The organism is Abyssibacter profundi, from assembly GCF_003151135.1.
GTDB lineage: Bacteria > Pseudomonadota > Gammaproteobacteria > Nevskiales > OUC007 > Abyssibacter > Abyssibacter profundi.
Window position 1 is genome coordinate 1 of record NZ_QEQK01000019.1, and the last position, 57671, is coordinate 57671.

The 57671-nt window shown below is 63.2% G+C and carries 47 protein-coding genes and 1 tRNA gene (1 of these 48 running past the window's edge); 28 read left to right on the forward strand and 20 right to left on the reverse strand.

Translation table 11 applies throughout. The annotated features are described in order from the left end of the window. Window positions 1-100, reverse strand: a 100-nt coding sequence (locus tag DEH80_RS17840) for a helix-turn-helix domain-containing protein (protein ID WP_133249082.1), incomplete at its 3' end; no start/stop codon positions are given. 42 nt (window positions 101-142) lie between these two features. Beyond that, window positions 143-679: a M48 family metallopeptidase gene (locus tag DEH80_RS15860; RefSeq protein ID WP_109721502.1), complete on the reverse strand. Its 537-nt coding sequence runs from the start codon at window positions 677-679 to the stop codon at window positions 143-145. Window positions 680-1603: 924 nt separating this feature from the next. Between DEH80_RS15860 and DEH80_RS15870 the strand changes: the two genes are divergently transcribed. Genes DEH80_RS15870 through DEH80_RS15900 form a run of 7 tightly spaced genes read left to right on the forward strand, consistent with a single transcriptional unit; the run spans window position 1604 to window position 9308 of the window. After that, complete coding sequence (locus DEH80_RS15870) at window positions 1604-2872, forward strand: TolC family protein (RefSeq protein WP_109721504.1); 1269 nt, start codon at window positions 1604-1606, stop codon at window positions 2870-2872. 8 nt (window positions 2873-2880) lie between these two features. Beyond that, window positions 2881-4161: an efflux RND transporter periplasmic adaptor subunit gene (locus DEH80_RS15875; protein ID WP_109721505.1), complete on the forward strand. Its 1281-nt coding sequence runs from the start codon at window positions 2881-2883 to the stop codon at window positions 4159-4161. 8 nt (window positions 4162-4169) lie between these two features. Next, a complete protein-coding gene (locus DEH80_RS15880; protein ID WP_109721506.1) occupies window positions 4170-7322 on the forward strand; it encodes an efflux RND transporter permease subunit in 3153 nt (1050 codons plus the stop codon). 26 nt (window positions 7323-7348) lie between these two features. Continuing rightward, a complete protein-coding gene (locus tag DEH80_RS15885) occupies window positions 7349-7672 on the forward strand; it encodes a hypothetical protein (protein WP_109721507.1) in 324 nt (107 codons plus the stop codon). An 18-nt stretch (window positions 7673-7690) separates the two neighbouring features. Further along, entirely contained in the window at window positions 7691-8380 is a 690-nt protein-coding gene (locus tag DEH80_RS15890) for a HupE/UreJ family protein (protein ID WP_243412832.1), read from the forward strand. Between the two features lie 53 nt (window positions 8381-8433). Next, window positions 8434-8967 carry a hypothetical protein gene (locus DEH80_RS15895; protein ID WP_109721509.1) on the forward strand — a complete coding sequence of 178 codons (534 nt, stop codon included), beginning with the start codon at window positions 8434-8436 and terminating at the stop codon, window positions 8965-8967. An 11-nt stretch (window positions 8968-8978) separates the two neighbouring features. Then, complete coding sequence (locus DEH80_RS15900; RefSeq protein WP_109721510.1) at window positions 8979-9308, forward strand: DUF3147 family protein; 330 nt, start codon at window positions 8979-8981, stop codon at window positions 9306-9308. A gap of 156 nt (window positions 9309-9464) precedes the next feature. Here DEH80_RS15900 and DEH80_RS15905 read toward each other — a convergent pair whose 3' ends face one another. Next, a complete protein-coding gene (locus tag DEH80_RS15905) occupies window positions 9465-9812 on the reverse strand; it encodes a BlaI/MecI/CopY family transcriptional regulator (RefSeq protein ID WP_109721511.1) in 348 nt (115 codons plus the stop codon). 76 nt (window positions 9813-9888) lie between these two features. On the opposite strand from DEH80_RS15905, the gene DEH80_RS15910 reads away from it, so the two are divergent. Both DEH80_RS15910 and DEH80_RS15915 read left to right on the forward strand, forming a co-directional pair. After that, a complete protein-coding gene (locus DEH80_RS15910) occupies window positions 9889-10206 on the forward strand; it encodes a DUF1153 domain-containing protein (RefSeq protein WP_109721512.1) in 318 nt (105 codons plus the stop codon). A gap of 2 nt (window positions 10207-10208) precedes the next feature. Continuing rightward, window positions 10209-11024, forward strand: a complete 816-nt coding sequence (locus DEH80_RS15915) for an IS3 family transposase (protein WP_109721513.1) — start codon at window positions 10209-10211, stop codon at window positions 11022-11024. 165 nt (window positions 11025-11189) lie between these two features. Here DEH80_RS15915 and DEH80_RS15920 read toward each other — a convergent pair whose 3' ends face one another. Continuing rightward, window positions 11190-11558, reverse strand: a complete 369-nt coding sequence (locus tag DEH80_RS15920) for a type II toxin-antitoxin system VapC family toxin (protein ID WP_243412833.1) — start codon at window positions 11556-11558, stop codon at window positions 11190-11192. 11 nt (window positions 11559-11569) lie between these two features. Then, the gene (locus DEH80_RS15925; RefSeq protein ID WP_109721515.1) at window positions 11570-11803 is read right to left on the reverse strand and encodes a type II toxin-antitoxin system Phd/YefM family antitoxin; all 234 of its coding nucleotides are present in this window, start codon (window positions 11801-11803) and stop codon (window positions 11570-11572) included. Window positions 11804-12494: 691 nt separating this feature from the next. On the opposite strand from DEH80_RS15925, the gene DEH80_RS15930 reads away from it, so the two are divergent. Then, window positions 12495-12836 (forward strand): Hpt domain-containing protein, encoded by a 342-nt coding sequence (locus DEH80_RS15930; protein ID WP_165831518.1) that lies wholly within the window; start codon window positions 12495-12497, stop codon window positions 12834-12836. Next, complete coding sequence (locus DEH80_RS15935) at window positions 12836-14254, forward strand: sigma-54-dependent transcriptional regulator (protein WP_109721517.1); 1419 nt, start codon at window positions 12836-12838, stop codon at window positions 14252-14254. Before DEH80_RS15930 ends, DEH80_RS15935 begins: the two co-directional genes overlap by 1 nt. 52 nt (window positions 14255-14306) lie before the next feature. Here DEH80_RS15935 and DEH80_RS15940 read toward each other — a convergent pair whose 3' ends face one another. The 3 genes from DEH80_RS15940 to DEH80_RS15950 are packed head-to-tail and all read right to left on the reverse strand — an operon-like array spanning window position 14307 to window position 15509. Continuing rightward, window positions 14307-14765, reverse strand: coding sequence for a PaaI family thioesterase (locus tag DEH80_RS15940; RefSeq protein ID WP_165831519.1), 459 nt, complete (start codon window positions 14763-14765; stop codon window positions 14307-14309). Window positions 14766-14820: 55 nt separating this feature from the next. Continuing rightward, a complete protein-coding gene (locus DEH80_RS15945; protein ID WP_109721519.1) occupies window positions 14821-15132 on the reverse strand; it encodes a hypothetical protein in 312 nt (103 codons plus the stop codon). Further along, window positions 15132-15509: a PH domain-containing protein gene (locus DEH80_RS15950; RefSeq protein WP_207774655.1), complete on the reverse strand. Its 378-nt coding sequence runs from the start codon at window positions 15507-15509 to the stop codon at window positions 15132-15134. The genes DEH80_RS15945 and DEH80_RS15950 overlap by 1 nt, the downstream gene beginning before the upstream one ends. 132 nt (window positions 15510-15641) lie before the next feature. Between DEH80_RS15950 and DEH80_RS15955 the strand changes: the two genes are divergently transcribed. Next, window positions 15642-16004 (forward strand): antibiotic biosynthesis monooxygenase family protein, encoded by a 363-nt coding sequence (locus tag DEH80_RS15955; RefSeq protein WP_109721520.1) that lies wholly within the window; start codon window positions 15642-15644, stop codon window positions 16002-16004. A 253-nt stretch (window positions 16005-16257) separates the two neighbouring features. Next, on the forward strand, window positions 16258-17571 hold the full coding sequence (locus tag DEH80_RS15960; RefSeq protein ID WP_165831521.1) for a sulfotransferase: 1314 nt from the start codon (window positions 16258-16260) through the stop codon (window positions 17569-17571). A 29-nt stretch (window positions 17572-17600) separates the two neighbouring features. Here DEH80_RS15960 and DEH80_RS15965 read toward each other — a convergent pair whose 3' ends face one another. From DEH80_RS15965 to DEH80_RS15995, 7 genes are all read right to left on the reverse strand, one after another. Continuing rightward, window positions 17601-18353 carry an SDR family NAD(P)-dependent oxidoreductase gene (locus tag DEH80_RS15965; protein ID WP_165831522.1) on the reverse strand — a complete coding sequence of 251 codons (753 nt, stop codon included), beginning with the start codon at window positions 18351-18353 and terminating at the stop codon, window positions 17601-17603. 2 nt (window positions 18354-18355) lie between these two features. Next, the gene (locus tag DEH80_RS15970; RefSeq protein ID WP_109721523.1) at window positions 18356-19276 is read right to left on the reverse strand and encodes a CE1 family esterase; all 921 of its coding nucleotides are present in this window, start codon (window positions 19274-19276) and stop codon (window positions 18356-18358) included. Continuing rightward, complete coding sequence (locus DEH80_RS15975; RefSeq protein ID WP_109721524.1) at window positions 19267-20178, reverse strand: alpha/beta fold hydrolase; 912 nt, start codon at window positions 20176-20178, stop codon at window positions 19267-19269. Before DEH80_RS15975 ends, DEH80_RS15970 begins: the two co-directional genes overlap by 10 nt. Before the next feature lie 16 nt (window positions 20179-20194). Next, window positions 20195-20503 carry an acyl carrier protein gene (locus DEH80_RS15980; protein WP_109721525.1) on the reverse strand — a complete coding sequence of 103 codons (309 nt, stop codon included), beginning with the start codon at window positions 20501-20503 and terminating at the stop codon, window positions 20195-20197. 62 nt (window positions 20504-20565) lie between these two features. After that, a complete protein-coding gene (locus DEH80_RS15985; RefSeq protein ID WP_109721526.1) occupies window positions 20566-25605 on the reverse strand; it encodes a type I polyketide synthase in 5040 nt (1679 codons plus the stop codon). Between the two features lie 8 nt (window positions 25606-25613). Then, the gene (locus DEH80_RS15990; RefSeq protein WP_109721527.1) at window positions 25614-34877 is read right to left on the reverse strand and encodes a type I polyketide synthase; all 9264 of its coding nucleotides are present in this window, start codon (window positions 34875-34877) and stop codon (window positions 25614-25616) included. Window positions 34878-35022: 145 nt separating this feature from the next. Then, window positions 35023-36198: a tetratricopeptide repeat protein gene (locus DEH80_RS15995; RefSeq protein ID WP_165831523.1), complete on the reverse strand. Its 1176-nt coding sequence runs from the start codon at window positions 36196-36198 to the stop codon at window positions 35023-35025. 415 nt (window positions 36199-36613) lie between these two features. Here DEH80_RS15995 and DEH80_RS16000 point away from each other — a divergent pair. The 4 genes from DEH80_RS16000 to DEH80_RS16015 all read left to right on the forward strand — a co-directional run bounded on the left by DEH80_RS16000 (window position 36614) and on the right by DEH80_RS16015 (window position 40673). Next, window positions 36614-36703, forward strand: a tRNA-Ser gene (locus DEH80_RS16000). A gap of 135 nt (window positions 36704-36838) precedes the next feature. Beyond that, window positions 36839-37858, forward strand: a complete 1020-nt coding sequence (locus tag DEH80_RS16005) for a class I fructose-bisphosphate aldolase (RefSeq protein ID WP_109721529.1) — start codon at window positions 36839-36841, stop codon at window positions 37856-37858. 8 nt (window positions 37859-37866) lie between these two features. Further along, window positions 37867-38661 (forward strand): SDR family oxidoreductase, encoded by a 795-nt coding sequence (locus DEH80_RS16010; RefSeq protein WP_109721530.1) that lies wholly within the window; start codon window positions 37867-37869, stop codon window positions 38659-38661. Between the two features lie 170 nt (window positions 38662-38831). After that, entirely contained in the window at window positions 38832-40673 is a 1842-nt protein-coding gene (locus DEH80_RS16015; RefSeq protein WP_109721531.1) for a cyclic nucleotide-binding and patatin-like phospholipase domain-containing protein, read from the forward strand. Here the strand turns inward: DEH80_RS16015 and DEH80_RS16020 are convergent, their stop codons facing one another. Genes DEH80_RS16020 through map form a run of 5 tightly spaced genes read right to left on the reverse strand, consistent with a single transcriptional unit; the run spans window position 40674 to window position 47209 of the window. After that, the gene (locus tag DEH80_RS16020; protein WP_109721532.1) at window positions 40674-41711 is read right to left on the reverse strand and encodes a YheT family hydrolase; all 1038 of its coding nucleotides are present in this window, start codon (window positions 41709-41711) and stop codon (window positions 40674-40676) included. It abuts the gene before it with no gap. Continuing rightward, a complete protein-coding gene (gene dapE, locus DEH80_RS16025) occupies window positions 41708-42880 on the reverse strand; it encodes a succinyl-diaminopimelate desuccinylase (RefSeq protein ID WP_109721533.1) in 1173 nt (390 codons plus the stop codon). The genes DEH80_RS16020 and dapE overlap by 4 nt, the downstream gene beginning before the upstream one ends. Further along, entirely contained in the window at window positions 42877-43716 is an 840-nt protein-coding gene (dapD, locus tag DEH80_RS16030) for a 2,3,4,5-tetrahydropyridine-2,6-dicarboxylate N-succinyltransferase (RefSeq protein ID WP_243412834.1), read from the reverse strand. The genes dapE and dapD overlap by 4 nt, the downstream gene beginning before the upstream one ends. A 2-nt stretch (window positions 43717-43718) precedes the next feature. After that, a complete protein-coding gene (gene glnD, locus DEH80_RS16035; RefSeq protein ID WP_109721534.1) occupies window positions 43719-46427 on the reverse strand; it encodes a [protein-PII] uridylyltransferase in 2709 nt (902 codons plus the stop codon). Beyond that, window positions 46427-47209, reverse strand: a complete 783-nt coding sequence (gene map, locus DEH80_RS16040) for a type I methionyl aminopeptidase (protein WP_109721535.1) — start codon at window positions 47207-47209, stop codon at window positions 46427-46429. The genes glnD and map overlap by 1 nt, the downstream gene beginning before the upstream one ends. 227 nt (window positions 47210-47436) lie before the next feature. Between map and rpsB the strand changes: the two genes are divergently transcribed. The 11 genes from rpsB to lpxD form a co-directional block, all read left to right on the forward strand. Beyond that, window positions 47437-48189 carry a 30S ribosomal protein S2 gene (rpsB, locus tag DEH80_RS16045; RefSeq protein ID WP_109721536.1) on the forward strand — a complete coding sequence of 251 codons (753 nt, stop codon included), beginning with the start codon at window positions 47437-47439 and terminating at the stop codon, window positions 48187-48189. A 20-nt stretch (window positions 48190-48209) separates the two neighbouring features. Beyond that, entirely contained in the window at window positions 48210-49082 is an 873-nt protein-coding gene (gene tsf / locus DEH80_RS16050; protein ID WP_109721537.1) for a translation elongation factor Ts, read from the forward strand. Between the two features lie 130 nt (window positions 49083-49212). Next, window positions 49213-49941 (forward strand): UMP kinase, encoded by a 729-nt coding sequence (gene pyrH / locus DEH80_RS16055; RefSeq protein WP_207774656.1) that lies wholly within the window; start codon window positions 49213-49215, stop codon window positions 49939-49941. Continuing rightward, window positions 49938-50495 carry a ribosome recycling factor gene (gene frr, locus DEH80_RS16060; protein WP_109721538.1) on the forward strand — a complete coding sequence of 186 codons (558 nt, stop codon included), beginning with the start codon at window positions 49938-49940 and terminating at the stop codon, window positions 50493-50495. Before pyrH ends, frr begins: the two co-directional genes overlap by 4 nt. A 35-nt stretch (window positions 50496-50530) precedes the next feature. After that, complete coding sequence (uppS, locus tag DEH80_RS16065) at window positions 50531-51244, forward strand: polyprenyl diphosphate synthase (RefSeq protein ID WP_109721556.1); 714 nt, start codon at window positions 50531-50533, stop codon at window positions 51242-51244. Beyond that, window positions 51244-52071, forward strand: coding sequence for a phosphatidate cytidylyltransferase (locus DEH80_RS16070; protein WP_109721539.1), 828 nt, complete (start codon window positions 51244-51246; stop codon window positions 52069-52071). Before uppS ends, DEH80_RS16070 begins: the two co-directional genes overlap by 1 nt. Beyond that, entirely contained in the window at window positions 52068-53270 is a 1203-nt protein-coding gene (ispC, locus tag DEH80_RS16075; protein WP_109721540.1) for a 1-deoxy-D-xylulose-5-phosphate reductoisomerase, read from the forward strand. The genes DEH80_RS16070 and ispC overlap by 4 nt, the downstream gene beginning before the upstream one ends. After that, complete coding sequence (rseP, locus tag DEH80_RS16080; protein WP_109721541.1) at window positions 53263-54636, forward strand: RIP metalloprotease RseP; 1374 nt, start codon at window positions 53263-53265, stop codon at window positions 54634-54636. Before ispC ends, rseP begins: the two co-directional genes overlap by 8 nt. Before the next feature lie 18 nt (window positions 54637-54654). Next, window positions 54655-56967 carry an outer membrane protein assembly factor BamA gene (bamA, locus tag DEH80_RS16085; RefSeq protein WP_109721542.1) on the forward strand — a complete coding sequence of 771 codons (2313 nt, stop codon included), beginning with the start codon at window positions 54655-54657 and terminating at the stop codon, window positions 56965-56967. A 53-nt stretch (window positions 56968-57020) separates the two neighbouring features. Further along, window positions 57021-57524, forward strand: coding sequence for an OmpH/Skp family outer membrane protein (locus DEH80_RS16090; RefSeq protein WP_109721543.1), 504 nt, complete (start codon window positions 57021-57023; stop codon window positions 57522-57524). A gap of 12 nt (window positions 57525-57536) precedes the next feature. Further along, window positions 57537-57671, forward strand: the beginning of a protein-coding gene (lpxD, locus tag DEH80_RS16095) for a UDP-3-O-(3-hydroxymyristoyl)glucosamine N-acyltransferase (RefSeq protein ID WP_109721544.1). 876 nt of this gene lie beyond the right edge of the window; only the first 135 of its 1011 coding nucleotides appear in the window; its start codon is at window positions 57537-57539; the stop codon falls past the right edge of the window.

Here is a 57671-nt window from a genome sequence, read left to right on the forward strand (position 1 = left end):
CTAACAGGCGTGCGATCGAACTAAGCGTGGCGCCCTGGCCGTGCTGAATCATGATGGTCGCACGCTCTTCTGGACTCAGGTGATGGTAGCTGGATGACATGGCAACACTCTTTTTGGATAGTGTTGCACTTGTTTCCTGAGCCTACGCATGCAGGTGGCAGAGCTCATGGACAACGATGTAGTCGATGACATTGGCCGGGGCCATCATGCATTTCCAGTGGAAATTCAGTGCCCCTGATTTGCTGGCGCTGGCCCAGCGGAAACCCATTTCCTTGACGCGGATAGGGCCGGGCTCGACGCCGACTTTCGGAGCGAATGCTCGAACCCTATCTTGAAACCGCTGCTCACCCTTCGCGGTGTAGAAGCGCTCGAAGGCCGCTTTGGCTGTTGCGCTGCCGCTTTGGTCGATCACGTCGCGGCGCAGGCAGAAGCGCCCGTTGCTCAGCAGCAGGTCGGCGTGTTGGTCTTTGACCAGTTCCAGCTTGTGCGAGCGGCCTAGATACAAGAACGTCTCACCGCTGACCCACTCGCGCGCAATCGCGCTGGCATTCAGGTCGCGCCACTCTGCCAGGCTCCGATAGATCCACATCCGTTTGCTGTGGACGACGGCATCGACTTGTTCCGGAGAGAAGTGCGCCGGCGGCCGCACTGCCACACGGCCATCCCGCTCGATGACGATATCCGTGGTCTTGCGCTCGGTACCCTACATATAGCCACTAAATGCAACGCTATCGCCGCAAGTTATTTACAGTGTCACCAGCGTCATTGACCAATGCCGCCACAACTCTGAGCAAACACCCCTCCATATCGCAGGGTAGAGAACCCCGGCTGTCATTACCGTCAAAGCGAAATTCACGACTACAGTTGTCGGCTGGTCTGCTGTGAATGCGGGGCTGCTGAAATCTGAGTGACGTGACTGGCGATAGGGGATGCTCGGTTCACCAGCTAGCAAAGTGTTCTCGAACGGAGACATTTCGGCTGCGGAATGACCTGTCACTTCAAGACCTATCCGGTCGATCCGAAACGGACACCTAGCCGTGGCACATTGGATTCTTCGCGCCAGCCTGATGCATGGCCTTTACTAGTAGTTTGCCCGAAGGCTATCCTCTGGCTGTGAGATCGCTTTCTTCGACATCCAATACTGTACGAGTGTTGCTGTGCTTGGCACTGGCAGCGATGCAGCTATCGAGCGTGCATGCGCACGTCGATCTGGATGATCACGAAGAGACTCACTCTCACGCACACCACTTTGAGTTGGATGCAGATCCTCATGGCTTCTGGGACGGTGTTAGTGCCGAAGACAGTAGCCAGCATCTCGACATCTCGAATGCGGCGATCCCGTCACGTGATCGGTCTGTCGCCCCCGATGTTGATGACATTGAGATCTGCGCAGCCATCGCTCGAGAGCCGCCGGCAGGCTTAGCACCGGAGCAGCGATCGCATGTGTTGCGGCCGCCTGACTTCGCCCAGCTAGCATCGAGCGACCACTTCTTCTGGCCCCCACTGCGCGGGCCGCCTGTGTTTTCCGTGACCTGAATCGCTGGTCGGCGCTTGTGCGCTGACCAACTTGCTCCTGTCAGGAGCTATCTTCACGGAGACAACCATGTCTATTCATGCTGCGCGCCAGATTTTACTGGCTGCGCTTCTGCTGCCGCTATCTGCAAATGCGGTGGCAAATCAACTGAGTTTGGAAACTGCCGTTGACAGGGCACTGGCTTCCAACCCCTCTCTATCCAGCCTGCAATTCGATGAACGGGCACTTGCCGCAGAATCGCGGCAAGCCGGGCTGATACCGAATCCGGAACTGACCATCAGTGCCGAAGACGCCTTTGGCACCGGACAACGGCAGGCTCTGGACGACTTGCAAACAACGCTCAGCCTCAGTCAGGTACTCGAGCGTGGCCTACGGGTGCGCCGCGTTGCTGTTGCTGACGCGCGTTACGATGCCTTTGGCACCGAGCAGCGGGCTGAGCGCTTGGATGTTGCGGCAGAAACCGCGCGACGGTTTGTCGAAGTGTTGGGTCTGCAAGCAAAGCTCGCGCTTGCGAATGAGGCGGTCAGCCTTGCAGATGCGGCAGAGTCCGCTGCGAATGATCGTGTTCGCACCGCAAAAGCTCCAGACGCGGAGGTTTTGCGGGCACGTGCTGACTTGGCCCGAGCACGCCTGGTCGCCGAGGACGCAGAACACGAATTGCTGACCAGCCGCAGACGCCTTGCAGCGCAATGGGGCGAAACCGGAATGGTGGATGCCCTGGAGGCTGCCGGTGACCTGTTGGCCTTGCCTGATACCGCGCCGCTAGACCAGCTCGAGCAACGCGTTAGCGAGAACCCGGACCTACTTCGGTTCAATTCTCTGCAGGACATTCGGCTCGCAGAACTCCGGCTGCAGCAGGAACGCGCAAAGCCAAGTTGGACGGTTTCGGCCGGCGTGCGGCACTTTGCCCGCGGCGATGACGTGGCTGGCGTTGCCAGTCTGACCATTCCCTTGTCCTTCCGCGACCGGAACAGCGGGAACATTGCGGCGAGCGAAGCCCGGGTGTCTCAGGTCGAGACTGACCGCAATGCAGCCAATGTGCAGATCCGCACGCAACTGTTTGCCTGGTTGCAGGAACTTCGCCACGCCCATCACGTCGTCGAGACCTTGCAAGCCAGCGTGATACCGGATTCGCAGCGCGCCCTCGAGGCAACGCGGCGTGCCTACCAGCGAGGCCGCTACGGCTATCGCGAACTGCAATTGGCGCGAAGCGATGTGCTCGCTGCTCGCGAGCAACTGATCGAAGCCGCCACCAATGCACACCGCTTCGCGATCGAAATTGACCGTTTGGTCGGGGGCAGCCAAGGGCTGCTGAACCCCGCTCAAACCGCACAGTGAGACCACACATGAATTTTCTAAACATTCTCGGTCGCATGCGTGCGACCCACCTGGCGTTTTTTGCGCTATCAATCTCCGCGCTCGGCCTCGTCGCCTGTGGCCCGACGGATTCTGCGCACAATCCTGCTGCCCAGACCGCGCACGACGCCTCCGCGGCAGACGAACCTGAGAAAGGCCCGAATGGCGGCCGCATGCTGCGCAGCAACGGTTTTGCCATTGAACTGGACATTTTTGAAACGGGCGTACCGCCCGAGTACCACGCTTGGCCGACGCAGGAGGGCGAAGCAGTGCCGCTGGATGAAGTGGAACTGGTGGTGAAGTTGGAGCGCCTTGGCGATGTGGTCGACCGCTTTGATTTCTCGCCAAAGGGTGACTATTTGCTCGGAGACGGCGTCGTCACCGAGCCACACTCGTTCCGGGTCGTCGTGGAGGCAAAGTACGGCGGGAAACGGTACGACTGGGCATTCGATAGCTACGAAGGTCGCACCACCATCCCAGCCGAGATTGCGGCGACCGCAGGCGTGCGTACGGAAACTGCCGGCCCACAGACACTCATTGAAACCGTTCCGCTGTACGGCCAGATCGTGGCTCGGCCAGATGGTCATGCGCAAGTGGCCGCCCGATTCCCCGGCGTCATTCGCTCGGTGTCGGCCGCACTTGGACAAACCGTCCGCCGCGGGCAAGCGCTTGCGGTGATTGAAAGCGACGACAGCCTGCGTCGATACACGATCACCGCACCCATCGACGGGACGATCTCTCAGCAGTCTGCAACGGTCGGGGAACACAGCGGGCAACGAACCTTGTTTGCAATCGTCGATGCCCGTCAAGTTGTTGCCAACCTCGCCGTGTTTCCGGCGCAGCGTGGCCAAATCAAGGTGGGTGCTGCGGTCACAGTGACCAGCGCCAGCAGTCCGGCCACAGCTCGAGGCCAAGTCACGGACATTGGCGTAATGAGCGGTCCGAACCAAGCCGTGACCGCGCGCGTATTGATCGACAACGCGGATGGCCAATTCGCACCCGGCACGCAAGTCACCGCACGCGTGATGGTTGCCGAACACGCCGTGCCATTGGCGGTCAAGCGCAGCGGATTGCAGGCCTTTCGTGATTTCACAGTGGTGTACGCACTGGTCGATGAAACCTACGAAGTCCGCATGCTCGATCTGGGACAAGCGCACGGTGACTGGATCGAGGTCCTGGGTGGTCTCGCACCCGGAACGCGGTACGTGACCGAGAACAGTTTTCTGATCAAGGCCGACATCGAAAAGTCCGGCGCATCACACGACCACTAGAGGCCGCCATGCTTGACTCAATCATCAGATTCTCGGTGCACCAACGCATCGTGATCCTCGCGATTGTCCTGGCTGTTGCCGGCCTGGGCATTTACAACTTCAACCGCTTGACGATCGACGCCGTGCCGGACATCACCAATGTTCAGGTGATCGTGCTCACCGAAGCAACGGGGTATACGCCACTGGAGGTCGAACAGCGCATCAGTTTCCCACTCGAAACCGCCATGTCAGGCTTGCCCAGCCTGGACTACACGCGCTCGATTTCTCGCTACGGGCTGTCGCAGATCACCGTTGTCTTCAATGAAGGCACTGACATCTACTTTGCCAGGCAGCAGGTCACTGAGCGTCTAACAGCGGCGCAAGCGCAATTGCCGCCCGGCATCGAACCCGCGCTGGGACCAACCGCAACCGGTTTGGGCGAGATCTTCATGTTCACCGTTGATGCCGCCCCGGAGGCGACCATGCCCGACGGCTCACCGGTGACGCCGACGGACTTGCGTTCGGTGCACGACTGGATCATCCGCCCGCAATTGCTGCGGGTGCCTGGGGTGGTGGAGGTCAACCCGATTGGCGGTCAGAACAAGCAAATCGTGGTGGCCCCAGATCCCGCGATGCTGCTGGCCCATGGGCTGACCTTCGACATGCTGCTGGAGAAGATTGCCGCCAACAACAGCAACCGAGGTGCGGGATTCATTGAACGCAATGGTGCCCAACAGCTCGTGCGCGTGCCGGGCCAGGCAACAGACATGGAGGCCCTTGAACGCATCGTCGTCAGCCAGTCCGACGGCGTGCCGGTTCATCTGGGCGATGTTGCGTCGGTATCAGTCGGTGCCGAACTGCGCAGCGGTGCGGCTACGCAAAACGGGCGTGAAGTGGTGCTGAGCACGGTCTTCATGCTGATTGGCGAGAACAGTCGAGAGGTTGCTCAAGCGGTTGCTGAACGCCTGGAAGTCGTCAAGGAGAGCTTGCCCGAAGGCATTGAAGTCGCGACGGCCTACAACCGCACGAACCTGGTCAACCAGACCCTGAAGACCGTGCAGAAGAACCTGCTGGAAGGGGCCTTGCTGGTTGTGGTTGTGCTGTTCTTGTTGCTCGGCAACATCCGCGCGGCCCTGCTGACGGCGGCCGTTATTCCGGCCGCGATGCTGATGACGATCACCGGCATGGTCGAGAATCAGGTCAGCGCCAATCTGATGAGCCTGGGTGCGCTGGACTTTGGTCTGATCGTCGATGGCGCAGTGATTATTGTCGAGAACTGCATGCGGCGTCTGTCGGTGGCATCGGAAGAACGATCTGAACGACTGCCGCTGTCAGAGCGATTGGACCTGGTCATCGAGGCGACCCGCGAAGTCATTCGGCCAGCCTTGTTTGGCGTGTTCATCATTACCGCTGTGTACCTGCCGATCTTCAGCCTGACGGGCGTTGAGGGCAAGATGTTCCACCCGATGGCCTTCACGGTGGTGATCGCACTCGTCAGCGCCATGATCCTCTCGCTGACGTTCGTCCCGGCTTGCGTAGCCTTGCTGTTCCGCAAGCCGGTCAAGGAAGGGCGCAATCCCATCATGCACGGTGCCAAGGTGGCCTATGCGCCGCTGCTGCGGTTCGCGTTGAAAGGCCGGTACATCCTGGTGCCGGCGGCTGCCATTCTGGTGGTCGCGTGCATCGGTCTGGCCACTCGGATGGGCAGCGAGTTCCTGCCCAACCTGGACGAAGGCGACATCGCCATGCATGCGCTGCGCATCCCAGGCACCTCGCTGTCGCAGGCGGTTTCGCTACAGGAGCAGCTCGAGAATCGCATCAAGGAACTGCCGGAGGTCGAGCGTGTCTTCGCCAAGATCGGCACCGCAGACGTCGCGACCGATGCGGTGCCGCCGAGCGTGGCGGATAACTTCATCATGCTCAAACCGCGCAGTGAGTGGCCCGACCCAGGCAAGCCCAAGGCGCAGGTTGTGGCTGATCTGGAGGCAGCGGTCACGCCAATACCAGGCAACCGCTACGAGTTCTTGCAGCCAATCCAGATGCGCTTCAACGAGCTGATCGCCGGGGTGCGCGCCGAACTCGCAATCAAGATCTTCGGCGACGATTTCGACACCCTGGTCGAGCTTGGCGATGCCATGGAAGAGACCCTGGGCACAGTGCCCGGTGCAGTCGACATCCAGGTCGAGCAAGCCACTGGTCTACCGGTGCTGACAGTGCATCCGCGCCTGGAACGCCTTTCACGCCTTGGTCTGAGCATCGACGACGTTCAAGATGTGGTGGCAACGGCTGTCGGCGGATCTGAGGCAGGCGTGTTCTACGACGGCGATCGCCGCCACGCCATCGTCGTGCGCATGGCAGAGACCACACGAGCGGACACGGATGCCCTCGCCAACCTGCCCGTGGCGCTACCTGGGGGTGGGTTTACCCCACTGTCCGAGATCGTCGACTTCGAACTCGCACTTGGCCTGAACCAGATCAAACGTGAGAACGGCAAGCGTCATGTGATCGTGACTGCCAATGTCCGGGGCCGTGATTTGGGTTCATTCGTCGCTGACGTACAGGCCGCGGTGGCGGACTCCGTCGAGATTCCGGCGGGGTACTGGGTCGATTACGGTGGCACGTTTGAGCAGTTGGAGTCCGCCGCCAAGCGGCTGGCCATTGTTGTGCCGGTCACGCTACTCCTGATCATGGGCCTGCTGCTGATGGCGCTGGGTTCCGTGCGTGATGCCCTCGTCATCTTCAGCGGCGTTCCCCTGGCGCTGACCGGCGGGATTCTGGCGCTTTGGATGCGCGGCATCCCGCTGTCAATCTCGGCTGCCGTTGGCTTTATTGCCCTGTCTGGCATCGCCGTGCTCAACGGCCTGGTCATGGTCAGCTTTATCCGGGATCTGCGGGCACACGGCCGCAGCCTGGATGACGCGATCATCGAAGGCGCGATGACGCGCCTGCGGCCAGTGCTGATGACCGCCCTGGTTGCCGGGCTGGGCTTCGTGCCCATGGCCTTCAACACCGGGATAGGCAGTGAGGTGCAGCGGCCACTGGCGACTGTTGTCATCGGCGGCATCTTTTCCTCGACGCTGCTCACGCTACTCGTCCTTCCCGGGCTTTACAGAATGCTGGCTGCCAAAGCCGCAGCCAAACCTGAAACGGCCACTCAAGATCTCGCGACCTCAGCGTCGTGAACAATCTCAACATACGGAGAATCCCAATGAAGAACATCACTTTCGCAACGCTTTTGCTGGTCAGCACCGGCGCCCTGGCGCATGGCAACCATGGATTTGACGACTACGTCCCCATTGTTCCTGCCCCCGCCGTCGAGGAGGACACGACTGATTGCGAGCCCACAACGCGGGATGAGGCGGGTCAGCGCCCGGGTGCCGACAGGGCCAGCAGCGACGCGGGCAAGAATGCAACTGACCCCGGCGGTGAGGCTGGGAATTCGCCGAGCGCGGCGAGCAAGCCCGCAAAGCCGTGCCGTCAGAATCCGCAGACTATGCCGGGCGAACCCAACGAACCTGAATCATCGAGCTAGCAGATGCGGAAACAACCATTGTCAATTCAAAGTACCGCCACGGCGCTCGTCGCGCTCCTGGCGTGCTTTTCCGTTACCGCTTTTGCACACGGTGTCTCGGGCGGCGATCAGGGCTTTCTCGAGTCCAGCACCGGCACGCATCTGATCCCGTTTCTGTACCTGGGTGCCAAGCACATGGTCACCGGCTACGACCATCTGTTGTTCTTGCTCGGCGTGATTTTCTTTCTGTATCGGGCACGCGATGTGGCCTTGTACGTCACGCTGTTTTCAATTGGACACAGCGTGACGCTGCTGTTTGGGGTGCTGAGCGGCGCTCACATCAACCCGTACATTGTCGACGCCATCATCGGCCTATCAGTGGTCTACAAGGGCTTCGACAACATCGGCGGTTTTCGGAAGTGTTTCGGCTTTCAGCCCAACACCCGCTGGGCTGTGCTGTTGTTCGGGCTGGTCCACGGGTTCGGTTTGGCGACCAAACTGCAGGATCTGTCGCTATCCGAGGATGGGCTGATTCCGAACATGATTGCGTTCAACATTGGCGTTGAAGTCGGCCAGTTGCTGGCCCTGGGCCTCATCCTCATCGTGATGACTGCTTGGCGGCAACGCCAGAGTTTCAATCGCCATGCATTCGCAGCAAACGTTGCGCTGATGTGCGCGGGCTTCCTCTTGACCGGCTACCAGATGGTCGGATTCATGATTGGCCACTAGGAGTATTTATGTCGACAAGTACAACATCGCCTGAGATTTCAGGACGAAAATTGATGATCAGCACGGTCGGGGCGGCACTGGTCGCCCTGGTGATCCTGGTCATCGCCGTACTGCCTGCGGAGTTCGGGCGGGACCCCACGGGCCTTGGTCAGGCCTTGGGGCTGACCGCACTGAGTCAGGCTTCAGACGGCCCAGCAGACCTAGTGCCGGATGGACGCTCGGGCACGTCGGGCGCGGACATGCCCTCAGTGGTTGCCGAGGCTGCGGCCTACGCAACAGAGCAGCGCACCTTGACGCTCGCCCCAGGCGAAGGTGTCGAGATCAAGGCTCTGATGGCTCAAGGACAGAGCTTTGTATTCAGTTGGAACGCTTCCGAGCCTGTCCATTTCGACATGCACGGCGAGCCACCCGGCGATGCGGACGACTTTGAAAGCTACTGGCGCGAGCGATCCCGATCAGCATCTTCAGGGCTTCTGATCGCGCCGTTCGACGGCACTCATGGTTGGTACTGGAAAAACCCGAATAGCGGCCCGGTCACGATCAACGTGCAACTGAGCGGCTTCTTCGAAAAAGTCTATCGGCCATAGGCGGCCTATCCTTGCTCTATCTCGCAATCAAGGTACTGCTGTCTGCCGGGGTGATTGTGCTCGCTTCCGAACTGGCGAAGCGCAGCACATTGCTTGGTGCATTGATCGTCTCGCTGCCACTGGTGTCGGTGTTGGCGATGTCATGGTTATACGTGGAAACTGGTGATGCGAGACGCGTGGCGAGCATGTCGAAGGACGTGTTTTTCTTGGTACTGCCGTCCCTAGCGCTCTTCATTGTGCTGCCTGTACTGATTGACCGCGGGGTTGGCTATTGGTCCGCGCTGGCGCTGGCGAGCGCGCTGACCGCGTCGCTTTACGGCTTGCTGGTTTGGGTTCGCTGAGGTGGGGCGCAGTCTATGCAATGCGCGCCAAAAGGCGACGTGGCACGTGTGGCCCAAAAGGCGGTCTGTGCAATTGTAGGGCGTGCACGATTCATGAGTAGCTGGATGCTTCACCGCGCCGTCCCATTGTCATCGGTTAGTCGCTCGAAGTTGCGATCATTCTTCTTCGCAGAACAACAGCAGCGCTTTGCGTAGTGCAATAAATTTCGTATCGCCGAGGCTGATCGCTATCGAGCGGAGAACGGCAAGAAAAAACTCCTCCCGACCCAAAATAGGTGAATACCGGAAAGCACGACCGTGTTTCCATCGCCGTAAAGCTCGCTTGTTGTGGAGTCGGCTCAACGTCGACAGGATGGTGTTCAGAGAGCGTTTTCGATCTTGGTTCATTCGTTCATGCACCGCACGAGCATCGGATTCTCCAGCCGCCCACAACACATTCAAAACTGCAATTTCAAGCTCGCCGAGCGGTAGACGAATGTCGACAAGTTTTTTCGAGTTCATCATTCATTCACCGATTAGGTCGTTCATGTAATGACCCAGTGATTTTCTGCTCAGGTGATACTACCCAGAGGAAGCACACATGAGCACGACGATCGTGGATGAAGAGATCAAGCGTTGGACGGCCAAGCGTAAGGCCGTTCTGGTTACCGAGATTCTGCAGGGCAAGACCACTGTATCTGAAGCCAGCCGGAACTATGACCTCACACCAGCTGAAGTTGAGGAGTGGGTTGATCAGGCCCGCAAAGGGATGGAGAACGCCCTGAAAGCCAAGCCGCAGGATATTCGCGAGCAGTACGAGCGGCAGTTGCGAGATCTCCAGGAAGCCTACGGCGAAGCGATGCTGGAGCTGCGCGCAAGAAAGAAATTCCAGTCCCTGCTGGGCGAGGACGAGACCTGATCATGGGTCTCCAGCAGGGACTCATGGACGACGGCTACGAAGTCTCGGTCAGCAAGTTGTGCCGTCGGTTTGGCGTGCCTCGGCGGTCGTTCTACTACAAACCCACCCAATCGCCACCCAAGGTGCAGGCTCACTTTGAAGTCCCCATCAAGGCGCTAATCGAAGCAGAGCCGTCCTTCGGATACCGCACGGTGGCCCACTTGCTTGGCTGCAATAAAAACACCGTCCAAAGGATCTTTCAGATCCGCGGCTGGCAAGTCAGGAAGCGAGCTGTGGGCCAGCGGCCACGTATCCAGGCCTTGCCATCGGTGGCCGACCACCCCAATGAGCGCTGGGCGACTGATCTGTGTCGCGTCTGGTGCGGCCAACACGGTTGGTGCTCCTTGGCGGTTCTGATGGACTGCTGCACGCGAGAGTTGTTGGGCTGGCACTTGTCCAAAAGCGGCAAGGCCAGAACCGCTGAAGCCGCCTTGGAACAGGCATTGATCAGCCGATATGGCTCATTGGGCATCGCAAAAGACGACATCCTGCTCCGTAGCGACAACGGTCTGGTCTTCACCTCACGCAGCTACCGCGCACTGGTGCGCAGCTACGGCATCCGCCAGGAATTCATCACCCCGCACACCCCGCAGCAAAACGGCATGGTCGAACGTCTGATCCGCACGCTCAAGGAGCAATGTGTGCATCGACATCGATTCGAAACCATCCAGCACGCCAAACGCGTAATTGCAGATTGGATCACCTTCTACAACGCGAAACGCCCCCACCAGGCGCTTGGCATGAAGACACCCGCTGAAGCCTTTGCTTTAGCAGCCTGACCTGTGCAGGAAATGCTGGGTCATTACACCTCGAACGAACTACCTCTGAATGGCAGCTCTTGGCACCCACCTGCCGGCGGGCGGTGATCCAAGGCCGCAGCCAGCCCAAAGCGGTCCTTGAGGTTGGTAGATGACACTCTGGACTGTGGCTACAGCGGACCGTGCCTAAGCCCAAAAGGTCGCTACCTCGTAGCGAGGAATGTTTTCGTCTCGCGTGAGCAAAGTTAGGCCATGCGCTTGGCACTGTGCCACGAGCATCCTGTCAAAAGGGTCGCGGTGAATGGATGGAAGGTGGCCAGCCATTTGGCCGTGAACAAAGCTGATCGGCATTTCCTGGAAGCCTTCCTCGTCTAACAGTGACGCAATTTCGTCTGGCGCCTCCAGCTTCCCTAGTGCCTTCTTGATCGAAATTTCCCAGCCTGTAGCCGCGCTGACGAAAACCTGGTTTTCTGGTGCTTTGATCCGGTCTCGTACACCTGTGGGGAGCCGTGAGTCATCGGCCAGCCACCACAAGAACGTGTGTGTATCGAGCATGAAAGCCATCGTTACCCTGCCTCAAAGCTGTCGATGACATCCCGAGGCGTTGCGTCAAAATCTGGAGCCATTTCGATTTGGCCTTTGAGTCGACCTGGCTTGCGTTCGGTGCGTTCGTGCTTGTGGGGAACGAGGTCAAGATATGGCTTGCCGGCTTTGGCGATAACGATCTTCTCGCCATTCCAGGCCATTTCTCCGAGCTTTGAAAGCTGCGACTTGGCCTCATGCATGTTGACTTGTTTCATTGCTAAATGCCCCTAGCTAAGGTTAGCTAACCTAGGCGATTTGGTCGGGTCAGTCAAGCGGGCGCCGAGGGCCGCTGCCTGTCGATAGCAGCCCCGAAGTAATACCATCGCGAGTGACCGCGTTTGGCACGAAGCGGTCCAAGTCAGGACTTCACTTTAAGGTAGTGAGTACGAGTACTCTCTGCCGAGCGGGTCCTCAACGAGCAATGACGCCGTTCGTCGAGTTTTGTTTCCACAGCTTTGAAGCTGGACAAACTTTATTAAAAAAAGACAGCCTTAATTAATAAGGAACATTTCCCGGATGGGATGTCGCAAATATTTGCAATATGCAAAATAGAATTCGCAATATGCGTCGCGGTACGAAAAGAATCGGCTCGTGATGAGGGTGCAAACCCTGTTCGGTGTTGGACGCTTGGAGGCTGCATGATCTGCTTGGGAAGCACTGAGTTATCCGCGCCACCAAGACGGAGCCGGTTTTCCCGCGAGCCCAGGCGGAGTGAGTGCCGCTTGGTCATTCCAAGTCAGCGAACGACAACGCAGGATCGCGGGAAAACCGGCCCGTTCCGTCTGGATTGCGCCTGCAAACAGGCCAGACGGCGTTGCTCGTCGTTCATTTGGAATGACCAAACTTCGCTCCTCGCGCTTTGCCTGGCCTGTTTGCAGGCAGCAACTTGGCGGCGCGGATAACTCAGTGCTTCCCTTGGAATCGAACGTCCTGCGTCGCTTGGCGACAGACATCGGCGAGGAGGGGCTGCAACAGGCGCTTGCGCTGTTTCATGAGGAGTTGAGTCAGGTGGCCGACGAGCTGACGCCGGTGGCGCTTGACTCGGCGCGGCTGGCCAAACAGGCCCATGTCATCAAGAGCTCATCGGCGACCTTTGGCGCGACCTTGTTGCGAGAGCTGGCGGCGGATATCGAATCGCGAGCGCAGTCCGGCGAGCCGGTGCCGGTGGCCGATCTGCAGCGGTTGCAGGCGGTGCTGGTCGACACCATGGCGGCTGTGACCGCTGAGCTCGACGCTGGAGGGCGCTAATGGAGCCGGCCCGCAAAACGCAGCGAGCGCTGCTGATCGAGGACACCCCGTCGTTGGCCCTGGTTTATCAAGGCTATCTACGTCGCCTGGGCTTCGAGGTGCAGTGGTGCAAGCTGGGACATGAGGGACTGGCGGCGGCTCGCGATCAGCCGCCCGATTTGATGCTGCTGGATTTGCAGCTGCCGGATGTGCACGGCACTGAAGTGTTGGCGCAATTGCAGTCCGACACCGCGGCGTTCCCACGCATCGTCATTACGGCGCATGGCTCCGTCGAGCATGCGGTCAAGGCGATGCGTCTGGGCGCTGCGGATTTTCTGGAAAAGCCGTTTACCGCCGAACGCCTGGAGATCACCTTACGCAATGTCATGGATCAGGCGGCGCTGCGAGAGCAGGTCCGTGTTATCCGTGAAGAAATCGAGCGTGACGGGTACGCTGGCTTTGTTGGACGCTCGCTACCGATGCAGGTGGTCTACCGGATTATCGATAGCGCCGCAGCCAGCCGCGCTCCCGTGTTCATCACCGGAGAGTCGGGGACGGGCAAGGAGTTATGCGCCCAGGCCATCCATGAGCGCAGCGACCGCGCGGGTGGCCCCATGATCGCTGTGAACTGCGGTGCCATTCCCAGAGAACTGTTCGAAAGCGAGATTTTCGGCCATCAGAAAGGTGCATTCAGTGGCGCAACACGGGACCGTGTGGGCGCTGCCGAGCAGGCAGATGGCGGCACGCTGTTTCTCGACGAGATCGGCGAGATGGACACCGATCTTCAGGTCAAACTGCTGCGGTTTTTGCAGACAGGCCGTATTCAGCCCGTGGGTGCGACGCGGGATCGCGCCGTGGATGTCCGTGTGGTCTGCGCGACCAATCGCGACCCGATTCAACAAATTGCCGAGGGGCGTTTCAGAGAGGACCTCTACTACCGACTCAATGTCATTCCCATCGAAATGCCACCGCTGCGTGATCGTGGCGAGGATGTGCGGAGCATTGCCGACCATTTCCTCCGGCGGCTGTCCGAACGCGAGGGGCGGCCGGTTAAGCGCTTGGCGCCCGAGGTCCAATCGTTGCTGACGGGCTACGACTGGCCCGGCAATGTGAGGCAGCTGTACAACGTGATCTACAACATCGTGTTGCTGCAGTCGGGCCCCGAAGTCTCTGCAGACATGTTGCCGGCAGCCTTGCTGCGCTCGACTGCGAGCCCAGCCCCCGAGCCGACCGCGCCGCAGGCGATGGCCTCCGGTGTGTCGTTGGCGCCGCCGGGCCCACCCGCGATCGAGCCGCTCTGGCAGGTGGAGAAACGCGTGATCGAACAGGCATTAGCGCAATGCGACGGCAACGTGACCGTGGCGGCATCGTATCTGGGGGTCAGTCCATCGACGGTTTATCGAAAGATCAAGCAGTGGGGGCAGCCGCCAGTGGCCTGAAGCACCCGGTCCCGATTAATCCGCCTGCCTGATGCGGGACCTGTGCCGCGCATCAATCCGGCTGGCGGGGCGCCTCTGGGGTCTGCTGGGCGGCGGGCCGCGCCGGCTTGTAGACATTGAAGGTGCCCACGGCAAATGCGACGGGCGCGTCGCTGTCGCGGTCAAACGCGGTCCCCGTTACGACGAGTAACGACTTGCCTTCGGACTGCACCTGCGTGCGCGTGTACAGCGACGTGCCGACGGCTGCAGGACGAAGAAAGTTGACCTTCATCTCGACGGTGCTGGCCGCACTACCGCGCTGGAGCGCAACCTCCATGGCCTGCATGCCGAGGGCGGTGTCCAACAGGGCCATGAGGGCTCCGCCGTGCGCCACGCCGGGGCCGCCCTGGAGCTCAGGGGTCACCGTCATCTGGGTCGACGGGCCGTGTTCGGTGGTGTGCAGGGTCAGGCCCAAGGTGGCAAACAGGCCACCTAGCGACTTGAGCTTGGCAAAGACGGTCTTCAGATCCACGGCGGGCAGTCCGGTTTCTTCTCAGCGTAGGCAGCGATGTTAGATCAGCGCTTCCTTAAAAAATCCAGGCGATCAGCAGCCAGAGCACAACGAAGAACGCGAAGAATCCGAGCAGCATGAATTGCAATTCTCCGATGAGCCCGTCTCCTGCGACCAGGGCGAAGACAACGAAAATCACAAAACTGGCGACAAATGCTGCGATGGCGGCTGACTTGAGGCCCAGCCCGGGGGCCAGATGCTGGGCATTGAGATCCGCCAGCCAGGGCAGGGCGAACAACAAACCGGCCCCGGCGATGACAAGCACCACGGCAATCCCGGCGGCAAATCGCCAGGCCTCCCGCCGATCCCGCCGCTCGGTCTCGCCCATCATGTGGCGGCTTGTTGCTGCTTGATCAAATCCCTGAAGTCATGCGGACGCGGGATGCCGAGCACCTCGATCTCCGGCTCGTCTCCGGCGGTGTAGATGGACAGCCGGCCGACACCCAGCATCCGATCCAGCAGGGATTGATAAACGTTGACGGTACGGACCGACTCGGCGCTGAGTTCTGTGCGGTTCTTGCTCAGCAGCCCGCGTTCCAGAACCACATCACGGCCCACGAACTCCAGCTTGGTCGAGCGACATTTCAGATACCACCACATCAGGATCAGGATGCCGATGGCCACCGGAATCAGCAGGACGGCCAGGATAAAGCCGAAGGGGTGGTTGCGGAACATGGCTGGATGTTCGGAATAACTGGGCGTCACGCGGTGCATCTCTGCTGCGAATCGGGGCCGGTGATTGTGACCTGAATGGCCGTGGCAGGCGAGCCGGGTTGCGGCCGGTCGACACGCGGAGGAAGCTGACGCCATCTTGCACTGCTTCTTGCTGCCGTGGCCATGCTCGCTCAAACCCCTGAACCGCCGTACTACGCCGTGATCTTCAGCAGTCTACGGACGCCGGAGGATGGGGTCGGCTACGCCGCAACGGCGCAGCAGATGCTGGAGCTGGCTGCGGAGCAGCCGGGCTTCCTCGGCGTGGAGTCCGCTCGGGCTGAGCTCGGATTGACCGTGTCGTACTGGAGCAGTCTGGAAGCCATTCAGCAGTGGCGGGACGTGGCCGAGCACCGGCTGGCCCGTGCGCGGGGCCACAAGCGCTGGTACCAGGCCTTTCAGGTCCGAATCGCCCGGGTGGAACGTGAATACGGTTGGAGCCGGCCCGGACGCGGCTCTGACGGCCCGATAGCGCCAGCCGATTTTTGATCGTCACCCCCGGGGCGGTCCGGGCGTCGATGTCCACCGATGTCAGGTGTCTGAAATGTCCTACATTCACGCCCGACCGTACCTATGGTGGGGCCAAAAGCCCGCCCGATAGACTCGATGCAGCGTCGATAGGTGCTCGGCCACAGCGGTGGTGGAGTGGTGACCGTTCGGTCGAACCGGACTGGGCACGATGACCCGGATGGGCATCCCGAAGCGACAGGCCCAGGGACAGGCAGGGACGATTGGTGCAGCCATGACGATAGAGCGAGCAGCGGTACAGCAGACGGTTATTGCAGTGGTGGAAGAGCTGCTGGATGCCATTGACTCGGAGTACGAGGAGGCGGTCTCCGACGCGACCTGGCTGATTGCCGATGGAGGCTTTTCATCCATCGACTTCGTCCAGATGACGGTGATGATCGAGGAGCAGCTGGGCAGCAAAATCGGTTTTCAGGACATGCTGATGCAACAGGGTCAGTATGTGGATGACCTGACCGTCGGCCAGGTGGTCGACTTCACGGTCGATCGGCTGACCCATCCGCAGGCCGCGCAGGCAGCAGCGCCTGTTGTGGCCCCAGCGGCTACTCCGGTCGATGTGACCGGCCCCCGTGTGACGGAAGAGGACGTGGCCGCATTCTCGCGCCTGATCAAACCGCGGCGGGTGCTCCCTGCCACCGGCGCGAAGAACAAACGGGCCGTGTTTATTCTGTCGCCGCCCCGGTCCGGTTCGACGCTGCTCCGGGTGATGCTGGCCGGCAACCCGGCGCTGTTTGCGCCACCCGAGCTGCATCTGCTGTCTTACGCGACCATGAACGAGCGCCGCGAGGATCTCAGCAACGAGCACAGCGAACATTTGCTGGATGGCACCGTGCGCGCATTGATGCAGACGCGCGGTTGGACCGGCGACCAGGCCCGCAGATTCATTGCCGATTGCGAAGACAGCGGCATGAGCACCCGTGAATTTTTCGGCGTGATCCAGGCCGAGCTGGGTGAGCGCTTGCTCGTGGATAAAACGCCGACCTATGCGTTTAGCGAAGACATTCTTCGACAGGCGGAAGCCTGCTTCGATGACGCGCTGTACATCCACCTCACCCGGCACCCCTGCGGCATGATCCGCTCCTACGAGGAGTCGAATCTGACCCGCATGATGCCGCTGCTTATGAAGAACAGCGAGTTCTCCATGTCGGCCTTGGCCGAGATGATCTGGCTGGTCAGCAATCGCAACATCCTGTCGTTCGGCGAGTCGGTGCCAGCCGAGCGCTGGTTCTCGGTGTCGTATGAGCAGGTGGTCAGCCAGCCTGAACCCAGCATGCGCCGGTTATGTCAGTTCCTGGACGTCGATTACCACCCCGACATGATCAACCCCTACAGCGACAGCAAGTCGCGCATGACCGATGGCGTGGACTCGGCCTCCAAGATGAGTGGCGATCTGAAGTTCCATCTTCATAGCCAGATCGACCCCAACGCCGCCACGCGCTGGCAGCAGTTCTGCTCTGAGGACATGCTCGGTGCCCAGACCCTGGATCTGGTGGCGAATCTGGACAGCAGCCCGGCGAGCGTCCGGCTCTAGACGGGGCGGCCGGCACGCGCGACGCAGGCTTAGCGCGCGCTGTAGCCGCCGTCGACCATCATCAGCTCGCCCGTGACGAAGCTGGATTCGGGGGAGCATAGCCAACGTACTGCGTTGGCCACTTCCACCGCAGTCCCTGGCCTGCCAGCGGGGTGCAGCTTGATGAAAGCCTCAGCCTTGGCCCCTCCCGCCTGAACCGTGCGTGCGCCAAGCCCGGCGTCGATCAGGCCGGGACAGACCGCATTGCAGCGGATGCCCTGACCGGAGTAGGCAACCGCAATCGATTTGGTGAGTCCCGCAATGCCATGTTTGGTTGCGGTGTACGCGGCGCTGGCTCCGCCGTTTACGCCCAGGATGGAGCAATTGTTCACAATCGCACCACCACCGGATGCCAGCATCAGCCTGACGGCCTGTTTAAGGCAGTTGTAGGTGCCGTCCAGATTGACTCGCAGGCAGGCGTCCCAGATGGCATCGTCGGTCTCCAGCAGGGGCGTGCCGCCGCCACCGATCCCGGCATTAAGAAACGCGCAATCCAGGCGGCCGTGTCGTTTTCGAATGGCCTCGAACAGGGTGCCGACGGCGGCTCGATCTGCCACATCGGTCGCCTGAGCCCAGGCCCGTTGGTCATCCTGACAGCGCACCCGCAGGGCCTCGGCCGTGCGCTCGGCGGCGATTGCGTCCAGGTCGCTGACCACGACGGTGTCACCTGCATCAACGAACTGCTCTGCGGTCGCGGTGCCAATGCCACCGGCTGCGCCGGTGATCAAGACGATGCGGGACATGATTACCGCCCGGCCTGATGCTGGAAAAAGCGCCAGATCTGCTCCGTGGCGTCGAAGCGCCCGGGGTTCGGCCCCAGCTTGCTGGCCAGAAACGTTTGACCCCCCGGCCATTGGTGCCCCGTGTCGGCGACGGTGCAGGCCAGAACCGGACGATTGCTGCTGCAGTTGCGGTACCGGCGACAGTCCGCGCCGCGCGTGGCCAGCGCATCCGATGTCTCGGCATCACATCCATTGCGACCCAGCAGTGCCTGCGTCATGTCACGTAGGGACGCGCGGTAGCTGCCATCGTATTCGCCGCCCAGCAACGGTATGCGAGGGTCGTCGGCTCCACGTATCAGTAGGGCTGGTACGGCGCTGGGTCGCGGGCACCGTTCCAGCATCAAGGGGCCGGCAACCGGGGCGATGGCGTCGAAGACATCATCGCGTTCGCAGACAATGCGATGCAGCAGCATGGCGCCGTTGGAAAATCCGGTGCCATAGGTCTGGTCGTTAGCGATGCAGGGGGCCGCTTCCAGCGTGTTCGTTAGCTGTGCGATGAAGCCCACATCATCGAATTGCTGGCGGGCCGGGCGGCCACAGCAGCTTCCGGCATTCCAGGCGCGCCAAATGCCATTGGGCAGTGCCAGCGCGAAGCGTTCGCTGCGCGCCAGCGCCATCAGCCCACTTTGCTCGCCGAAGCCTTCGCCCGTTCCCCATCCGCCATGCAGCCCAACGACCAGCGGTACGGGTCGATCGGCGTCGGCGCCAGCGGGCATGTAGAGCAGGTAGTGTCGGCTGCGGCCATCATGCTCAAGGCTGAGCGACTGCAACCCGCTTTCACAGGCGACGGTCTCGGCCGCGATCGCGCCCGAGGGCTGTGCGCCCAGACAAGCCGCAAGTCCTGTCAGCGCTGACAGCAGTGCCAGCCGACGTATCAGGCGCATGCCGCGGCTGGCCGTGGGGGTGCCGCCCGGTGCCGGGTCGGTGGTTCAACAGCAACGCCTAGCAGTGGCGCCAGCGCGTTGAGTACGACCCGGGGCGCGCGTGCTGGGAAGAAATGGCCTGCATTCGGGACGGTGACATAGCGCGCAGCCGGCAACAGCTCATGCAGGCGCTCACCGCTGGGACGAACCCGCGAGTGCTCGCCATACATCAGCAGCACGGGCATCGAGAGCCCGGCGATGGCTTCAGGTGCAGCGCCGTCGGTGGAGACGAATTCCTCGCGGGCTGTTGTCTCCCGCAGCAGGCGCAGCCAGTGCCGGGCATCGCGTCCATTGCCGCGGCGATCGGCGAAGGGAACGAAATCGTTGGTCACGCGGCTGTGGATACCGGCGACACGACGCTCGGCCACGGTCTCCAGGAACCGGATGCCGATCTGCTGCTCGGCTGCCCAGTCGATCTCGGTGACGTCCCCGATCAATTCCTGCTCGAACGGCGTCAGGTGGGCGCAGTCTGCCAGTCGTAATGTCGGCTGCAGGCAATTGATCTTGGCGTCCAGCAGCGCAAGCTTGGAGACGCGGTGGGGATAGCGCACCGCGAACTCCAATGCCACCGCGCCCCCGAAGCTGTGCGCAACGATCGGTGCCTGGTCAATGCCCAGGTGATCCATGAGTGCCAGCAGATCGTCGGCCTGTTGGCCGGCGCTGTAGCCGGATGGGGGCGTTGCGCTATAGCCGTGGCCCCGGAGGTCGTACAGCGTGAGACGAAATCGGTCGCGCAGCATGGGGGCGAGGCCGGTAAACCAGAACGCACGATTGGCGGCTAGACCGTGGACCATGATCAGGTCTGGGCCTTCGCCAAACTGCTGGTAGGCAATGCGAGTACCGTTTGTTTCGAGGCTGGCCATAGCGAGCGTTCCCGGGTCAGGTGGCTACAAAGTCGACCAGTTGGCCGACACTTAAGTCTTCGACGTAGCGTCCGTTGTGCATCAGTAGCTTCTCGAACGGCGCGTCCTGCTGGCCGAGCGCTTCCTCGATGGCCACGACCAGTTGGATGATGTCGATGGATTCGAATCCGAGGTCGGACAGCAACTGGGTCTGGCGAGAGATGTCGCCGTCGAAGTCGGTGTCCATGTCCTGCAAAAAATCTTCGAGGATGGAGACGATGACGCCGTACAGCGCGTCTGCGTCCTGTGGCTCGCCCGATGGTGGCTGTGCAACGGCCTGGTGCATGCTGTCCTCCTGTGCGCACGCCCGGATCTGGGCGCTGTGCTTGTTGTTGTCATGGTCTGTCGTTATGCCGGCGCGAAAGTCGGTGTAGGCAGGGGCGGCCGGTTTGTGCTGCTGCGGTCCGCCGCCAGGCAGATGGCCAGCACTGCCGTGGTGTCTTCGAAGTACAGGGTGACGTCGTGGCGTACAGACCCATGCGTCACGGCCGCGCGACTGGGGTGACCGCCGCGTCGGTCAATGGCGATCAATTCACAGTCCCAATCGCGGGGGCGGCCTTCGAGGCCTGTGCCCACAGACTTGGCGGCGGCCTCTTTGGCTGCCCAGATCGCCACGGCAATACGTGGCTGGTCGCTGACGGGTGCGTCGTGGATGCTGCGCGCTTCGCGCTGGGTCATCGCGCCCCGGATCAATTCCTCCACCCGGACCTGGCCGATGCGCTGGTAGTCGATCCCCACCGCCACTTCGGCAGCCGTGGCGATGGCGTGACGGCGGCTATGCGCCAACGAGATATGGGGCGTGCCAACGGGTTGAAGCGCCGCGCAGTGGACTGATGGCGCACCCAACTCGTCGGTCAGAATCTCAACATCGGCCGGTGCCAGGTGCAGGCCGTGTCGCTGTCTTGCCCATTCCCGGACGGCATCCTTAACGGCGATACGGCCCATCAGCCATTCCTCGCGGCGCGGGCCGGTAACCGGCAGGTTGTAGAACGTCGCGCGTTCATGGCGAGAGAGCGCCATGTGGGCCAGCATGCGCTTCCAGATTCCCCAACCCTGATCGAGAAAGCCCTCTTCGAACGGCACCAAGCGCCGGGTCACAATGCCATCGCCGCGTCCGGCCTCGTGCTCGACGGAGATGTATTCCGATTGCGGACGCAGCCGGTAGTCGTAGTAACGGTCAGGGACCGAGAACTTGCGGTCTTCCCAATGCTCGCAACGCATCAACAACTGCCCGTCGGGGGCGATGAGATCGAAGGCAGCCTCAAGACGCTGTGGGTCGGTGAGCGCCAGGTCGCCGCGACACACCACCTGAGTACCCGACGGCGGCGGGGCGGCATAGGGCGTAAAACGCCCCAGGCGGAACGGAAAGCAGTTGAAGCCCCAGCCGTGTTTTTCGGTCAGCCAGTAGCCTGCCAGTTGCCCGGCGGCGTCCAGTAGGGCGGGGTCAAGCTGAAACTGCGGGGTTTGCGTAAACGCGAAGTAGTCGTGCGTCGGTAGCACCAGCATGTCGGCCTCGATGGCCTCGTCGGCCCAGCGGCGCAGGTGACGGACACCTTGCAGGCGCGGTCCGTGGAACATGCCGTGGGCATAGAGTTCTCCGTCCGGATTGCTGCGTGCGCTAAAGGCTTGCGCGGCTGTCCAGGCGCGTGGTGTCGGAGCGGGTTGCCAGTTGGTGCCCAGGTGGACGATGCCCTCGAACACCAGAACCTGTCCGGTGGGGCGGTCGGGTGCATCCAGGAACAGGCGGACCCGGACGGTGTTCGGCCCCTGCCGCTCGGCCTCGATGTTCAGGGTGAGGGTGCCGTCATCCAGCGCCAACCAGCGATGCCCCCGAACCTCTTCCATCGCCACGACTCGGCCGCCGGCCAGCCGGACCGCTGCCTCGGCCAGAATCTCCATGCTGAACGTGAAGGGCATGACTGGCAGGGGCAGCAGACTGGGGTCGACAGCTGACGGTTCCGAACCGATGGTGTGGTCCATCAGAAACGGGTCGTTCTCCAGCGTGTACGTCCGCTGGCTCAGCAGTCGCTGATCGCTGCATTCGATGAGTTCGCCCAGCATCGGAAATGCGGCGCGATCGAACTGGGGCGCCTGCGCCGTGGCGGCGGCAGGCGCGGCCGCGGGCGGATTGGACCGACCCATTGCAACGCTTGTGTCGGTCGGTGCAACCGGGACGGATGCGGGCTCGACGCCAAACACCCGGGCCTGTGATTGCAGGAACGACTGCATGAGGTCGAAGTGACTCTGCAGGGCTTGCAGCCTGGCATCCGCAGCCGCTGGCGCCGGCTCGGTGGGCGCCAGCGTGGCGTCAGCGGGTGCGGCATTCGCCGTGGCGGGAATCGGTTGCCTGCTGGCGTCATCCAAGGGGGCAGCGGGTGTGGGGTTGCCGTCGGCGGCCGCCACGGGGCGGCGTTCGCTGAGCGGAATCACCTTGTCGACGCTGGGCAATGCATCGGGCGGCAGGTCCGTTGAGCGTCGGTCTAGCCGTTTGGCCGGCGCCCAGTCCTCCGGCAGCTTGAGCGCGGGCAGATGCAGGTTGAGCGATGGCTTGGGCTTGGCCGGGGCTGGAACCGTGTCCAGATCCATGTCGGGAATGTCCCGGTGGCGATAAAGCGCGTCGAGCTGAATCGGTACGCCTTGGGCAAAGAGCGTGGCCAGCAGGGTTTGGAACTGCTTCATGCCGCCACGCCGGCGCGAGTCGCAGGACACCGCAACACTGGGGTGACGCTTGCCGAGAATGTCTCCGACGAACGACGTCAGATTGGCGCTGGGGCCGACCTCGACGAAGACACCGACGCCGTCATCCGCCAGGCGCTGAACGGTGTCTGAAAAGCGCACTGTCGTCGCCCACTGGGCGCAGGCCAGATCGCGGATGGCGTCGGGGTCTTCCGGGAACGGCGCGGCCGTGGCGCAGCTGTAGACCGTGGCGATGCCAGGCCCCATGTCGGTGTCGGCGTAGAACTGCCGAAAGGCCCGGGCAACGGGCTCAAACCGTTCGGTGTGATAGGCGCGTCCGAACGGCAGCATGGCGCAGACCGCGCCGGCATTGGTCAGTGCGGTCGAGGCTTCTTCGACCACGCTGCGTTGCCCGTACAGCACCACCTGATTCGGGCAGTTATCCATGGCCACGATCAGGGCATCGCCAAAGGTCTCCAGCACCTCTGCGCGACGTTGCGCATTCATGGCCCCAACGGTGAGCAGAGCGCCTGACTCGATTTCGCCCTTGCGATCGACATCCTGGTAGATCGCGTTCATGCGGCGAATGGCATCGGCCAGGTCGATGCGCGAGGCGGCGCGGAGCATCTTCGAGGCCACCAGTGCGGTGTTTTCGCCCGTGGAATGACCCAGCATCACGTCGGGTTGGATGCCCAGGTCGCTCAGCAGGCTGTACAGCGCCATGCTGGCGGTAAACACCGTTTCCGAGGCCAGATCCATGTCGTAGATCCGGGCCTCCAGCTCGCGGCGGGCGAACCCGGGCAGACCGGTCGGTACCGGATAAATGACCTCGCTGGGTTTGATGTCCCGATGATCCGAGGTGGCATCAATGAAATCGAACCAGTCCCGAATCTGCGGGAAATGCATGGCCAGTTCAGCCAGCATGTTGGTGTATTGCGCGCCTTCGCCTGGAAACAGAAAGGCGAGCTTGCCGGGCGCATCACCCTGACCGTATTGCACGCCTTGCCGGGTCTTGAAGGGCTGGCCGGCCGGTAGCTTGTCCAGGGCGATCTGAAGGCGCTCGATCAGCTCTTCACGGCTGGCCGCGACAATGGCGAGGCGGTGCTCGCCCTGGCTGGGTGCGGTGGCGCGCGCAATGGTGGGAAGCGTGAGTGTGGACTCGCCTTCGACACGCAGCTTGAGCTTGCGTGCCGCTTCCACCAGTGCCGGGTTGCTGGGCGCCGCCAGCACGACCAACTCGGTTGCGGACGCGTGCAGCGCCGTAGCGCGAGGCCTGGTCGCGCGCCCCGCACCCGTGTGGGTGTCGGTGGGGACGTACTCTTCCAGAATCGCGTGTGCGTTCACACCGCCAAAGCCGAATGAGTTCACACCCGCGCGACGTGGATGGGCTGCACCATGCACCCAGGGACGCGCCACGTTGTTGATGTAGAACGGTGTTTCTTCCAGGTGCAGCGCCGGATTGACCTCGTCACAAAGCGTGGGCGGCAAGACCTTGTGGTGGAGTGCCATCGCCGTCTTGATCATGGCTGCGGCCCCGGCGGCGGGGATGCAGTGGCTGATCATCGATTTGACCGAGCCGATACCGGTGCGGGGCAGGTCGGCCTCGGCACTGCGGGCACCGAACACCGCGCCCAGCGACTGGATTTCGGTCTTGTCACCCAGCGCGATGCCCGTGCCGTGGGCTTCGATTAGACCCACGGTAGACGGGTCGATATCGCAGGCAGCGTAGGCGCGTTGCAGGGCCAGCACCTCACCTTCGAGCCGGGGCGCCAGCAGGCCCTTGGCCTTGCCGTCGGATGAGGTGCCCAGGCCGCGAACAACCGAGTAAATCCGGTCGTTGTCGCGCTCGGCGTCGGATAAGCGCTTGAGCACCAGCATGCCGGCACCTTCACCCAACAGGGTGCCGGAGGCGTTGACATCGAATGGCCGGATATTGCCGCGGGTCAGGGCGCCGAGCTGACAGAAGATCATCATCAACTGTGGCGGCGTGTGGGCCTGGCAACCGCCCGTCAACACCATGTCGCAGCGGCCGGAAAACAGTTCACGGCAGGCCGATTCGATGGCGATGAGCGATGACGCGCAGGCGGCATCGAGGATGTAGTTCGGACCCATCAAATCCAGGCGATTGGCAATAATGCCCGTGGTGACATTCGGCACCAGGCCGGGCGACATCTCCGTATTGAAGGCAGGCAGTTGCTTCTTAAGGCCTGCGCGCAGGTCGGCAATGTCCGATTCGGCCAGGTCAGGTCGTAGCTGGCGTACGACGGCTAGGGTCTGGTCGACCATCATTCCGTGCTGCATCAGCGTGGTGTAGCCACGGTTGATGTATGTGCCGCGACCCAGGACGATGCCGGCCTTCTCCCGATTGAAGCTGCGGTCGATGTAGTCCGCATCACGCAGGGCGTCGCGGGCCAGTCGCAGCGCCAGATAGTGGTCCGGCTCCCCGCCATCGACCGCTGCCGGCATGATCCCGAACTCCACCGGGTTGAACTCGGCCAGGTCGTGCAGGAAGCCGCCCTTCTTGGTGTAGATGCGGTCGTTTTCGCGGGAGTCGGCGTCGTAGTAGGGGCCTAGCCATTCCTCATCGGCTTCGCCGACCGCGTCCACGCCGTCGACGATGTTCTGCCAGTACTGGCGCAGGTCGCGGGCGCCGGAAAAACAGCCGGACAAGCCGACGATGGCAATGGGTTCGGGGAAACGGTCTGCAGACATGGAAGCACTCACTGCTGGGCACCGGTCAGGCGGTTGAGGGCGCTGGTCATCGTGCCTTCCATGTCCTCGCAGGCCAGGCGTAGTTGTCCCTGGGCATCATGGAAGTACACGTCATAGGCCACGGCGGCGGCATGGGGCGCCTCACGCATGCGCCAAGTCACCTGGACGGGGCCCTCGATCGGCCCTAGCCCGAAGCGACGCACCCGGCCAAACCGGCTGGGCAGGGCGGTGCGATCGTGGTTGACCCGCGCCCAGACAATGGCCAGCTGCGGACCCACATCCAGCAAGCCGGGATCGAACAGCCACTGGCCGCTTGCCTGCTCAAGCCACTCAGCTACCGGCGCCGGGCGTGCCAGTGCATCGATGCCCTGCTGGGTCACTGCCTTCACGGCATCGACCAGCTGGAAGCGGGCCTGATGGAACAAATGCTCGGTGTAGAGGGTCGCGGCATCGTAGGCCGGGCCGGTGAGTGCAGCCGGTGCATCCAGCGCCGGGGCTTCGGGCAGATGGGGTGCGAGGATGACGGTGGCCTTGTACAGCGCCTGCTTGCGAGCCGGGTCCTGAATCTCCACCGCAATGGCCTGCGATCCCGGGTCGGAGTGGGCCGCCGCCCGCGCCTTGATATGGACGGCGCGCTCGCCACCTTGCAGCGTGACACCGGCCAGCGCACGCAGATCCCGGACTTCGATCACCGTCCAGTCAGGCCAGCTGGCCGCCGTGAACTCGGCCATCCATTCCAGTGCACCGGTGGCCGGCAGCACGGGGGTGTCGTCCAGGCGGTGATCGCCTAGATACGGGTCGGAATCCAATGTGAACTGATGATCCAGGGTCATGGATCCGCCGGGGCCCATGCGTAGCTCATCCCGCAGCAGTGGCAGCCCGGCCGCACGGGATTCGGAGGCCTGCGCCGGGCGCTGCGGGGCCGGCCAGGGGCCTTCTCCGACAATCACTTCAGCGCAGCCCGTGCCACGGCCTGCCAACAGGTCCATGAACCGCTGGCAACCCGCTGCAAGGGGAATCGGGATGATGCCCTGTTGGCGGAACTTGGCCTTGACGGCCTCCGATGCCATGCCGGCATCCCAGGGACCCCAGGCAATCGACAGCACACGCGCTTCGGGCCAGCGTGCGTCCAGCTGGCAGGCTAGGCGCGTCAGGGTTTCGTTGGCCGCAGCGTAGTCACCCTGGCCTTGATTGCCGTAGCGGCCCGCCACGCTGGCGAAGAATACACAGAGCTTGAGACCGTCCGGGCGCAGCTTGTCCGCCAGCGTCAGCGCAGCGGACACCTTGGTGTCAAAGACACGCTGGAAGGAGACGTCGGTCTTGTCACGGAACAGTTTGTCTTCGATCACACCTGCTCCATGGAGCACGGCGTCAATCCGACCGAACTCCTCGTAGAGCTGGTCGATTAAGGCGCCGAAGCGGTCGCCGTCGCCGACGTCGCAGCGACGGTAATCGACGATGGCCCCCGTGGATTCCAGTTGCTGGAGATTGCGACGAATTTCGCGGTCGGCCAGCAGGCGGTTGACCTGACGTTGCACATCGGCAGGTTTGAGTGGGGTGCCTGCGGCACGGGCCTGGTCGATCACCGCAGCCTGGAGCGCATCGTCCGCAACGCCTGCAAGCGCTGGCGCCTCCTCGGTCGGGAGCGGGCTACGACCCAGCAGCACCAGCCGCATACCGGGGACGGCCAGGCGCTGGACGATGGCAGCGGTAATCCCGCGGGCGCCGCCGGTCACCACGGTCACCCAATCGGCCTGAGGTGTCACGGCCGGCGCCGAGTCGCTGTGGGCGGCTGCGGGCAGGGTGCCAAAATCCAGGCGGTCTCCCGCCTGATAACCCGCCTCGAAGGCCTCATCGCGGCTGGCGACCTCGGCGAGTGCCCGGCTGGCCATGGCGTCAAACGGTGCGTTGGTCTCGAAATCCACGGCACGGGCAATCAGGCCGGGATATTCCTTGCGCAGGCAGTTGAACAGCCCGTTGGCGGCGCCGGCGATGGCCGAGGCGGGGGCGTCCTGCCCATCACGGCCGAATCGGCCACCCAGCTGGCTTAGCGAGATGACCTGTAGTCCATCGAGTCGCGGCTCCAGCCGGCGCAGGGTTGCCACGAAATCGAAGAAGGCCGCGCGTGCACGCTCATCCTCGGTTTCGCAGCCTGAGGTATCGATGACCCAGCGCAGCTGGTCGCCGGCCTCATCGGCGTTAACGATGACCTGGGCGCCGCGGTCGCCTGCGGCGTTCCGGATGGCCTGGCTCAGCTCGGTGTCGGGACCGGTGACCAGCAACTGCCCGTCGAGCGCATCGGGCAAACCCGGCGCCGTGGTGGCCGTGGCGGTCATGGCATAGATCGGTGCGGTGTCGGTCGCGGGATCGGCCTCAGGATCCGCCTCGGGGTGGGCCGAGGTGTTGGTCGCGACTTCGGCAGCCTTGGCAGTGGCTGCTGCGGCCGGCGAGGGGGGTGTCATCGCGGAGTTGCGCGCCTCATCCTGGCTGACCAGATCGATGATCATTTGCAGGGTGCGCGCCTGGGTAAGCACCTCCATGCGATCGGCCATTCCCGTCGCCAGCGCGGCCGGTAAGGCCTCTTGCAGCGCGCCGATGATCTCCACGCGTTTGATGGAATCAATGCCCAGCTCGGCTTCCAGGTCCTGGTCCAGACCCAGCATGTCTTCCGGGTAGCCGGTGCGGTCGGCGACGATGGCCAGCAGTCGGGCGCTGACATCCGGGGTCGGCTCGTTGGCGGCGGGCGTCGCCGCGGCAGGCGCCAGGCTCGGGACATGGCCAGACTCCAGGGTGATCGCCGCATCCAGAATGGCCTGCAGGCTGCGGGCCTGGGTGTAGCGCTCCATGTCGGCCTGCATCTGTGCTGCCGCCTCGTCGGGCAGCGTTTGTTGCAGCTGGCCGAGAATCTCCACGCGTTTGATGGAGTCGATGCCCAGCTCGGCTTCCAGATCCTGGTCCAGGCCCAGCATGTCCTGGGGGTAGCCGGTGAGCTCGGCGACAATGGACAGCAGGCTGGTCTTGAGATCAATGGGCTCTGCGGCCTGTACGGAGGCAGATGACGGTGCCGTCGATTCGACGGCGGTGTCGGCCGTCACCAATGGGGTGGCCAAGTCGATCAGGGCCTGCAGGCTGCGGGCCTGGGTGAAGGCCTCCATGGTCTGCTGCATGGCCTCCGAGGCCTCGGCAGGCAGTTGTTGTTGAAACTGGCCGAGAATCTCCACGCGTTTAATGGAGTCGATGCCCAGCTCGGCTTCCAGATCCTGGTCCAGGCCCAGCATGTCCTCCGGATAGCCGGTGAGCTCGGCAACAATGCCGAGCAGGGCGGCACGCAGGTCCAGGGCCGGGGCGGCGGCCGGTGCACGGGCGGTGGCCGCGGCTGTAGTCGCAAGACCCGGCAGGGCTGCCAGCTCGGTCTGAATGGCGTGCAGTGTCCGGGCCTGGGTAAAGCGCTCCATTCCGGACTGCATGGCCGCTGCGGCTTCTGCAGGTAGCGCCTGCTGGACAGCACCCAGCACCTCGACGCGTTTGATGGAGTCGATGCCCAGCTCGGCCTCCATGTCCTGATCCAGGCCTAGCATGTCCTCGGGGTAACCCGTGAGTTCGGCCACGGTGGCCAGCAGCAGCGCCTGCGTGTCCAGCGCTTGGCCGGGGGCGACCGCAGCCTCAGCTGGGCGGGGTTCAGCAGCCGGGGTCCCGGCGGTTTGCTCCAGCTTCGGGCTCAGGCGATCCAGAATGTCTCGCAGGCAGCGGCTTTGGGTGTAGTTCTCCATGTCATCGGCCATGGAGGCTCCGAGCGCGTCGGGCAGTGACTTCTGCAATGCCCCGAGGATTTCCACGCGTTTGATGGAGTCGACACCCAGCTCGGCTTCGAGATCCTGATCCAGGTCGAGCATGTCGTCGGGGTAACCGGTGCGCTCCGAGACGATGCCAAGCAGCAGCCGCTGCAGCGCCGCGCTGTCGAAAGCGGCGGCCGCGTTCGCAGGTGCAGCAGGTGGTGGGGTGTCCTGAGCGGGTGTTTCGGCCGCCGGCGGTGTGACTTGCAAGGGCGCCAGCGCGGGCGCCACCGGCAGGGTCGGGGGTTGCACGGGCAGGGATGCTGCGGCTTGTTCCGGTGCAACGGCCGCCGTGTTACCACCGGCCAGATACTGCTGGATCACGCGTTCCTGCAAGGAGAGGAATTCGCGCATCGTCTGCTGGTAGGCCGCCAGCGCCTCACTGCTGCCGGCTGTCTGGACGGGCCGGGTCGCCGCCGAAATAGGCTGCGCCGCCTGGGGCACGGCCTGCGTGGTAGCCGGCTGCGGCGGGGTCGGGCGGCTGGCGGCTTCGCGCAAGGCCGCCTGCTCCAACTGGGCCCGCTCGGCGTCTTCCCGTTGCAACGGTGGTTGTTTGCCCATGCGCAGAATCGGATCGTCCATAGGCCGGGCGCAGCCGCCGGAGAGATACCAGGTCGTTGGTGACAGCGCCGCTGGCTTGACCAGCTCGGCCAGACGGTCAAGCTGGATGCGACGGACAGGGCGTCCATCAAACAGTCGCGACAGGCGCATCGAAACGCCGGCTGTCGTCAATTGCCCTAGCGCTGTCAGCAGCCCTCGCAGGCCACCGCCGTTGGCATCGAGTGCCACGGTCGTGACGGCCTGGTCGGCCAGCGTCTGGCGAATCATGTTTGAGCAGATCGACTTGGGGCCAATCTCCAGGAACAGCTGGATGCCGGATGCGTGCATGGCCTGGATTTCGGACACGAACTCCACCGGACTGAGCATGTGCCGCTCCAGCTGGGCGTACATGGCCGCCGGAGTGTCGGGATAGGGTGCGCCGGTGGTGTTGCTGTACACCGGGAACTGCGCTGGGTTCAGGGTGGCCTTGCGAATCGCCTTGGACAACGGTTTTTGTGCCCCGGCAACCAGCTCGGTGTGGAACGCGCCGGAAACCGGCAACACGCGCGTGGACAGGCCTTGCTCATTCAGGGCGGTGGCCGCGCGGTCGATGTCGGTCTTGGGTCCTGAGATGACCGTTTGGGTCGGTGCATTGTGATTGGCCACCGACAGCGTCGGGAAGGCCTTTAATGCGGCTGTGACCTGTTCGCGCTCCGCCTGCACGGCGGCCATGCCGCCCGGTGTGCCGGTTGCCGATGCCTCGGCCATGACGCGGCCGCGCAGTGCCGACAAGCGCAGAAAATCCGCGTCATCCAGCACACCCGCGGCGGCCAGCGCCGCGTACTCACCGTAGCTATGGCCGGCGGCGGCCTGCGGCTGGATGCCCAGGCGGCGGACCAGGCGCGTCATGCCCAGTTCCAACGCGCCGATGGCCGGTTGGGCCACGCGGGTGTCGGTGAGTGCGGCGGCCTGGGCCTTGCGGCTGGCATCGTCGAAGGCGGCCTGGGGCCACATCAACTTGTCGAGCAGGGCGTCGAGCTCGTCACCCAGCACCGAATGGGCCCGGGTGATGCCGTCGCGAATATCGGGCAGGAAGAGCGCGGCCTCGCGCCCCATGTTGACGTACTGCGCACCCTGGCCGGGGTAGACAAAGCCGACCTGTGGGGCCTGGGCAGGCACCTGGGTGCTGACGACAACATGCGGTGGCAGCGGGCGTTTGCTATCTCCCTGCAGTGACTCCAGTGCGACTTCCAGCCCTTGGACGAGCCGGTCGTAGTCACCGGCGACAATGCTGGCGCAAGCCGAGGGGAATTCGTTGCGCTCCATGGCCGCGTCGGCCTGCATGGCCAGCGAATAGGCCAGGTCGCGCAACGGCAGGTTCGTACCCTGGCGCAGGGCGGTGATCAGCCGCCCCAGTGCCTGCGACAGCTCATCGGCGTTGGCAGCGCGTAGGACGAAGAGTTCTTCGGTCCAGTCTTGGCCACCGACCGGGGCTGCTTGCGTATCGAGTTCGCCGTCGTAGCCTTCGAGCACGGCGTGGAAATTCGTGCCGCCGAAGCCAAAGGCCGAAACGCCGGCGCGACGGCGCTCGCCCGGCCGGGTCAGCCAGGGCTTGGGTTCGTCCAGCAGATAGACCGGTGATTCGGGGTCGGCGATGGTGTCGATCGGGTCGTCGACGCCGACATGGGCCGGCAGGATCTTATGATGCAGCGACAGGGCAATCTTGATCAGCCCGGTGACGCCCGCGGCCGCTTTGGTGTGACCGACGATGGTTTTGACCGATCCCAGTGCCACCGTCTGGGCGGGGGCGCCCTCGGCCCGCAGCGTCCGGGTGATGGTCTCGGCCTCGGCCTTGTCGCCGACCGGCGTTCCGGTGCCATGCGCCTCGATCAGGCCCAGGTCGGTGGGTCGGAATCCGGCCTTTGCGTAGGCCCGGTCCAGGGCGCGCATCTGGCCTTCGGGTCGCGGCGCGGTCATGCCCAGCGCCTTGCCATCCGAGGATCCGGCAACCGACTTGATCACCGCGTAAATGCGATCACCATCGCGTTCGGCATCGGCCAGGCGCTTCATGACCAGCACCGCCGCACCTTCTGAAATCACGATTCCGTTGGCTGACTTGTCGAAGCTGCGTGCCGTGCCTGTGGGTGACAAGGCCTGGGTCTTGGAGAAGCACAGATAGCCGAACGGGCCTTGCACCGTGTCCACGCCACCGGCCAGCGCAACATTGGCGCGACCCGATTCCAGATCGTCTACCGCCAGGCTTACGGCAGCCAGCGATGAGGCGCAGGCGGCGTCGACCGTGAAATTGCGGCCGCCGAAGTCGAGGCGATTGGCCACGCGACCGGCCGCGACGTTTTGCAGCACACCGGCAAAGGATTCCTGCGTCCATTCCGGCAGCCGGTCCCAGACGGCGTCAGAGGGTGCGTCGACAAAGCGGGGAATCTCTGCACGCACGCCGTATTGCATCCCCAGGTCACCGACGCCGCCGCCAGCCCCGAGCATGATGCTGGTGTTCTCCCGATCGAAATCACCATCGGCATAGCCCGCATCGCTGAGCGCGCGATGGGTGGCTTCGAGACAGAGCAGCTGCATGGGGTCGATGGACTTCATCGACTTTGGCGGGATGCCAAAGGTCAGCGGATCAAACGCGATTTCGTCCAGAAAACCGCCCCACTTGGAATACACCTTGTCGCGGGCGGCTTTGTCCGGGTCGTAGTACAGCTCCCAGTCCCAGCGCGACTTGGGCACGACGTCCGTGACCTTGCGTTTGCGCAGCACGATGTTCCAGAAGTCATTCGGATCATCTGCCTTGGGTAGCAGCGTGCCGATGCCGACGATGGCGATATCGGACGGTCGGGCCTGCGCGCGGCGTTCCTGGCGGGTCTGCCGCCATTCGGTTAAACGCGCCGTGGCCGCCGTGCTGACCGACTCATGCAGGGCTTCAATGGTCTGGACGCCGTCGGCCAAGGTGGCGACCTGGCCGATCATGTACATGCCATCGCGATGTTGATCGTCATCGCTAATCGAGACGATCTCGCCCGAGGCATCGCGATTCACGCCTTTGCTAGCAATACGCAGGCGGCCCAGGTTCAGGTCTTCGAGCACTTCGGAGATCTCACTGGCCGGCGCGCCCTTGGCGATCAGGCTGCGCCGGGTGTCGAAAAACTCGCGTGCAAAGCGGGTATCGGCGCAGCGGCTGGCGTGCCCCGGGCCGGTGGCCAGGCTGACCGTGCGCTGGCAGGCCACGGCTTCGGATTGGAAGCCCGACACGATGGCGCCGGCCTGGACAATGTCCTGGGTGAATAGATACGCCGAGCCCATCAGCACGCCGACCTTCATGCCGCGTTCAACCAGTGGCGCCGCCATGGCAGCGACCATGGCGCTGGACAAGGCATCGTGGATGCCGCCGGCAAACAGCACGTGGATGTCGCCCGCCTCGGCGGGTTTGCTGTGCTGAAGCAGCACGTCGATCATCTGCTCCCAAAGCGGGAAGCTCGCAATCGGCCCGATGTGGCCGCCACATTCCCGGCCTTCAAAGACGAAGCGACGGGCGCCTTGCTCCAGGTACATCTTCAGCAGTGCTGGCGCCGGCGCGTGGATATACGCAGGAATGCCTTCGGATTCGAAATGTGCGGCCTGGTCGGGGCGTCCGCCGGCGATCAGGGCATAACTGGGCTTGCAGGCCAGCACGGCCTTGATTTGTTCCTCGCGCAATTGTTGGGGCACGAAACCCAACAGGCCGATGCCCCAGGGGCGATCGCCGACAGCAGCCCGTGTGTCCTCGAGTAGCTTGGCGACTTGATCGCCTCGCATCAGGGCCAGGGCCAGCATGGGCAGCCCCCCGCCTTCGGCGACCCGGCGAGCGAAATCCGCCGAATCCGATACGCGGGTCATCGGGCCCTGCACCACGGGGAACCGCGTGCCATGGGACTGCGCCATTGCCGCGTCGGGTGCGAGCGCCGCCTGCGCAGCGGCCTGTTCGATATTGCTTTGGGAGCGTTGCCGCAGCGCCTGGATGACGCGGCCGACCGTCCGTAGCGAGCGCAGGGTCGTGGCCACGCCAATGCCCTGGCCGATGGGCGCGAGTTGGTGCGGCTCATCCCAGCCCAACAGGGGGCGCAGTTTGGTGGACCAGCTCTGCTCGGCCCGGCTATCGGCTTCGGCGGCCTGCTCCAGCGATTCGACATCCGTCCATAGGGTGTGGCGTGGCGGGCCGTAGACCCGGGCGGTTGCGCTGAGGTGTTCTCCGAGCAGGCGGGTTTCCCCACCGTTCAGCCGGGCCAGGGCTGCCTGACGATCGGCATCCAGCGGCGACTCGCGCAGCAACAGGCACTGGTCGTCCAGAACAATGCCGGCAGCGCCCGCCAGTCGGCAGGCCGCAGCGGTGTTGAGTCCGACCCCGCCGCGAACGAACAGCGGTTTACTGGTCTGTTTGAGCGCTTTTTGCAGCAGGATGTATGCGGTGTCGTCACCGACGAATCCCGGTGCTTCGTGTCCCTTCAGGACGTAACCATCGGGCTCGCTGGTGCAGGTGTTCAGCTGCTCGGCGTGGGTGACCTCTAGCCAGACCTGTTCGGCACCGGCGCTGCGTAGCTGCACCAATGATTGGCAGGTGCGTTGGATATCCCCGTGGATGAGCACAATGGTGAGCGAGCGGGGCGCCGCCTGCTGCATCAGGGCGACGGCCTCGTCTGCCTGCTCGGGCAGGATTCTCAGGCCCAGGGGGCCGTCCGTTGCATCCAACGCGCGTGCCAGTTCGCGGGCGACGAGATCGTGGTCGCTACAGAATTCGCAGTCGATGAGACCGATGCCTCCGGCCCGAGCGGCCGCCACGGCGATGGCAGGATGATCGAACCCGGCCGGGCTGAGGCAAAGAATGTCGAATGGGGTACGGGTCATCGTGGCGACCTCCTGTTGCAAGCCCCCCCGGGCTGGCAACGTGCTGAGTCAGAGAAAGAGAGGCGCCCACCGATGGACCGGGTCGGAGCCCGTCGGGCTGTCCGGTTGCGGTGGGCGGGATGAGTCATGGCCGGGGCGACGCGCATCAAGCCGCCTGCTCGTTGGCCGGAATCGGATGGTTTCGCGGCATCATCTGGCGAAAATGCAGCGCAAAATCGCGTTGCCGCTGTCGCGTTTGCCGATCGGGAATGGCAAACCGGGGCAGGAGCAGGTCGCGGATGCGTTCGGCCACCTGCGCTGTTGCGGTGGCGAGATCGACGCCCGGCGCCAGCAGCTCGGCGAGGACGGGATCACGGCGGATCAGCGAATCGTCATCTCGTAGTGCCGCGCGGAAGGCACGGATAGCCTGCTCAAAAAAACCTTGCTGCGCATAGATCAGGCCTTGGCGTTGGAACACGGCATGCGCACGTGGATGCGTTTGCAGCAGGCCCAGCAGGGTTTGTTGTGCGGCTTGCAGCTCGCCCCTGGCGATCTGGGTATCGGCCAGGCCGTAGAGGGCGGGCTCCAGGCTGGGTTGATGCGTCAACGCCTGCTGGTAGGCCTCGCCCGCGTCGGCCTCTCGGCCAAGGCAACGCAGCGCATCACCTGCCAGAACATGAAGCCGGGCGGGTCGGGCTGCGCTGGCTGCCGCGGCCTGGAAGGTCTTGGCTGCGGCCTTATAACGTCGATCGGCGGCCTGGACCCGACCCAGCCGCAGCCTTGCGATGAACGATTCCGGACGATCCTTGACCACAGCCTTGAGCAGGCGCAGGGCTTTGCGGATCCGGCCGTCATCGACATAAATTTCGGCGAGCATGAGCCGTGCGGCGATGTGGCGGGGGCGTATTTCCAACACCTCGCTCAAGGCGGCCTCGGCCGCCTCGACCTCGTCGTCTTCCAGCGCCAGCGCGGCGAGCATGAGCTGGCCGCCGGCGAGATTGGGGTCCATGTCCAGCGCCCGATCCACCTGACGGCGTGCACCGGCGTGGTCATCCTGTTCGAACTGGATGCGGCCGATTTGCAGCGGGGCAGGGGCCAGCCGGGGGTTGATCTCCAGCGCTCGCTCGCAGGCTTCCACCGCCTCGTCGTAGCGTTTGCCACGGGTGTAGATCATGCCCAGCAGCAACTGCCCGAACGCAAATCTCGGCTGCTCTGCCAGCCGGCTGCGCAGGATGGCCTCGGCCCGATCCAGCGAACCGGACCGGATATGTGCCGAGATTTCGCGCACGAGCATCACCGATGTGTCGTCGTCGGGCACGGACAGATCAGGCTCGGTTGGCATGGCGCACCACAGCTGGTGAGGGTGCATCTAGTCAACCGCGGGGCGCGGATCACCAACAATGGGAAAATTCTGACAGACCCGTAGGACGGCCAGTACGGCGGCTGACAGCCGACCGGTAAGCGCTGTCGGGCGTCATGCCGGCGAATTGTGAACCAAGCGTTAACGTCGTCGAAAAGGCGCTAATAAGCGCAGATCAGGCTCGAACATCTCGGGGCTGGGTCCAGTGCCTGGCGCAGGCTCGTGACTGCCGTCACCAGAACCAGCCGAGCGGCAGGGGACAAAACAGGCCCGGTTTGGCTATACTTTGGCCACGTGAATCCTGCATCTCCTTGCGGTGCGGATTCATCTGGAAGCGGCCGCCCTTGCGTGGCCGCTCTTTCGTCGGCGGGGTGACTCACCGACGCAAGTCGACGCAGGAGAGGTGGCAGAGCGGTTGAATGCACCGGTCTTGAAAACCGGCAAGGGTGCAAGCCCTTCGTGGGTTCGAATCCCACCCTCTCCGCCACTGCTCGGCGGTGAGAAGAATCGATCCAAATTTATTGGACACATAACACCGGGCATTGCTGGAAGCCGCTGCCAGGCGTCTTCCTGTAGGGCCCGATCCCATTCCCATCCCAATCCGATCTAGGGACGAGTTCTCATGAATGCAGACACGTTGATCAAGACCGCCCAGGCCATGGTCGAGCCCGGCAAGGGCGTTCTGGCCGCTGACGAAAGCACCGGCACCATTAAAAAGCGCTTTGACTCGATTAACGTCGAATCAGTCGAAGAAACGCGCCGCGCCTACCGCGACATGCTGTTCACGACGCCGGGCATGGAAGATTTCGTCAGCAGCGTGATCCTGTTTGAAGAAACGCTGTACCAGAAGTCCTCGGACGGCACGCCGTTCTCCAAGCTGCTGGCCGACAAGGGCGTGATTCCGGGCATCAAGGTCGACAAGGGTGCCAAGCCGCTGGCCGGTGCCGAAGGCGAAACCGTCACCGAAGGTCTGGATGGGCTGCGCGAGCGTCTGATCGAGTACCGCAAGGCCGGTGCCCGGTTTGCCAAGTGGCGCGCGGTGATCACGATTGGTGACGGCATTCCGACCGACTATTGCATCCAGGCCAACGCGCATGCGCTGGCGCGCTACGCCGCGCTTTGTCAGGAGCAGGACATCGTCCCGATTGTCGAGCCCGAAGTGCTGATGGACGCCGACAACAGCATCGAAGTCTGTGAAGACGTCACCTCGCGCACGCTGCAGGCCGTGTTCGCCGAACTCGACCAGCAGGGTGTGCTGCTGGAAGGCATGCTGCTGAAGCCGAACATGGTGATCTCCGGCAAGCAGTGCCCCACGCAGGCCGATGTGCAGACCGTGGCCGAAGCCACCGTGCGTACGCTCAAGCGCTACGTGCCCAGCGCCGTGCCGGGCATCGTGTTCCTGTCGGGCGGTCAGTCCGACGAGCTGGCCACCGCCCACCTCGACGCCATGAACAAGATTGGCGATCTGCCCTGGGCGCTGTCCTTCTCCTACGGTCGTGCCCTGCAGGCGCCGGCACTGGCTGCCTGGGGTGGCAAGAACGAGAATGTTGCTGCGGGTCAGCGGGCCTTCTTCCATCGCGCCAAGTGCAACTCGGCGGCGGCCAAGGGCGAGTACACCAGCGCCATGGAACAGGCGGCCTAAGGCCTGCCATGGAAGTTCGCGGCAAGCGTGTCTGGGTCACCGGTGCCTCTTCGGGCATCGGTGCTGCGCTGGCCGTGGCCTTTGCCGAGGCGGGTGCTCGGGTTGTTCTGAGCGCCCGCCGGCAGGCCGAACTGGAACAGGTTGCCGAACGCTGCGGTGATGACAGTCTGGTCGTCACCCTGGACGTCACCGATCAGGCGTCCATCGATGCCGCCGTGCAGCGGGTCAATGACGCCTGGGGCGGCGTCGATATCCTGGTCAACAATGCCGGGATCACCCAGCGTTCTCGGGCCACCGAAACTGACATGACGGTTTATCGGCGCCTGCTGGAGGTCAATCTGTTCGGCACCATCGCACTCACGTCGGCGATGCTGCCCGGCATGCTTGAGCGCGGTGAAGGTCAAATCGTCTGCATGTCCAGTATTGCCGGCAAGGTCGGAGCCCCGTTACGCACCGGCTATTGCGCGGCCAAGCATGCCGTCGTGGGGTACAGCGATGCCCTGCGCGCGGAGGTCCAGGACCACGGCGTGCACGTACTGGTCGTCTGTCCTGGGTTCGTCAATACCCCGATCTCTTACGCCGCGCTCAAGGGCGATGGCCAGGCGCATGGCAGCATGGATGCCGATCAGGCGGCTGGCGTGCCGCCCGAAACCGTGGCTAGCCGTACGCTGCAGGCGATTAATCGGGGTGAGCACGAGATTCTGGTCGGCGGTAAGGAAATCCTGGCCGCGCACCTCAAGCGTATTTCCCCGCGCCTGCTGGCCCGCCTGACACGCCGCGTGGCGGCGCAGCGCAGCCGCTAATCGTCCTGGCGAGCGAGGCTGGCTTGGCCCAGCCCTTGCCGTCTTCACACAACGATGCACAGACCCTCCACGCCCCCGTCGCGTCGCGGGCCGGCCTGTGCAATGCTTGCTGCCTCGACACCGCCGGATGCAGTCCGTGACGGGTGAGGGGACCTGAACCAGCGAGGCCGATGGACGCGCACACCATACTGGCGGCAAGCCCTGCGTTCGCGGGGCTGAATGCAAAAGCACTGAATCTTCTGGCGGATGCGGCCGACAAGCGTTTGTTGCGACCGGGCCATGTGTTGTTCAACGCCGGGGATCACGCCGAGTCTTTCCACGTCATCGGCACCGGGCGTCTGCTGCTGCTGCGACCCGAAGACACGGGCTTCACGCTGCTTCGGGAGCTGGTCCGCGGGGAAGTGGTGGGGGGCGTCTCGATGATGACCGGCGAGCGCCGGCTGACACGTGTTGAGGTGTTGCGCGAGAGCGTTGTCGTCACCATCTCTAAACGGGCCTTCGACGTGATCGCCGCCAAGCACCCGCACGAAGCCATCGAGATCATCCGGTTTCTGGTCGGTCGATTGGTGCGGACCATTAACAGCCCCGGTGAGGCGCCAACCGCGCAGTCGCTGGCGACGATTGCACTGGTGCCTGGGCATCCGGGCATGGACCTGGTGCGAGTCGCCAATGCCATGGCGGCGGCGATGTCGCAGCAGGGCGCGACCTTACGGCTGAGCGCCGACCGGGTCGACCGGGCCCTTGGCCAGGGTGCGGCCAACAGTATGCTGGACGATACGGAGCGCTCGGAGCAGGTCGCCGCTTGGCTCAGCGAGTTGGAAACCCAATACCGCTATCTGATCTACGCCACGGACGGGGATGATTCACCCTGGTCGCGGCGTTGCATTCGTCAGGCCGACCGGGTGCTGGTGGTGGTTGACGGCGCCGCCTCAGCCCGGGCGACGCCGGAGATTCGGGCGTTCCAGTCCATCCGAGGTCGGACCACCACGGAACTTTGCATCGTGCACTACACGGGCGAGAAGACCCGGGCGCAGCCGCACGATTGGAACGCGCTGTGCCAGACCGATTCCGTGCTGCATGCCACGCTGGACCAGCCTGAGAGCATGGAGCGTCTGGTGAGATTGCTGACCGGACGCGGCCTCGGTCTGGTGCTCGGCGGTGGGGGTGCCCGGGGCTTTGCCCATCTGGGCCTCTGGCAGGCGCTGGAGTCGCTGGGGATCGAGTTCGATGTTCTGGGCGGCGCGAGCATGGGGGCGTATGTGGCCGCGCTCATGGCCATTGGGCATGACTGTGACGAGGCCAAGCGCAATCTGCGTGAGACCTTTGTTGATCACAATTACCTCAATGATTACGTCGTGCCGCGTGTGGCCATGATCAGCGGTAAGAAGTTTCTGCGCAGGCTCGACGAGGTGTTCGGATCCCGGCGTATCGAGGACCTGCACATCCCGTATTTCTCCGTGAGCACCAACCTGTCCCAGGGCGAGTCCGTCGCCCACCGCGAGGGCGTGCTGCGTGACTGGATAGCCGCCAGCATGGCCGTGCCCGGCATCGTGCCGCCTTTGGTCTGGCGGGGCGACCTGTTATGTGATGGCGGGGTGCTGAACAGCTTGCCGGTGGACAAGATGCGGGAGCTGGGCCGCGGCCCCATCGTGTCTTGCGATGTGAGCAACCGGGAGCGGTTCATGATTCCCCAGGAGGCAGACGATCGCCCCGAGCCCCTGCGTTGGCAGCGCGGGGTCGAGCGGTTTCCCGGAATCGGACGATTGCTGCATCGCGCAGCCACCGTGGTCAGCTCCGAAACCATCGCCCGGCGCGAAACCGACGCCGAGTGCTACATCCACATGCCGGTGTCGGGAGTCGGGATGTTCGATTGGGACCGCATGGACGAGATTATTCAGGCGTCTTACGACTATGCCATGCCCCGGCTGGAGGCCTTCCTGGAGTCCGAAGAGGGCCGATTGACCCAGCAGCGGGCCGCAGGCCGGCACGCGGTGCCTGCACCCGAGGCCTGATCAGCGGCCGACGCGGCTGTCGTCAAAGCTTTGCAGAAACGCCAAGCCCACCTCATCGGTGTAGCAGTCCAGGCTCCAGGACTGAATAAACCCGCAGTGTCCACCGAAGTCGGTCACTTCGAGACTGACGCCGTCGGGTAGTGTCAGACCTTCGAAGTCTTCGATCGGAATCACCGGGTCGTCAGCCGCGGTGAGAATATGCGTGGGTACGGTCAATCCGGTCAGCCCGTCGCCGGTCAGGGTGTAGGCCTGCAGATAGTCGCGGTAGTCCGCATAGGGCGTGAACCGCGGCGCGAACAGCGCCGTGGCCTGTTCCAGGGTCTCGGTGTTCCGCATGTCTGCCAGCTCATGCACGCCGGGGTGTGCGGCCTCTTTGGCCTGCAGCGAGCGCGCCCATTTGCGCCGGAAGTACGTGCGATAAAGCGCAATGCCCTGATCAATAGCCTGGGTGGTCGCCAAGGGGTTAATGGCCGGGCTGACCGCCAGCAGGCCACGGATATGCAGGCCTGCTTCCGTCGCGGCGCGGGCCGTGCGCAGCGCGACATTGCCGCCCATGGAAAACCCCATCAGAAAGGGGGCATCCCCGCCTGGCAGCCGCCGGCCGATGTCACGCAGCGCGCCCACCGTGTCTGACAGTCGCGTGGAAACAAAGGGTTCGACGTTCAGGTGATGCGAGTATCCATGGTCACGCAGGTTGAGACGCACGATGGCGTATCCGGCTTCCCAGAGCCGGCTGGCCATGGAAAAGAGATAGACCGAGTCGTGGCAGCCTTCCCAGCCGTGGATCAACACCACCTGGCCGCGCCCCGCCGGATTGCCGGGCTGCGGGCTGACGTGGGCGTATAGCCGCACGCCGTCACCACAGTTCAGGGTGATGCGCCGGCTGGCCGCCTGCATGCCGGGCATGCGCGCGGCAATCCAGTGCCGGCGGGCTGACGAGGAGGCCAGAATGCTCTGCAAATGCGGGTTTTGCAGCCAGCCCGGTGGCTGGTAGGCCGCGGTGGTCAGCGTTCCGTTGGTCGGGGCCTGGATGGTCACGCGGGGTCGGCGATGAGCAGGCGTTGCATGACCGCCTCATACACACGGGTGAGCCGGGGCAGGTCGTCGACGCGCACGCATTCATCAATCTGATGAATCGTGGCGTTAATGGGGCCGATTTCCACGACTTCGGTGCCCAGCTGGGCGATAAAACGACCATCCGAGGTGCCGCCCGCAGTGGACTCCGTCGGCGTCTGACCGGTTTCGACCTGTAGTGCCTCCACGGACGCCGCCCGCAGGTTGCCCGGGCGGGTCAGGAACGGTTCCCCCGACAACCACCAGTCCAGCTGGTAGTTCAGCCGCTTGGCGTCGAGTAAATCGACGACCCGCTGGCGAATGGTCGCGGCATCGAGTTCAGTGGAATAACGCAGGTTGAAGTCGAACTCGGCCGTGCCCGGAATCACATTGGTCGCGCCGGTGCCTGCGCGGACATTGGTGATCTGAAAGGAGGTCGGCGGGAAGTCATCGTTGCCGGAGTCCCAGGTCATCTGGGCCAATTCGTCCAGTGCCCCGAGCGCATGGTGGATGGGATTGTCGGCCAGATGCGGGTAAGCGACATGGCCCTGACGCCCCAGGACGGTCAGGGTGGCACCAATCGAGCCCCGGCGCCCGACCATGATGCGGTCGCCAAAGCTCTCCACGCTGGAGCATTCTCCGATCACGCAATAGTCGATGGTCTCGCCGCGCTCGGCAAAATGTTCGACCACGCGGCGGATGCCGTCGCGTGCCGGACCCTCTTCGTCGCTGGTCAGCAGCATCGCCAGACGACCCGCGTGGTCCGGGTGCGCGGCGACAAAGCGCTCCATGGCGACAATCATCGATGCCAGTCCGGACTTCATATCGGCGGCACCTCGCCCGAACAGGTGGCCGTCGCGTTCGGTGGGCTCGAAGGGCGGGCTGGTCCAGCGCTCTGCGGGGCCTGGCGGTACGACGTCCGTATGGCCCGCAAAGCACAGCGTGGGACCGTGCTGACCGCGCGTGGCCCACAGGTTCGAAACCTCGCCAAAAGGCAGGGATTCGATCTGGAACCCCAGCGCGCTCAGACGCTCGGCCAGCATCGCCTGGCAGCCTGCATCCGCCGGAGTGACCGACGGACGTTCCACCAGCGCCTTCAGCAGCGCGAGTTCGGCTGGCTGGCTGGTGTCCAGGCGGGGCGGGGTTTGGCTCATTCGGTGGCCGCGTTGCGCAGCAATTCGTTAATGCCCACCTTGGCCTTGGTGCGCTGATCCACGCGTTTGACGATGACCGCGCAGTTCAGGTTGTAGCGCCCCTGGTCCTTGGGGAGCGAGCCCGGCACGACCACGGCACCTGCAGGCACCCGGCCGAAGCTGATGCTGTCCGCTTCGCGGTCGTAAATGGGGGTGGACTGGCTGATGTATACACCCATGGCGATGACCGCGCCCTGTTCGACAATGACGCCCTCGACAATCTCGGATCGTGCGCCAATAAAGCAGTCATCTTCGATGATGACGGGCGCGGCCTGCAGTGGCTCCAACACGCCGCCAATGCCGACACCGCCGGACAAATGCACATTGGCGCCAATCTGGGCGCAGGAGCCAACCGTGGCCCAGGTGTCGACCATCGAACCCGCGCCAACGTACGCACCGATATTGACGTAGCTGGGCATGAGCACCACGTTGCTGGCGATGTGCACGCCACGGCGCACCATCGCCGGTGGCACCACGCGCACGCCATCGGCGCGGAAGTCTGCTTCACTGTAGTTGGCGTACTTGCCCGGCACCTTGTCGAAGTAGCGGGTCTCGGCGCCCTCGATCAGATGATTGTCATACAGGCGGAACGAGAGCAGCACGGCTTTCTTGGCCCATTCGTTGACCGTCCAGCCGTCAGAAGTGGGCTCGGCGACGCGCAGGGTGCCGGCGTCGAGCAGACCCAAGGTCTGTTCCACGGCGTCACGCAGTTCGGCGGGGGCGGCGTCCGGGCCGAGCGAGGCGCGCTCTTCAAACGCGGCGTTGATCTGGGATTCAAGCGAGTTGATGTCGGTCATGGTCACTCAATGTAGGCCACGGCTTCATCGGTGCTCAGGCTGTCTTCCGTTTGCAGCACGCGCGTGAGTACGCGTCGCAATTCGTTGAAGACGGCCGGATCATTGATGGGCCGGTGTTGGCTGTCGGTAATGAAAAAGACGTCTTCTGCACGCTCGCCAATGGTGCCGATCTTGGCGGCCACCAGCAGAATGCCGCGCTTGCGGAACACCCGGCCGACGATGGATAGCAGGCCAGGGCGGTCGCCGGTGACCAGTTCCATGATGGTCCGGCCGCGGTCGGCATCGCTGCTGAAATACACCTGTGTGGGCGTGCGGAAGTGGCGTAGCCGCCGCGAGGTACGACGCGTGACGTTGACGCTGGAGATGTCGGGATTCGCGAGCGTGGTGCTCAAGCTCTCGACGATCTCTTCGCGGCGATGGCCCTCGCTGATGGCTGAGCCGTCGCCTTCGCAGATGGCGTAGCTGTCAAACGCGTAGCCATCGTCGGTGGTTTCCAGGCGGGCATCGAGCACGGTCAGGCCCAGCTGGGCCAGCACCCCGGTGGTCACCGCAAACAGGTGATCCTGGTCTTCCATATAAATGAAGACCGTGACACCGCCGGTGCTGGTTTCGCCCAGCGTGACCAGAGGCGCGGCGGAGCGGTGGTTCAGGATCGCCACCGTGTGGTGGGCGATCTCCTCGTCCGAGTGGCGCAGGAAATAATCGTTGCCCAGGCGCGTCCAGAGCTGATGCACCGCGTCGGTGTCGGCATCGCGGCCGATCCGCTGCAGGGCGGCGTCCTGGGTTTCCTGGGCCAGCACATCCCGGTCGATGGGGTTGGCCAGCCCGCGTGACAGCAGGCGGCAAGTGGTCAGGTACAGGTCCTTGAGCAGGCTTTCGCGCCAGGAATTCCACAGCGCCGGATTGGTCGCTCGGATGTCGCAGGCGGTCATCAGGAACAGGTAGTCCAGATGCGTGCGGTCACCCACGGCTTCGGCGAATTCCTGGATGACATTCGGATCGGTGATGTCTTTGCGCTGTGCGGTCACAGACATCACCAGATGGTTGCGCACCAGCCAGGCCACCAGCTCGCTATCCCATTGCGGCAGGCCATGGTCCAGGCAGAAGGTGATGGCATCCTCGGCGCCCAGTTCCGAATGGTCGCCGCCACGGCCCTTGGCGATGTCGTGGAACAGACCCGCCAGATACAGCAGCTCTGGCTTGGGGATGCGATCCATGATCTCGCTGAAGAACGGATGCTCGTCGCGGAACTGCGGCATGGCCAATCGGCGCATGTTGCGGACCACGAACAGCGTGTGCTCATCGACCGTCAGCGTATGGAACAGGTCGTACTGCATCCGCCCGATGCTGTTGCCAAAGGCCGGGATGTAGCGACCCAGCACGCCGTAGCGGTTCATTCGGCGCAGCGCCCGGGTGAGTCCGCCCGGCTGCCGGATGATTTCCATGAACAGCGACTTGGCGCGGATGTCGCCACGGACGCGATCGTTGATCAGCTTGCGATCCCGGCGGATCAGCCGCAGCGTCTGTGCCCGAATCCCGCGTAACTCCGTGCGCTTCTGCAGCAGCAGGAAGATCTCCAGCAATGCCTGGGGATTGCGACGGAAGACGCCGGGGTCGACCACCTCGATATACCCATGGCGGGCCTGGAAACGGCGGTTGATGCGGGTCGGCTCGGCGTCGTTGTCCGGATGTAGGATGCTCTCTTCGAACATCTGGAGCATCAAGTCGTTCAGGCAGGACAGCGCCTTGATCTGCCGGTAGTACAGCTGCATGAACTGTTCAACCGCGCGGTTATGTGACTGGTCCACAAAGCCGAACAGCTCGGCAATGCGAACCTGATAGTCGAACAGCAGCCGGTCTTCGTGGCGATCGGCGATCAGATGCAGGGCAAAGCGAACGCGCCAGAGAAAATCCTGACCCGCGACCAGTTCGGCGCATTCCTGGGCCGTGAGCAGGCCGTGGCGCTTGAGATCGGTGAGGGTTGCACCGGGAAACTGGCGCTTGGCCACCCACAGAATGGTGTGGATGTCGCGCAGCCCGCCCGGGCTCTCCTTGACGTTGGGCTCCAGCTTGTAGCCGGAGTCATCGTACTTGGCATGCCGCGCGACCTGCTCGGCCTGCTTGGCGGCAAAAAAGCGATCCGTGGGCCAGATACTGTCGGTGCCGGTCTGGGTCTGCATGGCCCGGTGCAGTGTCGAATCCCCGGCCAGCAGTCGCGCTTCCATCAGGTTGGTCATGATGGTGATGTCGGCCCCGGCCTGTTCGCGACACTCCTTGGCCGAGCGCACGCTGTGACCAACATTCAGCCGCAGGTCCCACAGCATGGTGAGGAACTGCTCCAGAACCTGATCGGCCGAACCAAGGCCTTCATCCGGATACAGGACCAGCAGGTCGATGTCGGAATGGGGCAACAGTTCCGCCCGTCCGTAACCTCCGACGGCCACCAGGGCCAATCTTGCCGCTGCGTCGCCCAGTGTCTGGGCCCAGACGTGCGCCAAGGTCTGGTCGATCAAGCGCGTGTTCGCGCGGACCAGTGCATGGGCGGAGACCCCTGCATAAAAATTCGTGGAGACGAGATCGCGGCCCCAGGCCAGCACATCGCGCAAGGCAGCGACATCGCTGCCGGCCTCGGCCAGGCGCTTATCCAGCTTGCGCGCACTGATGACGTCGGGCTCGTCCTCAATGCCGAAGATAACCGGATCGGACTCCATTAAATTTCGCCGTCGCGCAGCGTCAACACTTCGAATCCATCGTTTGTCACCAGAATCGTATGCTCCCACTGCGCGGACAGGGAGTGGTCCTTGGTGACCACGGTCCACTGATCCGGTAGCAGCCGGGTTTCCTTGCGCCCTGCATTAACCATGGGCTCGATGGTAAAGGTCATGCCCGGCTTCAGCTTCATGCCGGTGCCCGGCCGGCCGTAGTGCAAGACCTGGGGGTCCTCATGAAAGACCCGGCCAATACCGTGGCCGCAGTATTCGCGCACCACTGAAAAACCGTTGGATTCGGCGTGCTGCTGAATCACCGAGCCGATGTCGCCCAGCGTTGCCCCGGGCCGCACCTGTTCAATGCCCGCTACCATGCATTCATGCGCGACCTCGGCCAGGCGCTTGGCGCGCACGGTCGGTTCGCCCACAAAAAACATTTTGGAGGTGTCGCCGTGAAACCCGTTCTTGATGACGGTGACGTCGATATTGAGCGCATCGCCGCGCTTCAGCTTTTTGTCGCCGGGAATGCCGTGGCAGACCACATGGTTGACCGACGTACAAATGGACTTGGGGAAGGGCGGGCGTGAACCGCTGCCGCCATAGCCCAGCGGTGCGGGCGTCGCCTTCTGCTGATTGACGATGTAGTCGTGGCAGATGGCATCGAGCTCACCCGTGGTGACGCCGGGTTTGACGTGCTCGCCGATCATCATCAATACATCGGCGGCCAGCGCGCCAGCCACGCGCATGGCATCAATTTCTTCGGGCGTTTTGATCGAAACAGGCATGCAGGGTCCAGAGTAAAAAAGCGCCCGGGTGGGCGCTTGGATTCATTCAGGCCGTTATGGTATAAATCGCGCGCCGCAAAGGCAATTCGGCGCTTCTCGTGTCGATTGTCTAGCGGTCAATCTGACTTCTCACACGCTCCATACAACGTCATGCGGGGTGTCTCGTTCGCGGGATCGGCGTGGCGGGCAGCGTGGAGGCCCAACCCCGTACAACTTAGGAAATCCACATGGCTGATATCACCATGCGCCAGCTGCTGGAAGCTGGCGTGCACTTCGGGCATCGCACCCGTTACTGGAACCCGCAGATGGAACCTTACATCTACGGGCACCGCAACAAGATCCACATTATTAACCTTGAGGAGACACTGCCCCTCCTGAAGGATGCCTGCAGCTACGTCAGCCGTCTGGCTGCCAACGGCGGCAAGGTGCTGTTCGTCGGCACCAAGCGTGCGGCCCGCGAAGACATTCAGGCTGCGGCCGAGCGTTGTGACATGCCTTACGTGAACCAGCGCTGGCTGGGCGGCATGCTGACCAACTTCAAGACGGTTAAGCAGTCCATCCGCCGCCTCGAAGTGCTGCAGAAGATGGTCGAAGACGGTTCCATCAACCGCGTGACCAAGAAGGAAGGCCTGCAGCTGCGCCGCGAAATGGAAAAGCTGGAGCGTTCCATCGGCGGTATCCAGAAGATGAACAGCCTGCCGGACGCGCTGTTCATTATCGATGTTGGCTACGAGAAGATCGCCGTTGAAGAAGCCCGCAAGCTGGGTATTCCCGTGGTCGCCGTGGTCGATACCAACAACTCGCCGGACGGTCTGGCCTGCGTGATTCCGGGCAACGATGACGCCATCCGCGCCATCCGTGTCTACACCAACGCAATCGCCGACTCGGTGCTGGATGGCCGTGGCACCGTGACCACGGGCGCTGCCAAGGGCAACGACGAATACGTTGAAGTGACCGAAGACGCGCCTGCCGCGTCCTGATCGAATCTTTCGGAGTCGAAATGGCTATTACAGCTGCACAAGTTAAAGAACTGCGCGAGCGCTCCGGCGCCGCGATGATGGACTGCAAGCGCGCGCTGCAGGCCACGGATGGCGACATCGAAGCCGCCATCGAAAAGATGCGCAAGGAAGGCCAGGCCAAGGCTGATAAGAAGGCCTCGCGCGTGGCTGCCGAGGGCATTGTTCGCGTGGCCGTTGATGGCACGCGTGCTGCCATTGTTGAAGTCAACTGCGAAACCGACTTCGTCGCCAAGAACGACGGTCTGGTCGCTCTGGCTGACGATGCGGCCAAGGCCGTGGTCGGTGGTGACGTGGCGGATGTCGAAGCCCTGTCTTCTGTCAGCGTTGACGGCGAGACGTTCGATGAGCGTCGCCGCAACCTGATCGCCAATGTGGGCGAGAACATCAACATCCGTCGTTTCGCCACGCTGGATGGTGGCGATGTGGTCGCACATTACCTGCACGGCGAACGCATCGGCGTGATCATTGGCCTGAGCGGCGGTGACGAAGCACTGGCCCGCGATCTGGCCATGCACGTCGCAGCCAGCAAGCCGGAGTTCGTATCGGCTGATGATGTGCCGGCCGAGGTGCGCGAGCGCGAGAAGAACATTCTGGTGGCCCAGGCTGCCGACAGCGGCAAGCCGCCGGAAATCATCGAAAAGATGATCGTAGGTCGCCTGAACAAGTACCTGGGCGAGATCACGCTGCTGGGTCAGCCGTTCGTCAAGGACCCCGACCAGACCGTGGCCAAGCTGCTCAAGGCAGCGGGCGCCAGCGTGACCGGCTTCGTCCGGTTTGAGGTGGGCGAGGGCATCGAGAAGGAAGAATCGAACTTCGCTGAAGAGGTGATGGCTCAGGCCCGCGCCTCGGCCTAACGGCTGAACGTCAAGGCCCCGGACTCCGGGGCCTTTTTTTGCCCGATAGAATCGGGTGGAATCACCGGCCAACTGCGGCGTGCCCGGGCCGGGGCAACAGACCAGCGCCGCTCAACCACTGGAGATGTCGATGCCCGAACCTGTCCATAAGCGGATTCTGCTCAAGTTTTCCGGCGAGGCGCTGCTGGGGGATTCCGATTTCGGGATCTCGTCCGAGGTGCTCTCCAAGCTCGCACGCCAGGTCTGCGAGGTCATGGACATCGGTGTCGAGGTCGCCATTGTGGTGGGCGGCGGGAATATCTTCCGCGGCGAGGGACTGGCGGGCGGCGGTATGGACCGCGTGACCGGCGATCACATGGGCATGCTGGCGACGGTGATCAACGCACTGGCGTTTCAGGACGCCATCGAGCGGGCTGGCCGCAAGGTGCGCGTCATGTCCGCGATTCGCATTAACCAAGTCTGTGAGGAGTACATCCGCCGGCGTGCGATCCGCCACCTGGAGAAGGGCCGGGTCGTCGTGTTTGCCGCCGGGACAGGCAACCCTTTCTTCACCACCGACTCCGCAGCCAGCCTGCGCGCCATCGAGATCGATGCGGATTTGATGCTCAAGGCCACCAAGGTCGATGGTGTTTACACCGCCGATCCCATGCGTGACCCCACCGCGACGCGTTACGATCGTGTGTCTTACGACGAGGTGCTGGACCAACGCCTGAAGGTGATGGACCAGACGGCCATTGTGCTGTGTCGGGACCACAAGGTACCGCTGCGTGTGTACGACATGACGGCGGACGGTGACCTCATGAAAATCGTGACCGGCGACACCAGCGTCGGCACTCTGGTAGACGGGACCAACGAATGATCCAGGACATCCTGAAAGACGCTGCGCAGCGCATGAGCAAGAGCATTGACGTGCTGCAGCAGGAATTCACCAAGATTCGCACCGGGCGGGCGCACCCCAGCCTGCTCGACCATGTGACCGTGGACTATTACGGCTCGGAAGTGCCGCTGTCGCAGGCCGCGAACATCACCAGCGAAGACGCGCGCACGCTGACCATCCAGCCGTGGGAAAAGACCATGGTCGCGCCCATCGAAAAGGCGTTGATGAAGTCGGACCTGGGGCTGAATCCGAATACCGCGGGCACGGTCATCCGCATCGTGCTGCCGCCGCTGACGGAAGAGCGTCGGCGTGACCTGGTCAAAGTGGTCCGCGCAGAAGCCGAGAGCGCCCGCGTGGCCATTCGCAACGTGCGCCGCGATGCCAACTCGGATCTGAAGGAACTGCAGAAGGAGGGCGAGATCTCCGAGGATGATCTGCGTCGTTCCGAGCAGGACATCCAGAAGATCACCGACGAGCATGTGGCCAAGGTCGATGCCAAGCTGGCCGCGAAGGAAGAGGAGATGATGGCCGTCTGAACCGGCTGTTCGTGCCGGAACAGACGTCGAACGTCGTGTCTATTCCTCAACATGTCGCCGTCATCATGGACGGCAACGGCCGCTGGGCGCGCCGACGCGGGCAGCCCCGCACCGCGGGTCATCGGGCGGGCGTCAAAGCCCTGCGGGCCCTCGTCGAGCAAAGCATCCGATCCAAGCTGGGTTATGTCACCGTTTTCGCGTTTTCCAGCGAGAACTGGTCGCGGCCGTTGCAAGAGGTCCGTGTGCTCATGGAGCTCTTCATGCGCGCACTGGATCGCGAAGTCGCCGAGCTGCATGACAATGGTGTGAGGCTGCGCTTTATCGGCGACCATGGTCGACTGGCGCCGGCGCTGCGTGAGCGTATGGCCAAGGCCGAGGCGCTAACCGCCGGTAACAGTCGCTTGCAGCTCGCCATCGCCGTTGGCTACGGTGGCCGAGACGATCTGGCACGCGCCGCAAAGCGCCTGGCTCAGGACGTCGCGACCGGGCAGGTCAATCCATCCGATATCAATGAAGACCTGCTCGGGCGGTACCGGGATCTGGGCGATTGGCCCGACCCTGATCTGTTCATCCGCACCGGAGGAGACCAGCGCGTGAGCAATTTCCTGCTTTGGGACCTCGCCTATACCGAGTTGTACTTCTCGCCGGTGCTTTGGCCCGACTTCAATGGTCAGACCCTGATCGAGGCATTGGATTGGTTCGCAGACCGCGAGCGTCGATTCGGTGGCCTGCTCGAGGCGAGTTCCTAATGCTCTGGAAGCGGATTGCCACGGCGGTGGTGCTGGCGCCGATTGCGCTGGCATTGATCTGGTTCGGTCCGGCCTGGGCTGTTGGCGCCATCATCGCGCTGGTGCTGCTGCTGGCGGCCGAGGAGTGGGTCCGCTTAAGTGCGCTGACCGAAACCTCCTGGCATGCCACCTTCACGGCCGTGTCGGCCGCCTTGCTGATCGCCGCCTTTGGCCTGGACAAGGGCAGCCTGATTGTCGATGCCACCTTGTTGCTGGGCTGCGCCTGGTGGGTTTTCGCGGCAGGCTGGCTGAAGGCCTACCCGGCGATTTTTCGCGACGGGCGCGTCTCGCCTGCAACGGCGGCGGCGTCGGGCTGGCTGATGTTTATTCCGGCGTACCTCGCGGTGATGCTGCTGCACGGACACCCGGGGTATTCAGGCCCCTTGCATGTGCTGTTGCTGCTGGCGCTGGTCTGGGCCGCAGATACCGGTGCCTATTTCGCAGGTCATCGCTTCGGCCGCCGTAAGCTGGCGCCCAGCATCAGCCCCGGCAAAACCTGGGAAGGGTTTGTTGGCGGCTTCGTGGCTGCCGGGCTCATCGCCGTGCTGACCGGCTTGTTCCTGCTGCCGACTGGTGCCTGGGGCCTGCCCGGCTTCGTGCTGGTCTGTCTTGTGGCGGTGGCGTTTTCGGTGGTCGGGGATCTCTCTATCAGCATGTTCAAGCGGCAGGCCAACGTGAAGGACACGGGCCAGCTGCTGCCCGGGCACGGGGGCATTCTGGATCGGCTGGATAGCCTGTTTGCGGCTGCACCCGTGCTGGCACTGGGCCTTCGCTGGTTGGGAGCATGACCACCGGGATTGCCATTCTGGGAGCGACCGGGAGCATCGGTGCCAGCACCCTGGATGTGATTGAACGCCACCCCGGCCGGTTTCGCTGTGTCGCGGTCTCTGCACGCCACGACGTCGAGGGAATGTTGGCGATCTGCCAGCGCCACCGGCCTGCGCTAGCCGCCATGGCGGATCCCCAGGCGGCGGCCACCCTGGCTGCCCGATTGCGGGATCTGCAGCTGCCAACCGAAGTGGCGACCGGGGCGGCGGGCCTGCTGGCCGTTGCCGAGCACGAAGCCGCGGATCAGGTCATGGCCGCGATTGTCGGCGCAGCCGGACTGCTGCCGACGCTTGCGGCCGCACGCCGTGGCAAACGCGTGCTGCTCGCCAATAAGGAGTCGCTGGTGATGGCCGGCCAGCTCCTGATGGATGCCGTGGCCGAGAGCGGGGCGGATCTGCTGCCGATCGACAGCGAGCACAACGCGATCTACCAGTGTCTGCCTGGTGACTATCGCTGCGGTGCCGCGCTGCCCGGGGTCACCGAGATTCTGCTGACGGCCTCCGGTGGTCCGTTCCTGGAGACCCCTTTGTCGCGGCTGCCCGGCATGTCACCTGATGATGCCTGCGCACACCCCAACTGGGAGATGGGGCGCAAGATCAGCGTGGATTCGGCCACGATGATGAACAAGGGGCTGGAGGTCATCGAGGCCGCGTGGCTATTCAACCTGCCGCCGGACAAGATTCGCGTGATCATCCATCCGCAAAGTGTCGTGCATTCCATGGTGCGCATGGACGATGGCTCCGTGCTCGCGCAGATGGGACAGCCAGACATGCGAACCCCGATTGTCTATGGCATGGCCTGGCCCGAACGCATGGATGGCGGGGTGGCTCCGTTGGATCTGGTCACGGCGGGTCCGCTGGATTTCCGCAGCCCGGATCTGGAGCGGTTTCCCTGCCTGCGCCTGGCGCAAGATGCGCTGTCCGCTGGCGGCACCGCACCGCTGGTGCTCAATGCGGCCAACGAGGTGGCGGTGCAGGCCTTTCTGGACGGGCGCGTGGGATTCACAGCCATTGCCGAGGTGATTGCCAACACCCTGGATCAGACAGCGGTCATGCCCTGTCCAGGCGACGTGGACGACATCGTGGCGCTGGACCAGGACATTCGTCGGGTCGCCGGGGAATTAATCGGACGGTGCGAGGGTCGAAGGCAGCATGCTTGATCTCCCTTTCAGCAGCGTGCTGGTTTCCGCCATCGCGTTCATCGTTGCACTCGGCGCTCTCGTGGCGTTTCACGAGTTCGGGCACTTCTGGGTGGCGCGCAAGCTCGGCGTCAAGGTGCTGCGCTATTCCATTGGTTTCGGGCGACCGATCTGGTCGCGCGTGTCACCCCGCACGGGGGTCGAGTACGCCATCTCGGCTATTCCGTTGGGTGGCTACGTCAAAATGTTGGACGAGCGCGAGGGGCCGGTGGCCGAAAGTGACCGGCCTGCAGCGTTCAACGTGCAACCCGTCTGGAAGCGGATTTGCATTGTGGCGGCGGGGCCGGGCGCCAACTTCATTCTGGCCATTGCCGCCTACTGGCTGGTGTTCGTCATCGGCTCCACCGCGCTGCGCCCAGAACTGGGCCCGGTGGCCGATGGCACGCTGGCTGATCAAGCCGGTCTGGAGCAGGGCATGGTCGTCACCTCGGTGGGTGGCGAGCGCATCCAGAGCTGGGATCAGCTCCGCCCCCGGCTGATCGAGGTCGCCCTCAGCGGCAAACCCGTACCCGTTGAGGTGCAGACGGCTGCGGGTGCTGCCCAGACCACAACCCTGGATTTATCGGGGGTCAGCGCCGATCCGCAGCGTTTATTTGAGACGCTGGGGCTGACACCGCCCGCGTTCGAAGTGCCACCGGTGATTGGCGAGGTGGTAGCCGATTTGCCCGCAGCCCGTGCCGGCCTGCAGTCAGGCGATCAGATCCTGTCGATGGATGGTCAGTCCTTCGAGACCTGGCGGCAAATGCGTGACTGGGTGCGGGCGCATCCCGGCGAGGCCGTTGACGTGTCGCTGCGGCGCGGGGGCGAGACGCTCGACCGGACCATCCGGCTGGAGCAGCGAGAGGACGACAGCGGGCGCTACGGATACCTGGGAGCTGGCCCGCAGATTCCTGACGGCTTTTACGACGCGCTGCGGGTGCAGGTGCGCTACGGGCCGTTGGCCGCGGTGGCCGAGGCGGCGTCCCAGACCTGGCGCATGTCCTGGCTGACCCTGCGGATGATCGGCCGCATGATCACCGGTGATGTATCGGTCAAGAATGTTTCGGGCCCAATTCACATCGCCGAATATGCCGGCTATTCGGCGCAGGCTGGCATTGTGACCTTCCTGAGCTTCATGGCCATTGTCTCGGTTAGCCTGGGTGTTCTGAACCTGCTGCCGGTGCCCGTGTTGGATGGGGGGCATCTGCTGTATTATCTCGTCGAATTGGTGAAGGGCTCCCCGATCTCCGAATCCGTTCAGGCGGCCGGCCAGCAGATTGGGCTGCTGCTTCTATTCATGTTGATGAGCCTCGCCTTCTATAACGATATCAGCCGGCTCATTGGATAAATCCGAGTACGAATCATCATGCGAACCGTGACATCACGGATCCTGGGGGCACTTGTTGCATGCCTTCTGTCCGCAGCGGCATCTGCCTACGAAAGCTTTGTCATCGAAGACATCCAGGCCGTGGGGCTACAGCGCCTGGAAATCGGCACGATCCTGACCTATCTGCCCGTGACCAATGGTGACGAGCTGAATGATCGCACCGGTCAGCAGGCGATTCGTTCGCTCTACCAGACCGGTTTGTTCGAGAACGTGGCCCTGGGTCGCGACGGCGACACGCTGCTCATCTACGTGGAAGAGCGTCCGGCGATTGCCTCGTTTGAAATCGAGGGCAACAAAAAGATCAAGGGCGAGGAAGTCGACGAGGCCATGGAGTCGGCGGGCCTCAAGCAGGGCGAGCTGTTCCGTCGAGTCATTCTTGATCAGGTGCAGCAGGAACTGACCCGTCAGTACTACGCCAACGGCTACTACGACGTGAAGGTCGAGACCGAAGTCGAGGAGGTCTCCGATAACCGTGTCAGCATTCTGGTCAAGGTGACCGAAGGGCGTGTCGCCAAGATCGAGCAGATCAACATCGTTGGCAACGAGGCCTTTAGCGACGCGGAATTGCTGGATACCTTCAAGCTCGAAGCCAGCAACGTCTTCAAGTTCTTCCAACGCTCCGATCGCTACTCCAAGCAGCAGCTGCTGGGCGATCTGGAAGCGTTGTCGTCGTATTACCTGGACCGTGGCTACCTGAAGTTCAATGTGGACTCGGTGCAGGTGGCGCTGACGCCAGACAAGAAAGACATCTACGTCTCGATCAACGTCAGCGAAGGGCAGACCTACACGGTGTCTTCGCTGGAGTTTGCCGGCGATCTCATCCTCAATGAGGACTACCTGAGACGCCTGGTGCTGCTGGATGCGGGGGATACTTTCTCGCGCAAGGAAGCGACGGAAGGTGCCGAGCGCATCAGTGACGCCTTGTCGAACTTCGGCTATGCCTTTGCCGATGTGCGCCCGCTCCCCGAGCTGAACGAGGATGATCGGACCGTCAAGCTGAGCATGTACGTCGATCCGGGCTCACGCGTCTACGTCCGGCGGATCAACTTCTCCGGCAACCTGAAGACGCAAGACGAAACGCTGCGCCGCGAAATGCGTCAGTTCGAGGGCGCCGTGTTCTCGCGGGCTGCGGTCGAGCGCTCGCGCATCCGTCTGGCTCGCCTGGCATTCGTCGAGGACGCCACCGTGGAAACGCAGCCGGTGCCGGGCACCGATGACCTGGTCGATGTGATCTTCGAGATTACCGAACGGCCTCCGGGTTCGGTGCAGTTGGGTGTCGGCTTCTCGGGTTCACAGGGCTTTCTGCTGACCGGCAGCGTCACGCACTCCAATTTCCTGGGCACGGGGAATCGGGTCAGCGCCTCCGTGGAGTCGAATGAGTTCTCCCGCTCCATCGCAGGTAGCTGGACCAATCCTTACGCAACGCCCGAGGGCATTAGCCGAACGGTTGATCTGCGTTACCGTGAGTCTGAGCAGGTCGTGCGCTTTAGTTCCGGTTTCGACACCAATACGGCTACGGCCTCTTTGACCTATGGGTTCCCGCTGTCCGAGTACACATCCATTCGCCTCGGCGGCGGTCTGGAAGCGGTGACCATCGAAACCTTTGCCAATCAGAACATCACCTCCAATGAGGTGCTGGAGTTCGTGGTCGCCGAAGGGACGAAGTTCTACAACCTGGAACTGCGCACCGGCATCATCCGCGATACGCGCAACCGCACCATCTTCGCGACACGCGGTGCGCTGCATCGCCTGACCCTGGACCTGACGGTGCCGGGTAGCGATCTGCAGGTGTTCAAGGCCTTCTACAACTTCCAGCAGTACGTTCCGATCTACAAGGGCCTGTTTGGCGAGATCAATGCGTCCGTGGGTGTGGCGGATGGCTACGGCGATACCGACCTGATTCCGCCCTACGAGCGCCTGTTCGCCGGGGGCTCTCGTTCGGTCCGTGGTTATCGTGACGGCACGCTGGGGCCGCGTGATACGCCGCGCAACCTGTTCAATAATCCCTTTGGTGGCAAGTTCCGCATATACGCGCAGAACGAGCTGATCATTCCGACGCCTCTGGAAACCGACAATAAGAGCACGCGCCTGTCCGTGTTCTACGACATCGGCAACGTTTTTAATGAAGTCGATGATTTCGAGACCGGCGAACTTCGCAGTTCCTACGGCATCGCTTACACCTGGTTCACGCCGTTTCTTGGCGTGCTGGATCTGAGTTACGCGATTCCTGTCGGTCCCGAGCAGGGCGATGAACTGGATCGCTTCCAGCTCAACTTCGGTACAGGCTTCTAAGACACGCCAGCTGGCCTGGTGTCCAACTCGATTCGACCAACCGTCCAAATCTCATGAAACAGATCACCACGATTCTCGCTCTTCTGATTGCCGGTGTTGCCTGGAGCAGCACGGCCCTGGCAGAGATCCGCATCGCGACCATTCAGTCCCAGCGACTGATCAAGGAATCGCCGCAGTACAAGAAGATGGAAGCCCAGATGAAGGCCGACTTCGAGCGTCGCGCCAAGGAACTGGAGCAGCAGGGCAAGCAGCTGTCCGAAGACCTGCAGGCCTTCAAGCGCAATGCTGATGTGATGAGCGCAGCAGAGCGGGCCCGTACGGAAAAGGACCTCAACACGCGCCGCATCGACTTCAACTACTCGGAGCGCAAGTTCCGTGAGGATGTCGCCGCCCGTGAAAAGGAACTGGCCCAGCAGCTGATGAACCAGATTTCCGAAGTGATCGAGGCCGTGGCCACCGAAGGCAAGTACGATCTGGTCCTGCAGGATCCGGTCTACGCCAGTGACGCCGTGGACGTGACGGGGCAGGTGCTGCGCCGTCTGGAAAACGCGAAGTAGGGATCCGGTCACTTGGCCGTTCGACTGCGGACGCTGGCTGAGCGCTACGGCCTGGAGCTGGTGGGCGACGGCGACGTCGAGATTGACGGGGTCTGCACCCTGGCCAATGGCCGGGCCGGTGGGATCAGCTTTCTCGCCAATCCGCAC

What these genes read in the sequence shown, in the direction of transcription:
- DEH80_RS15915 (WP_109721513.1), top strand. Translation starts at nt 10,209, where the DNA reads ATGGGTCTCCAGCAGGGACTCATGGACGACGGCTACGAAGTCTCGGTC.
- DEH80_RS15935 (WP_109721517.1), top strand. Translation starts at nt 12,836, where the DNA reads ATGGAGCCGGCCCGCAAAACGCAGCGAGCGCTGCTGATCGAGGACACC.
- DEH80_RS15980 (WP_109721525.1), bottom strand. Translation starts at nt 20,503, where the DNA reads ATGCACCAGGCCGTTGCACAGCCACCATCGGGCGAGCCACAGGACGCA.
- DEH80_RS15960 (WP_165831521.1), top strand. Translation starts at nt 16,258, where the DNA reads ATGACGATAGAGCGAGCAGCGGTACAGCAGACGGTTATTGCAGTGGTG.
- DEH80_RS15870 (WP_109721504.1), top strand. Translation starts at nt 1,604, where the DNA reads ATGTCTATTCATGCTGCGCGCCAGATTTTACTGGCTGCGCTTCTGCTG.
- DEH80_RS15975 (WP_109721524.1), bottom strand. Translation starts at nt 20,178, where the DNA reads ATGGCCAGCCTCGAAACAAACGGTACTCGCATTGCCTACCAGCAGTTT.
- pyrH (WP_207774656.1), top strand. Translation starts at nt 49,213, where the DNA reads ATGCCCGAACCTGTCCATAAGCGGATTCTGCTCAAGTTTTCCGGCGAG.
- DEH80_RS15925 (WP_109721515.1), bottom strand. Translation starts at nt 11,803, where the DNA reads ATGAAACAAGTCAACATGCATGAGGCCAAGTCGCAGCTTTCAAAGCTC.
- DEH80_RS15990 (WP_109721527.1), bottom strand. Translation starts at nt 34,877, where the DNA reads ATGACCCGTACCCCATTCGACATTCTTTGCCTCAGCCCGGCCGGGTTC.
- ispC (WP_109721540.1), top strand. Translation starts at nt 52,068, where the DNA reads ATGACCACCGGGATTGCCATTCTGGGAGCGACCGGGAGCATCGGTGCC.
- tsf (WP_109721537.1), top strand. Translation starts at nt 48,210, where the DNA reads ATGGCTATTACAGCTGCACAAGTTAAAGAACTGCGCGAGCGCTCCGGC.
- bamA (WP_109721542.1), top strand. Translation starts at nt 54,655, where the DNA reads ATGCGAACCGTGACATCACGGATCCTGGGGGCACTTGTTGCATGCCTT.
- DEH80_RS15895 (WP_109721509.1), top strand. Translation starts at nt 8,434, where the DNA reads ATGATCAGCACGGTCGGGGCGGCACTGGTCGCCCTGGTGATCCTGGTC.
- DEH80_RS15985 (WP_109721526.1), bottom strand. Translation starts at nt 25,605, where the DNA reads ATGTCTGCAGACCGTTTCCCCGAACCCATTGCCATCGTCGGCTTGTCC.
- DEH80_RS15875 (WP_109721505.1), top strand. Translation starts at nt 2,881, where the DNA reads ATGAATTTTCTAAACATTCTCGGTCGCATGCGTGCGACCCACCTGGCG.
- DEH80_RS15885 (WP_109721507.1), top strand. Translation starts at nt 7,349, where the DNA reads ATGAAGAACATCACTTTCGCAACGCTTTTGCTGGTCAGCACCGGCGCC.
- DEH80_RS15955 (WP_109721520.1), top strand. Translation starts at nt 15,642, where the DNA reads ATGCTCGCTCAAACCCCTGAACCGCCGTACTACGCCGTGATCTTCAGC.
- DEH80_RS15905 (WP_109721511.1), bottom strand. Translation starts at nt 9,812, where the DNA reads ATGATGAACTCGAAAAAACTTGTCGACATTCGTCTACCGCTCGGCGAG.
- dapD (WP_243412834.1), bottom strand. Translation starts at nt 43,716, where the DNA reads ATGACCGACATCAACTCGCTTGAATCCCAGATCAACGCCGCGTTTGAA.
- rpsB (WP_109721536.1), top strand. Translation starts at nt 47,437, where the DNA reads ATGGCTGATATCACCATGCGCCAGCTGCTGGAAGCTGGCGTGCACTTC.
- DEH80_RS16015 (WP_109721531.1), top strand. Translation starts at nt 38,832, where the DNA reads ATGGACGCGCACACCATACTGGCGGCAAGCCCTGCGTTCGCGGGGCTG.
- DEH80_RS16090 (WP_109721543.1), top strand. Translation starts at nt 57,021, where the DNA reads ATGAAACAGATCACCACGATTCTCGCTCTTCTGATTGCCGGTGTTGCC.
- map (WP_109721535.1), bottom strand. Translation starts at nt 47,209, where the DNA reads ATGCCTGTTTCGATCAAAACGCCCGAAGAAATTGATGCCATGCGCGTG.
- DEH80_RS15920 (WP_243412833.1), bottom strand. Translation starts at nt 11,558, where the DNA reads ATGCTCGATACACACACGTTCTTGTGGTGGCTGGCCGATGACTCACGG.
- DEH80_RS15910 (WP_109721512.1), top strand. Translation starts at nt 9,889, where the DNA reads ATGAGCACGACGATCGTGGATGAAGAGATCAAGCGTTGGACGGCCAAG.
- DEH80_RS15965 (WP_165831522.1), bottom strand. Translation starts at nt 18,353, where the DNA reads ATGTCCCGCATCGTCTTGATCACCGGCGCAGCCGGTGGCATTGGCACC.
- frr (WP_109721538.1), top strand. Translation starts at nt 49,938, where the DNA reads ATGATCCAGGACATCCTGAAAGACGCTGCGCAGCGCATGAGCAAGAGC.
- DEH80_RS15995 (WP_165831523.1), bottom strand. Translation starts at nt 36,198, where the DNA reads ATGCCAACCGAGCCTGATCTGTCCGTGCCCGACGACGACACATCGGTG.
- DEH80_RS15970 (WP_109721523.1), bottom strand. Translation starts at nt 19,276, where the DNA reads ATGCGCCTGATACGTCGGCTGGCACTGCTGTCAGCGCTGACAGGACTT.
- glnD (WP_109721534.1), bottom strand. Translation starts at nt 46,427, where the DNA reads ATGGAGTCCGATCCGGTTATCTTCGGCATTGAGGACGAGCCCGACGTC.
- dapE (WP_109721533.1), bottom strand. Translation starts at nt 42,880, where the DNA reads ATGAGCCAAACCCCGCCCCGCCTGGACACCAGCCAGCCAGCCGAACTC.
- rseP (WP_109721541.1), top strand. Translation starts at nt 53,263, where the DNA reads ATGCTTGATCTCCCTTTCAGCAGCGTGCTGGTTTCCGCCATCGCGTTC.
- DEH80_RS15880 (WP_109721506.1), top strand. Translation starts at nt 4,170, where the DNA reads ATGCTTGACTCAATCATCAGATTCTCGGTGCACCAACGCATCGTGATC.
- DEH80_RS16010 (WP_109721530.1), top strand. Translation starts at nt 37,867, where the DNA reads ATGGAAGTTCGCGGCAAGCGTGTCTGGGTCACCGGTGCCTCTTCGGGC.
- DEH80_RS15945 (WP_109721519.1), bottom strand. Translation starts at nt 15,132, where the DNA reads ATGGGCGAGACCGAGCGGCGGGATCGGCGGGAGGCCTGGCGATTTGCC.
- DEH80_RS16005 (WP_109721529.1), top strand. Translation starts at nt 36,839, where the DNA reads ATGAATGCAGACACGTTGATCAAGACCGCCCAGGCCATGGTCGAGCCC.
- DEH80_RS16070 (WP_109721539.1), top strand. Translation starts at nt 51,244, where the DNA reads ATGCTCTGGAAGCGGATTGCCACGGCGGTGGTGCTGGCGCCGATTGCG.